This is a genomic window from Fictibacillus marinisediminis, assembly GCF_023149135.1.
GTDB lineage: Bacteria > Bacillota > Bacilli > Bacillales > Fictibacillaceae > Fictibacillus_C > Fictibacillus_C marinisediminis.
Window position 1 is genome coordinate 342,093 of sequence record NZ_JAIWJX010000002.1, and the last position, 55,169, is coordinate 397,261.

The 55,169-nt window shown below is 41.8% G+C and carries 67 protein-coding genes and 3 pseudogenes (2 of these 70 cut by a window edge); 48 read left to right on the top strand and 22 right to left on the bottom strand.

Going from position 1 to position 55,169, the window contains the following annotated elements; translation table 11 throughout:
• From gatA to LCY76_RS02000, 7 genes are all read left to right on the top strand, one after another.
• Positions 1–931: the 3' portion of an Asp-tRNA(Asn)/Glu-tRNA(Gln) amidotransferase subunit GatA gene (gatA, locus tag LCY76_RS01970; protein ID WP_248251222.1), read on the top strand. It extends 527 nt beyond the left edge of the window; only the last 931 of its 1,458 coding nucleotides appear in the window; its start codon lies off the left edge, out of view; its stop codon occupies positions 929–931.
• Between the two features lie 11 nt (positions 932–942).
• Positions 943–2,376 (top strand): Asp-tRNA(Asn)/Glu-tRNA(Gln) amidotransferase subunit GatB, encoded by a 1,434-nt coding sequence (gatB, locus tag LCY76_RS01975; protein WP_248251223.1) that lies wholly within the window; start codon positions 943–945, stop codon positions 2,374–2,376.
• Positions 2,377–2,636: 260 nt separating this feature from the next.
• Positions 2,637–3,185, top strand: coding sequence for a hypothetical protein (locus LCY76_RS01980; protein ID WP_053355982.1), 549 nt, complete (start codon positions 2,637–2,639; stop codon positions 3,183–3,185).
• Between the two features lie 14 nt (positions 3,186–3,199).
• Entirely contained in the window at positions 3,200–3,673 is a 474-nt protein-coding gene (locus tag LCY76_RS01985; protein ID WP_248251224.1) for a hypothetical protein, read from the top strand.
• A 211-nt stretch (positions 3,674–3,884) separates the two neighbouring features.
• Positions 3,885–4,892 carry a DUF6454 family protein gene (locus LCY76_RS01990; RefSeq protein ID WP_248251225.1) on the top strand — a complete coding sequence of 336 codons (1,008 nt, stop codon included), beginning with the start codon at positions 3,885–3,887 and terminating at the stop codon, positions 4,890–4,892.
• A 137-nt stretch (positions 4,893–5,029) separates the two neighbouring features.
• The gene (locus LCY76_RS01995) at positions 5,030–5,197 is read left to right on the top strand and encodes an NUDIX hydrolase (RefSeq protein WP_248251226.1); all 168 of its coding nucleotides are present in this window, start codon (positions 5,030–5,032) and stop codon (positions 5,195–5,197) included.
• Positions 5,164–5,658, top strand: coding sequence for an NUDIX hydrolase (locus tag LCY76_RS02000; protein WP_248251227.1), 495 nt, complete (start codon positions 5,164–5,166; stop codon positions 5,656–5,658). The genes LCY76_RS01995 and LCY76_RS02000 overlap by 34 nt, the downstream gene beginning before the upstream one ends.
• 23 nt (positions 5,659–5,681) lie before the next feature.
• Here the strand turns inward: LCY76_RS02000 and LCY76_RS02005 are convergent, their stop codons facing one another.
• Positions 5,682–6,074, bottom strand: coding sequence for a hypothetical protein (locus tag LCY76_RS02005; protein WP_248251228.1), 393 nt, complete (start codon positions 6,072–6,074; stop codon positions 5,682–5,684).
• 118 nt (positions 6,075–6,192) lie between these two features.
• Here LCY76_RS02005 and LCY76_RS02010 point away from each other — a divergent pair, with 118 nt between their 5' ends.
• Positions 6,193–6,423: a hypothetical protein gene (locus tag LCY76_RS02010; protein ID WP_248251229.1), complete on the top strand. Its 231-nt coding sequence runs from the start codon at positions 6,193–6,195 to the stop codon at positions 6,421–6,423.
• Here LCY76_RS02010 and LCY76_RS02015 read toward each other — a convergent pair.
• The gene (locus LCY76_RS02015) at positions 6,420–6,917 is read right to left on the bottom strand and encodes an Hsp20/alpha crystallin family protein (RefSeq protein WP_248251230.1); all 498 of its coding nucleotides are present in this window, start codon (positions 6,915–6,917) and stop codon (positions 6,420–6,422) included. The genes LCY76_RS02010 and LCY76_RS02015 overlap by 4 nt on opposite strands.
• A gap of 79 nt (positions 6,918–6,996) precedes the next feature.
• Here LCY76_RS02015 and LCY76_RS02020 point away from each other — a divergent pair, with 79 nt between their 5' ends.
• The 9 genes from LCY76_RS02020 (at position 6,997) to LCY76_RS02060 (ending at position 13,685) form a co-directional block, all read left to right on the top strand.
• On the top strand, positions 6,997–7,260 hold the full coding sequence (locus LCY76_RS02020) for a hypothetical protein (RefSeq protein WP_053355977.1): 264 nt from the start codon (positions 6,997–6,999) through the stop codon (positions 7,258–7,260).
• Between the two features lie 21 nt (positions 7,261–7,281).
• Positions 7,282–7,515, top strand: coding sequence for a hypothetical protein (locus tag LCY76_RS02025; protein ID WP_248251231.1), 234 nt, complete (start codon positions 7,282–7,284; stop codon positions 7,513–7,515).
• 272 nt (positions 7,516–7,787) lie between these two features.
• A complete protein-coding gene (locus LCY76_RS02030) occupies positions 7,788–8,291 on the top strand; it encodes a GNAT family N-acetyltransferase (protein ID WP_248251232.1) in 504 nt (167 codons plus the stop codon).
• On the top strand, positions 8,288–8,776 hold the full coding sequence (locus LCY76_RS02035) for a DinB family protein (protein ID WP_248251233.1): 489 nt from the start codon (positions 8,288–8,290) through the stop codon (positions 8,774–8,776). The genes LCY76_RS02030 and LCY76_RS02035 overlap by 4 nt, the downstream gene beginning before the upstream one ends.
• A 67-nt stretch (positions 8,777–8,843) precedes the next feature.
• Positions 8,844–9,458 carry a PH domain-containing protein gene (locus tag LCY76_RS02040; RefSeq protein WP_248251234.1) on the top strand — a complete coding sequence of 205 codons (615 nt, stop codon included), beginning with the start codon at positions 8,844–8,846 and terminating at the stop codon, positions 9,456–9,458.
• Positions 9,459–9,782: 324 nt separating this feature from the next.
• Positions 9,783–10,595 carry an ABC transporter ATP-binding protein gene (locus LCY76_RS02045; RefSeq protein ID WP_248251235.1) on the top strand — a complete coding sequence of 271 codons (813 nt, stop codon included), beginning with the start codon at positions 9,783–9,785 and terminating at the stop codon, positions 10,593–10,595.
• A gap of 68 nt (positions 10,596–10,663) precedes the next feature.
• A complete protein-coding gene (locus LCY76_RS02050; protein WP_248251236.1) occupies positions 10,664–11,608 on the top strand; it encodes an iron-hydroxamate ABC transporter substrate-binding protein in 945 nt (314 codons plus the stop codon).
• A 29-nt stretch (positions 11,609–11,637) separates the two neighbouring features.
• Positions 11,638–12,681 (top strand): FecCD family ABC transporter permease, encoded by a 1,044-nt coding sequence (locus tag LCY76_RS02055; protein ID WP_248251237.1) that lies wholly within the window; start codon positions 11,638–11,640, stop codon positions 12,679–12,681.
• Positions 12,678–13,685: a FecCD family ABC transporter permease gene (locus tag LCY76_RS02060; RefSeq protein ID WP_248251238.1), complete on the top strand. Its 1,008-nt coding sequence runs from the start codon at positions 12,678–12,680 to the stop codon at positions 13,683–13,685. Before LCY76_RS02055 ends, LCY76_RS02060 begins: the two co-directional genes overlap by 4 nt.
• Before the next feature lie 47 nt (positions 13,686–13,732).
• On the opposite strand, the gene LCY76_RS02065 is transcribed toward LCY76_RS02060, so the two are convergent.
• Positions 13,733–14,779 carry an NAD(P)/FAD-dependent oxidoreductase gene (locus LCY76_RS02065; RefSeq protein ID WP_248251239.1) on the bottom strand — a complete coding sequence of 349 codons (1,047 nt, stop codon included), beginning with the start codon at positions 14,777–14,779 and terminating at the stop codon, positions 13,733–13,735.
• A gap of 184 nt (positions 14,780–14,963) precedes the next feature.
• Here LCY76_RS02065 and LCY76_RS02070 point away from each other — a divergent pair, with 184 nt between their 5' ends.
• Positions 14,964–15,809, top strand: a complete 846-nt coding sequence (locus LCY76_RS02070; protein ID WP_248251240.1) for an STAS domain-containing protein — start codon at positions 14,964–14,966, stop codon at positions 15,807–15,809.
• 49 nt (positions 15,810–15,858) lie between these two features.
• On the opposite strand, the gene LCY76_RS02075 is transcribed toward LCY76_RS02070, so the two are convergent.
• A complete protein-coding gene (locus LCY76_RS02075; RefSeq protein ID WP_248251241.1) occupies positions 15,859–16,827 on the bottom strand; it encodes an NAD(P)-dependent alcohol dehydrogenase in 969 nt (322 codons plus the stop codon).
• 324 nt (positions 16,828–17,151) lie between these two features.
• On the opposite strand from LCY76_RS02075, the gene LCY76_RS02080 reads away from it, so the two are divergent.
• Both LCY76_RS02080 and LCY76_RS02085 read left to right on the top strand, forming a co-directional pair.
• Positions 17,152–17,607 carry a GNAT family N-acetyltransferase gene (locus LCY76_RS02080; protein WP_248251242.1) on the top strand — a complete coding sequence of 152 codons (456 nt, stop codon included), beginning with the start codon at positions 17,152–17,154 and terminating at the stop codon, positions 17,605–17,607.
• Between the two features lie 107 nt (positions 17,608–17,714).
• Entirely contained in the window at positions 17,715–18,800 is a 1,086-nt protein-coding gene (locus tag LCY76_RS02085; protein WP_248251243.1) for a glycerophosphodiester phosphodiesterase, read from the top strand.
• A 91-nt stretch (positions 18,801–18,891) separates the two neighbouring features.
• Here the strand turns inward: LCY76_RS02085 and LCY76_RS02090 are convergent, their stop codons facing one another.
• A complete protein-coding gene (locus LCY76_RS02090) occupies positions 18,892–19,329 on the bottom strand; it encodes a YybH family protein (protein WP_248251244.1) in 438 nt (145 codons plus the stop codon).
• Positions 19,330–19,613: 284 nt separating this feature from the next.
• Between LCY76_RS02090 and LCY76_RS02095 the strand changes: the two genes are divergently transcribed.
• From LCY76_RS02095 to LCY76_RS02110, 4 genes are all read left to right on the top strand, one after another.
• Positions 19,614–19,937 carry a hypothetical protein gene (locus LCY76_RS02095; protein WP_248251245.1) on the top strand — a complete coding sequence of 108 codons (324 nt, stop codon included), beginning with the start codon at positions 19,614–19,616 and terminating at the stop codon, positions 19,935–19,937.
• A gap of 21 nt (positions 19,938–19,958) precedes the next feature.
• The gene (locus LCY76_RS02100; RefSeq protein WP_248251246.1) at positions 19,959–20,342 is read left to right on the top strand and encodes a nucleoside 2-deoxyribosyltransferase; all 384 of its coding nucleotides are present in this window, start codon (positions 19,959–19,961) and stop codon (positions 20,340–20,342) included.
• 18 nt (positions 20,343–20,360) lie between these two features.
• Positions 20,361–20,885: a P-loop nucleotide/nucleoside kinase family protein gene (locus LCY76_RS02105; protein WP_053355960.1), complete on the top strand. Its 525-nt coding sequence runs from the start codon at positions 20,361–20,363 to the stop codon at positions 20,883–20,885.
• A gap of 602 nt (positions 20,886–21,487) precedes the next feature.
• The gene (locus LCY76_RS02110) at positions 21,488–22,444 is read left to right on the top strand and encodes a patatin-like phospholipase family protein (RefSeq protein ID WP_248251247.1); all 957 of its coding nucleotides are present in this window, start codon (positions 21,488–21,490) and stop codon (positions 22,442–22,444) included.
• Positions 22,445–22,577: 133 nt separating this feature from the next.
• Here the strand turns inward: LCY76_RS02110 and LCY76_RS02115 are convergent, their stop codons facing one another.
• The 3 genes from LCY76_RS02115 to LCY76_RS02125 all read right to left on the bottom strand — a co-directional run bounded on the left by LCY76_RS02115 (position 22,578) and on the right by LCY76_RS02125 (position 24,074).
• Entirely contained in the window at positions 22,578–22,913 is a 336-nt protein-coding gene (locus LCY76_RS02115; RefSeq protein WP_248251248.1) for a DUF1516 family protein, read from the bottom strand.
• A gap of 140 nt (positions 22,914–23,053) precedes the next feature.
• Entirely contained in the window at positions 23,054–23,587 is a 534-nt protein-coding gene (locus LCY76_RS02120; RefSeq protein WP_248251249.1) for an HXXEE domain-containing protein, read from the bottom strand.
• Positions 23,580–24,074: a GNAT family N-acetyltransferase gene (locus LCY76_RS02125; protein ID WP_248251250.1), complete on the bottom strand. Its 495-nt coding sequence runs from the start codon at positions 24,072–24,074 to the stop codon at positions 23,580–23,582. Before LCY76_RS02125 ends, LCY76_RS02120 begins: the two co-directional genes overlap by 8 nt.
• Before the next feature lie 128 nt (positions 24,075–24,202).
• Here LCY76_RS02125 and LCY76_RS02130 point away from each other — a divergent pair, with 128 nt between their 5' ends.
• The 5 genes from LCY76_RS02130 (at position 24,203) to rlmD (ending at position 28,283) form a co-directional block, all read left to right on the top strand.
• Positions 24,203–24,772: a TetR/AcrR family transcriptional regulator gene (locus tag LCY76_RS02130; RefSeq protein ID WP_248251251.1), complete on the top strand. Its 570-nt coding sequence runs from the start codon at positions 24,203–24,205 to the stop codon at positions 24,770–24,772.
• Between the two features lie 13 nt (positions 24,773–24,785).
• Positions 24,786–25,127 carry a DMT family transporter gene (locus tag LCY76_RS02135; protein WP_248251252.1) on the top strand — a complete coding sequence of 114 codons (342 nt, stop codon included), beginning with the start codon at positions 24,786–24,788 and terminating at the stop codon, positions 25,125–25,127.
• A complete protein-coding gene (locus LCY76_RS02140) occupies positions 25,127–25,441 on the top strand; it encodes a DMT family transporter (RefSeq protein ID WP_248251253.1) in 315 nt (104 codons plus the stop codon). The genes LCY76_RS02135 and LCY76_RS02140 overlap by 1 nt, the downstream gene beginning before the upstream one ends.
• Before the next feature lie 146 nt (positions 25,442–25,587).
• Positions 25,588–26,508 carry a diacylglycerol kinase gene (locus tag LCY76_RS02145; protein ID WP_248251254.1) on the top strand — a complete coding sequence of 307 codons (921 nt, stop codon included), beginning with the start codon at positions 25,588–25,590 and terminating at the stop codon, positions 26,506–26,508.
• 380 nt (positions 26,509–26,888) lie between these two features.
• Complete coding sequence (rlmD, locus tag LCY76_RS02150) at positions 26,889–28,283, top strand: 23S rRNA (uracil(1939)-C(5))-methyltransferase RlmD (RefSeq protein ID WP_248251255.1); 1,395 nt, start codon at positions 26,889–26,891, stop codon at positions 28,281–28,283.
• An 81-nt stretch (positions 28,284–28,364) separates the two neighbouring features.
• Here the strand turns inward: rlmD and LCY76_RS23760 are convergent, their stop codons facing one another.
• From LCY76_RS23760 to LCY76_RS02165, 4 genes and pseudogenes are all read right to left on the bottom strand, one after another.
• Positions 28,365–28,538, bottom strand: a complete 174-nt coding sequence (locus tag LCY76_RS23760) for a recombinase family protein (RefSeq protein ID WP_272885545.1) — start codon at positions 28,536–28,538, stop codon at positions 28,365–28,367.
• A 45-nt stretch (positions 28,539–28,583) separates the two neighbouring features.
• Positions 28,584–29,216, bottom strand: coding sequence for a type 1 glutamine amidotransferase family protein (locus tag LCY76_RS02155; RefSeq protein WP_248251256.1), 633 nt, complete (start codon positions 29,214–29,216; stop codon positions 28,584–28,586).
• A gap of 75 nt (positions 29,217–29,291) precedes the next feature.
• Positions 29,292–30,254, bottom strand: a complete 963-nt coding sequence (locus tag LCY76_RS02160; protein ID WP_248251257.1) for a helix-turn-helix transcriptional regulator — start codon at positions 30,252–30,254, stop codon at positions 29,292–29,294.
• A gap of 63 nt (positions 30,255–30,317) precedes the next feature.
• Positions 30,318–30,512, bottom strand: a pseudogene (locus LCY76_RS02165) (helix-turn-helix domain-containing protein); the annotation flags it as partial.
• Between the two features lie 144 nt (positions 30,513–30,656).
• Here LCY76_RS02165 and LCY76_RS02170 point away from each other — a divergent pair.
• Both LCY76_RS02170 and LCY76_RS02175 read left to right on the top strand, forming a co-directional pair.
• The gene (locus LCY76_RS02170) at positions 30,657–31,604 is read left to right on the top strand and encodes a helix-turn-helix transcriptional regulator (protein WP_248251258.1); all 948 of its coding nucleotides are present in this window, start codon (positions 30,657–30,659) and stop codon (positions 31,602–31,604) included.
• 78 nt (positions 31,605–31,682) lie between these two features.
• Positions 31,683–32,087, top strand: coding sequence for a VOC family protein (locus LCY76_RS02175; protein WP_248254562.1), 405 nt, complete (start codon positions 31,683–31,685; stop codon positions 32,085–32,087).
• Between the two features lie 245 nt (positions 32,088–32,332).
• On the opposite strand, the gene LCY76_RS02180 is transcribed toward LCY76_RS02175, so the two are convergent.
• Entirely contained in the window at positions 32,333–32,827 is a 495-nt protein-coding gene (locus tag LCY76_RS02180; protein ID WP_248251259.1) for a DinB family protein, read from the bottom strand.
• Positions 32,828–33,159: 332 nt separating this feature from the next.
• Here LCY76_RS02180 and LCY76_RS02185 point away from each other — a divergent pair, with 332 nt between their 5' ends.
• Positions 33,160–33,822, top strand: a complete 663-nt coding sequence (locus tag LCY76_RS02185; RefSeq protein WP_248251260.1) for a Type 1 glutamine amidotransferase-like domain-containing protein — start codon at positions 33,160–33,162, stop codon at positions 33,820–33,822.
• A gap of 176 nt (positions 33,823–33,998) precedes the next feature.
• Here LCY76_RS02185 and LCY76_RS02190 read toward each other — a convergent pair whose 3' ends face one another.
• The 3 genes from LCY76_RS02190 to LCY76_RS02200 form a co-directional block, all read right to left on the bottom strand.
• Positions 33,999–35,174 carry an MFS transporter gene (locus tag LCY76_RS02190; RefSeq protein WP_248251261.1) on the bottom strand — a complete coding sequence of 392 codons (1,176 nt, stop codon included), beginning with the start codon at positions 35,172–35,174 and terminating at the stop codon, positions 33,999–34,001.
• A 70-nt stretch (positions 35,175–35,244) separates the two neighbouring features.
• Entirely contained in the window at positions 35,245–35,655 is a 411-nt protein-coding gene (locus LCY76_RS02195; protein ID WP_248251262.1) for a cupin domain-containing protein, read from the bottom strand.
• A 119-nt stretch (positions 35,656–35,774) separates the two neighbouring features.
• Positions 35,775–36,521: an SDR family oxidoreductase gene (locus LCY76_RS02200; RefSeq protein ID WP_248251263.1), complete on the bottom strand. Its 747-nt coding sequence runs from the start codon at positions 36,519–36,521 to the stop codon at positions 35,775–35,777.
• A 177-nt stretch (positions 36,522–36,698) separates the two neighbouring features.
• Here LCY76_RS02200 and LCY76_RS02205 point away from each other — a divergent pair.
• Positions 36,699–37,243: pseudogene (locus LCY76_RS02205) on the top strand (TetR/AcrR family transcriptional regulator).
• A 148-nt stretch (positions 37,244–37,391) separates the two neighbouring features.
• Positions 37,392–38,375: a tRNA dihydrouridine synthase gene (locus LCY76_RS02210; RefSeq protein WP_248251264.1), complete on the top strand. Its 984-nt coding sequence runs from the start codon at positions 37,392–37,394 to the stop codon at positions 38,373–38,375.
• Positions 38,376–38,555: 180 nt separating this feature from the next.
• On the opposite strand, the gene LCY76_RS02215 is transcribed toward LCY76_RS02210, so the two are convergent.
• On the bottom strand, positions 38,556–38,762 hold the full coding sequence (locus tag LCY76_RS02215) for a hypothetical protein (protein ID WP_248251265.1): 207 nt from the start codon (positions 38,760–38,762) through the stop codon (positions 38,556–38,558).
• Between the two features lie 160 nt (positions 38,763–38,922).
• Between LCY76_RS02215 and LCY76_RS02220 the strand changes: the two genes are divergently transcribed.
• The 5 genes from LCY76_RS02220 (at position 38,923) to LCY76_RS02240 (ending at position 42,052) form a co-directional block, all read left to right on the top strand.
• Positions 38,923–39,759, top strand: coding sequence for a metallophosphoesterase family protein (locus tag LCY76_RS02220; protein ID WP_248251266.1), 837 nt, complete (start codon positions 38,923–38,925; stop codon positions 39,757–39,759).
• Positions 39,760–39,833: 74 nt separating this feature from the next.
• Positions 39,834–40,133, top strand: coding sequence for a hypothetical protein (locus tag LCY76_RS02225; RefSeq protein WP_248251267.1), 300 nt, complete (start codon positions 39,834–39,836; stop codon positions 40,131–40,133).
• A 149-nt stretch (positions 40,134–40,282) separates the two neighbouring features.
• Positions 40,283–41,254: an SHOCT domain-containing protein gene (locus tag LCY76_RS02230; protein WP_248251268.1), complete on the top strand. Its 972-nt coding sequence runs from the start codon at positions 40,283–40,285 to the stop codon at positions 41,252–41,254.
• A 59-nt stretch (positions 41,255–41,313) separates the two neighbouring features.
• Positions 41,314–41,709 (top strand): hypothetical protein, encoded by a 396-nt coding sequence (locus LCY76_RS02235; protein WP_248251269.1) that lies wholly within the window; start codon positions 41,314–41,316, stop codon positions 41,707–41,709.
• A gap of 79 nt (positions 41,710–41,788) precedes the next feature.
• Positions 41,789–42,052: a hypothetical protein gene (locus LCY76_RS02240; protein WP_248251270.1), complete on the top strand. Its 264-nt coding sequence runs from the start codon at positions 41,789–41,791 to the stop codon at positions 42,050–42,052.
• A gap of 96 nt (positions 42,053–42,148) precedes the next feature.
• Here the strand turns inward: LCY76_RS02240 and LCY76_RS02245 are convergent, their stop codons facing one another.
• Together LCY76_RS02245 and LCY76_RS02250 are read right to left on the bottom strand one after the other, a co-directional pair.
• Entirely contained in the window at positions 42,149–42,586 is a 438-nt protein-coding gene (locus LCY76_RS02245) for a VOC family protein (protein ID WP_248251271.1), read from the bottom strand.
• Between the two features lie 117 nt (positions 42,587–42,703).
• The gene (locus LCY76_RS02250) at positions 42,704–43,654 is read right to left on the bottom strand and encodes a helix-turn-helix transcriptional regulator (RefSeq protein ID WP_248251272.1); all 951 of its coding nucleotides are present in this window, start codon (positions 43,652–43,654) and stop codon (positions 42,704–42,706) included.
• Between the two features lie 106 nt (positions 43,655–43,760).
• On the opposite strand from LCY76_RS02250, the gene LCY76_RS02255 reads away from it, so the two are divergent.
• From LCY76_RS02255 to LCY76_RS02265, 3 genes are all read left to right on the top strand, one after another.
• Positions 43,761–44,240, top strand: coding sequence for a GyrI-like domain-containing protein (locus LCY76_RS02255; protein ID WP_248251273.1), 480 nt, complete (start codon positions 43,761–43,763; stop codon positions 44,238–44,240).
• Positions 44,241–44,258: 18 nt separating this feature from the next.
• Complete coding sequence (locus LCY76_RS02260; protein ID WP_248251274.1) at positions 44,259–44,720, top strand: phage tail protein; 462 nt, start codon at positions 44,259–44,261, stop codon at positions 44,718–44,720.
• Positions 44,721–44,821: 101 nt separating this feature from the next.
• Positions 44,822–45,244 (top strand): DoxX family protein, encoded by a 423-nt coding sequence (locus LCY76_RS02265; RefSeq protein ID WP_248251275.1) that lies wholly within the window; start codon positions 44,822–44,824, stop codon positions 45,242–45,244.
• Positions 45,245–45,376: 132 nt separating this feature from the next.
• Here the strand turns inward: LCY76_RS02265 and LCY76_RS02270 are convergent.
• Positions 45,377–46,249 (bottom strand): annotated as a pseudogene (locus LCY76_RS02270) (LysR family transcriptional regulator).
• A 172-nt stretch (positions 46,250–46,421) separates the two neighbouring features.
• On the opposite strand from LCY76_RS02270, the gene LCY76_RS02275 reads away from it, so the two are divergent.
• On the top strand, positions 46,422–47,630 hold the full coding sequence (locus LCY76_RS02275) for an MFS transporter (protein WP_248251277.1): 1,209 nt from the start codon (positions 46,422–46,424) through the stop codon (positions 47,628–47,630).
• 106 nt (positions 47,631–47,736) lie between these two features.
• Here LCY76_RS02275 and LCY76_RS02280 read toward each other — a convergent pair whose 3' ends face one another.
• Complete coding sequence (locus LCY76_RS02280; RefSeq protein ID WP_248251278.1) at positions 47,737–48,105, bottom strand: MerR family transcriptional regulator; 369 nt, start codon at positions 48,103–48,105, stop codon at positions 47,737–47,739.
• Between the two features lie 406 nt (positions 48,106–48,511).
• Between LCY76_RS02280 and LCY76_RS02285 the strand changes: the two genes are divergently transcribed.
• The 5 genes from LCY76_RS02285 (at position 48,512) to LCY76_RS02305 (ending at position 54,317) form a co-directional block, all read left to right on the top strand.
• Complete coding sequence (locus tag LCY76_RS02285; RefSeq protein ID WP_248251279.1) at positions 48,512–50,692, top strand: DEAD/DEAH box helicase family protein; 2,181 nt, start codon at positions 48,512–48,514, stop codon at positions 50,690–50,692.
• Positions 50,673–50,846, top strand: a complete 174-nt coding sequence (locus LCY76_RS02290) for a hypothetical protein (RefSeq protein ID WP_248251280.1) — start codon at positions 50,673–50,675, stop codon at positions 50,844–50,846. The genes LCY76_RS02285 and LCY76_RS02290 overlap by 20 nt, the downstream gene beginning before the upstream one ends.
• 10 nt (positions 50,847–50,856) lie before the next feature.
• Positions 50,857–52,824: an AAA family ATPase gene (locus LCY76_RS02295; RefSeq protein WP_248251281.1), complete on the top strand. Its 1,968-nt coding sequence runs from the start codon at positions 50,857–50,859 to the stop codon at positions 52,822–52,824.
• A 10-nt stretch (positions 52,825–52,834) separates the two neighbouring features.
• Entirely contained in the window at positions 52,835–53,350 is a 516-nt protein-coding gene (locus LCY76_RS02300; RefSeq protein ID WP_248251282.1) for a hypothetical protein, read from the top strand.
• Between the two features lie 79 nt (positions 53,351–53,429).
• Entirely contained in the window at positions 53,430–54,317 is an 888-nt protein-coding gene (locus LCY76_RS02305; RefSeq protein WP_248251283.1) for a phosphoadenosine phosphosulfate reductase domain-containing protein, read from the top strand.
• 43 nt (positions 54,318–54,360) lie between these two features.
• Here LCY76_RS02305 and LCY76_RS02310 read toward each other — a convergent pair whose 3' ends face one another.
• Positions 54,361–55,169, bottom strand: the 3' end of a protein-coding gene (locus tag LCY76_RS02310) for a hypothetical protein (RefSeq protein ID WP_248251284.1). Its footprint extends 2,509 nt past the window's final position; only the last 809 of its 3,318 coding nucleotides appear in the window; the start codon falls outside the window, past its right edge; its stop codon occupies positions 54,361–54,363.

Consider the following 55,169-nt stretch of genomic DNA (forward strand, 5'->3'; position numbering starts at 1 on the left):
CGGATCGATCCGCCAGCCAGCAGCATATTGCGGCGTTGTAGGATTGAAGCCGACATACGGACTTGTTTCCCGCTTCGGCCTAATTGCGTTTGCATCTTCCCTTGACCAGATCGGACCGATCACGCGTACGGTGGAAGATAACGCGTATCTTTTACAGGCAATTGCCGGACATGATCACATGGACTCCACGTCAGCAAACGTCGATGTACCGGACTACCTGTCAGCCATTACTGGAGACGTTAAAGGCCTTCGTATTGCCGTTCCAAAAGAATACCTGGCAGAAGGCGTTGATCCAGCAGTAAAAGAAAAAGTGCTTGAAGCGCTGAAAGTGTTAGAAGGACAAGGCGCTGTGTGGGAGGAAGTATCGCTTCCGCATTCCAAATACGCGCTTGCGACCTACTATCTTCTGTCTTCATCAGAAGCATCAGCCAACCTTTCCCGTTTTGACGGCGTACGATACGGGGTGCGTTCGGATAACACCGAGAACCTCTTGGAGCTTTATAAAAACTCCAGAAGCGAAGGCTTTGGGGACGAAGTGAAGCGCCGGATCATGCTCGGAACGTTCGCCCTCAGCTCCGGATACTATGATGCTTACTATAAAAAGGCGCAAAAAGTCCGTACACTGATCAAAAATGATTTTGAACAAGTGTTTAATAACTTTGATGTCATCATCGGGCCAACGACTCCGACGACTGCGTTTAAAATCGGAGAAAAAACGAACGATCCGTTGACGATGTATGCCAACGATATTTTAACCATTCCTGTAAACCTTGCGGGTGTGCCAGCCATTTCCGTGCCGTGCGGATTCTCAAACGGATTGCCGGTCGGATTGCAGATCATCGGAAAACACTTTGACGAAAGCACGATTTACCGCGTAGCTTCAGTCTTTGAACAGGCGACGGAACACCATAAAGCGAAACCGCAATTGTAGGAGGTGCAGGGATGAGGAAATTTGAAACAGTCATTGGATTAGAAGTCCACGTTGAACTTAAAACCAACTCTAAAATATTCTGCGGCTGCTCCACCGATTTCGGAGCGCCGTCCAACAGCCATACATGCCCGATCTGCCTTGGACATCCAGGCGTTCTGCCGGTCCTGAATAAACAGGCGGTCGATTTTTCAATGCGTGCAGCGATGGCATTGAACTGCCAAATTAACCGAGAGCAGCATTTTGACCGAAAGAACTATTTTTATCCTGACAATCCGAAAGCATATCAGATTTCCCAGCTTGATAAGCCGATCGGCGAGCACGGCTGGATTGAGATCGAAGTGAACGGCGAAAAGAAAAAAATTGGTATCACACGTCTTCACTTGGAAGAGGATGCAGGGAAACTAACGCATGCTGCTGACGGATCGTCTCTTGTGGACTTGAACCGCCAGGGCACGCCGCTGATGGAAATCGTGTCCGAGCCGGATATCCGTACACCGGAAGAAGCATATGCGTATTTGGAAAAGCTGAAAGCGATCATCCAATACACGGGCGTTTCCGACTGTAAGATGGAAGAGGGATCATTGCGCTGTGACGCCAACATCTCAATCCGTCCTGTCGGGCAAAAGGAATTCGGTACCAAAACCGAGCTTAAGAACCTGAACTCCTTCGCCTTCGTGCAAAAAGGGCTCGAGTATGAAGAGAAGCGCCAGGAGGAAGAGATTCTGGGTGGCGGCGAAATCCTTCAGGAGACCCGCCGTTTCGATGAAAAATCAAATAAAACAATCCTCATGCGTGTAAAGGAAGGATCGGATGACTATCGTTACTTCCCAGATCCGGATCTTGTGAGTCTGAGTGTTTCTGAAGAATGGATCGAGCGTGTCCGCGCGGAGATTCCTGAGCTTCCGGATGCTCGTAAAAAGCGCTATGTATCAGAGTTCGGTCTTCCTGCTTATGACGCTGGCGTTCTGACAGCATCGATCAAAATGGCTGATTTTTTTGAAGAAGGAATGAGGGAGAAAGCGGATCCGAAATTGCTTTCAAACTGGCTCATGGGCGAAGTGAGTGCCTTCTTGAACACAGAGTCCAAAGAAATCGGTGAAACACCATTAACACCGGGCAACCTCGCTAAAATGATCAAGCTCATTGAAGACGGCACGATCTCATCTAAGATCGCGAAGAAAGTCCTTAAAGAGATGATCGAGAATGGCGGCGATCCCCAAACGATTGTTAAGGAAAAAGGCCTCGTGCAGATTTCCGATGAAGGCGCCATCCGTGAGTTTGTTGTGGCTGTCCTTGACCGCAATCCGCAGTCCATCGAGGACTTTAAGAACGGAAAAGACAAGGCCATCGGCTTCTTAGTCGGCCAGGTCATGAAAGAGACCAAAGGAAAAGCAAATCCGCCATTGGTTAACAAATTGATCGCAGAAGAATTGAAGAATCGTTAATTGAAAGGCTGCCGGACGTTGTTCCGGCAGTTTTTTTGTGTACTGGGATGTGGAATTGAGCGTAAATGAAGATAATTGAGCCGAAATCAAAATAATTGAGCCAAACTCTTGATTAATTGATCCTTACTCATTATTCAGACTTCTTCGCCTCGATATTTACTTATGCTGTATACAAAAAACGTCGAAACTTGCGTCCGAAGCTTGTCCGGCTGACTGTGAAATAATGGTATGATTTGAGTAACAGATCGGGGGTGGAGTTCATGAGAAGAGCCGGTGTTCTTGCGGCTGGATTGCTTTTGACTGTTTTGACGTCTTGCCAGGGGTCCATGCTGGTTGATGGTGAGCTGAAGCTGGACAGGCATTCGAAAGGGCATTACCCACGGTCGTACAAGCCGGTTTCTATTGAAAAAACGGAAGATGTTATTCCTTTTAAAGCACACCTGCCAGAGTTCATTCCGTATAAGTATGAGAAACCGAAAATCGTCATTACGGATTGGGGAAAGAAAAAGAAGCTGCAGCTTGAAACGGAGTACGGAAGAAAAGATCAAAAAACCGAGAAGGGATTCATCGCCCTTAAAATTTTTAACCATAAAAATCTCGTGAGTGAACTCATTAAAAATAAAAAATACGAAGATACCCTGGAGCTTGAAGACGGGACAGAAGCCTATTTCGCTTACTTTGGAAATTACGCCGAACTATTTTGGCTGGCAGATGAGGAAGAATACGATCTGCGGCACATGTTTGCCAATGAATACAGTGAAAAACAGCTTAAAAAAGAGCTGTTGAGGATCGCAAATTCGATGAATTAAAAGGAGTACAGCCTATGAAGGTGTTTAAAATCATTCCATTATTCATCGCCTGTCTGATGGCTTTTCAATTTATTTTGGCAAGTCCTGCTTTTGCCAGCTGGGCAAACTCTTTCGTCGTCTGGGATCACTATTCTTATGTCATCAGTGACGAATACGTGGATCAGGTAGACAAAGAGATCGGGCAGGTAACAAAGTACTCTGATCAGGAAGGAACCTATTCCGGCAATTTTTCCAATGAGTATAAAAAGGGCACAAAATATTTCACCATCCACGGCATCAGCACCGATAAGGCGATAGCCGTTCAAGAACCGGATGGAAAATACAGAAAAGCTGTTAGAGACCATAAATACAACACCAACAAAGCAGCAAATGTTATGGAACAAGCCGCTGCCAACCCATGGATCAGCTTTCTCATTCTGACAAGTGGGGCAGCTGTCCTGCTAATTTCGTTTCGATCATTAAAAGGTAAATTTAATAGAGAAGAGTGAAATCACAATTATGATGAGACTGACTCAAATTGAGTCAGTCTCATGTTTTTATAAAGGTATTTTTAACTATGTAAATCCTCTATGAAGTTTAGGTAAAACTTAAAGGAAACACCTATAATTCCTTTCTTATTTACGTTAATGTTGGTCAAGAAAGCTTGTTACATTAATTTTCTTAATCAATGGCATCATCAAGCTTATGAGGAGGCTTATTATGAACAAAAAAATAATTACGGCAGCATCCGTATTGCTTATTTCGGCAGGTTTAATGGCTTTTCATCCGTTCAATTCTAAAGATACTGAGGCTTTTGCGGTCTCTAGTAGTGCCAAAGCAACCACCACTTCTTCTGCAAATGATAATGGAAAGCAAAATATATCTGACCAGTTTGAGAAAATCAGCAGAGACACAAAATGGCAACAAAAAGAAAAGATTGATCTGCAATTTAATAACTATCATTCACAAGGTATGGTTAAGGTTGGGGACCTTTTTTATATGTCTGCCGTTCAGATTATCGAAAAGCCTGTTAAATATGGCAAGATCGTGGACGGTTATGACCGTTCTCCAGGTAAAGGGATAGGCCACCTTTTTGTGTTTACGAAAGAAGGAAAGCTTGTAAAAGACATCAAACTGGGTGAAGGGAACATGTATCATCCTGGCGGTATCGATTTTGATGGGAAAAATATCTGGGTATCTGTTGCTGAATACCGCCCCAACAGCCATTCCATCGTCTACAAAGTGGATCCTAAAACAAAGGATGCCAAAGAAGCCTTCCGTGTTCAGGATCATATCGGAGGAATGGTACGAGACGGTCAAAGTGGAAAAATTATAGGAAATAGCTGGGGTTCCCGCAAGTTCTATGAGTGGAATGAACAAGGAAAGCAGCTGGCTAAGAAGGAAAATACCAGTCATTTTATTGATTACCAGGACGGTCATTATGCAGGAAACGGAAAAATGATCTTAAGTGGAATAGCTGAGCTGCCTGATCCAGCAAATAGTAATTCCAAGCCTTATGAATTAGGCGGAGTCGCTTTGGTGGACATGAAAACTCTAGATACCATCCACGAAGCACCAATCACTGAATTTTCTCCACAAGGACATGTGATTACTCGGAATCCTGTATTCATGGAAAATGCCGGTCAAGAGCTTCGCCTATATGCTGTTCCTGATGATGACAACGGCTCCTTGCTGGTTTATGAAACAAACCATCTTAATGAGAACTAAATTTTTTGTTAAAAAAAAGACAGACTCTATCCTTTCTGAGTGATGGTGTCTCTCTTTTTTTTTCTCCTTATTTGCAGGAAAACAATCTTGAAACATTGAAAGATGGAACGACTAGCATTTTTGAAGGAGTAATAAAAATGGACAGTGAAATAGTAAGGATATTTGATGAGAATATGAAATGTATCGGAAAGAAAACAAGAGGAGAAGTACATATATCTGGAGATTGGCATGAAACCTTTCATTGCTGGTTTACGATAGTAGAAAAGAATGAGTGTTATGTACTCTTCCAAAAAGAGCTGAAGTAAAGAAAGATTACCCTGGCCTTCTGGATATCACTTCGGCTGGACATTTATTGGCAGAAGAGGATGTAAGGGAAGGAACAAGGGAAGTAGAGGAAGAATTAGGGGTATCTATTGAATTTGAGGACCTGATTTCGCTTGGAATCATCAAAGGTGAGATAAAACTAGAACAAATATGGGATCGGGAAATATGTCATGTGTTTTTGTATGAATGCAGGCTATTACCCGAATTTAAACTTCAGGAAGATGAAGTAGATAGCCTTTATAAAATTAGATTAGATGATGTAATGAATCTGTTTGAAGGCACAGTAACTGAAATAACTGCAACGGAAATAAGCAAACAAAATAGCAAAATAGTAAATAAAGCAAGCTTTGTTGGATTGGATTCATATTATGTAAACATTTTTGACCGGATAAAAAAAAGATTAAATAAAGCAAAAGGCAGCGTACAGCAGGCAAAGGACTGAATAGATCATCTATCCAGTCCTTTTTACGGGTTTCTGCCCTTTATGGAATAGCTCGGACTGTCCTGTTTCTTTTGGTAGACCTTTCCTTTTTTTTGCCCCATCTTCATCATGGCGTTCTCCGTCATTTTGGCCTGGTCGGCTTCCTCCTGCAAGGTCATGCCGCGGCCATAGTTGGCGCCGATGTTCAGCTTGCCTTTGAGATCCTTGATGCCCAGGTTGGCGAAGTTGTTGCTCAGTTCGTATTTATCAATTCTTAGCGTTTCGATGTTGATATGTTCAATGACAACAGGGGGTCCATTGTTGTCTTTTTTCATTTCGGCGAGCTCATTCTGCAGCTGTTTTAAATGCAGGTGGATTTCTTCCATATTCTTATCATGATTTGTAAGGGCGTTGAGTATGGTTTTAAAAAAAGGCATAAGCTACCCCACGCTTCCATTCAGCATTAATCGTACCGGCTTGTACTTTATTTTATGAATAAAAAAGGAGAACATGTCTGTTTTCTCCCACTCCATGCACAGAAAGGAAGGAAGTTTGATGAAATTTTCATCATCTGAACTGAATCTTGGATTTCTTGACGTTAACAAGATGGGCAACCAATGCAAGCTTTCGTTCGGCCAGACGGTGCGAAGCAGGGTGTACAATACGACGAAAAAAACGCAGTCCTTTGGCGAAAGCAACGGTGATTTTGGCCAGCATAACTGCGAAAGATGCAGGGTGAATGACAATGATATCTTGGATGGTCCAACGGAAAACAAGAGGTGCTAATCGATCCGGATGTTTCGTTCAGGTGTGAGATTTCGCATGATCCGAACCTCTAGCACACCGTTAAAAAAACGGGCGGCAGTGCGAGTTTCATTAATTAGTTCAGGAAGCTGGATGGTCCGCTCAAAATGGCCGTTCGCCCGTTCTGCCCGTATAACGGTGGCATCCTTATACGGAGAGTGAAGCACACCCTTGATCGTCAGTTTATTGGCTGCCATCGAAAGGCTGACATCTTCTTTACGGATACCTGGAAGATCAATGACCACCATCCATTCCCGGTTGTTTGTGTAGATATCAACCTTGGGGAAATCCTCTTGAGGGGATGGTGCGTTCTGGTTAGGTTGAAAATGATTGTAACGCGTACGTGATTCTGGCTGTCCATTCACCTGGCCTGCCATCTGCTGTCCCGGTGAACCATCGAAAATACTGTTCCAAAAATCATTTCCCTGTACCTTTTGCGCAAGCTCCAGCCACTGTTTCAATTTATCGACGTCCATGCATTGCCACCTCCGGGATTCAAGCAAACATAATTACAGGGAACAAACATATATTTAGGGGAAAAGGAGGGAGAAATTAGTGGGTTCACCTTCTATAGTTATAAATATTTTTCTTTTTAAAATTAATTCCTTTGAAAATGCGTCGGCGGTGAATATCGGGGAGAATTACTTGTCTGACTGGCATAACTCCGACAAAAAAAATCAGGGATTCGGCCAAAGTTTTGGGGATGATGCGCGGTTTTTTGGAAATGAAAATTCGGTTGATGACAGAGATGCGGTCGATTCGCCGGTCACACAGTCTTCCTATGGCCGGGAGATTCCTTCGCTAATTGAGAAGATATAAAACGGCAGCAGGAGGTTCATGATGCTCTTTTCACCTATGGTCGTCAACATGCTTGGATTTAAAGTCAACACGATGGACCGGTCAGCTACGCTGGGCTTTGGGCCGATCCAGCAGCTCGACCTGTTCAGCTCCAATAAAATCAACCAGGGATTCGGGGAGGACAACGGTGATTTTACCGTTGTCAACCTGCCGATCATCTGGGTAGCTGATCAGGATGTCATCGATGCACCATCCGTTAAGAACAGTGTGCTTTGATTATTGAGGGCGTGCGGGCCTGGAGAGCTTGCATGCTTTTTTTATTTGATTTTTTGGTGCCAGGCACCAGCATTACACAGATGTCAAAAGCCGGTGCCTGGCACCAAAAAAAGAACACAATTCTCCTCCTCACTTAGCATAATTTGTCTTTTTCTGCCCGCAGTTAAAGGAATCACCATAGAAGAGGAGAATGTAAGAAGGGGGAATAACGTGGTGTCAGGCACCGCAATAACAACGGTGCCTGACACCACCAAGAAAAGGGGGGATGTTCAATGAACATTACACTCGAAAGAATTCCGTTAGAGAAGAAGCCTGTGCTCAGGCAGATGCTTGAGCTGTACCGCTACGACTTCAGCGAGTTTGATGGTTCGGATCTCAACAAAGAAGGCCGATATGGCTATACCTATCTGGATGCATACTGGGAAGAAGAGGGCCGTTATCCGTTCTTTATTAAAGCGGGTGAGCATTATGCAGGCTTTATCCTGGTCCGCAAAAACCAGGGCATCTACCACATGTCCGAATTCTTCATCCTGAAGAAATACCGCAAACAAGGACTCGGGAAAGCGGCGGCATTTGCCGTATTTTATCAGTTCCCAGGGGACTGGGACATCGCCCAGATTCCCCAGAATAAACCGGCGCAGGCCTTTTGGACAAGCATCATCCATGATTACACCAACGGCCATTTTACCGATCAGTTTTCAGATAAAGACAATGTGCGTTTTCAAACATTTACGTCAGTCCCACAACAAACACGAATAAAGGAGGCAATACAATGAACGCGAAAGAACTTTTGCTGAACCAGCTTGATGCTTTTCAGAACAATCACTGGTTTGTTTCACTGGAAAACTCGCTCGTCGGCTTGACCGATGAACAGGCTGCCTGGAAAGAAACGCAGGAAAGCAACTCCATCCGTGAGATCGTCAACCATCTGATCTATTGGAATCAGCGCTACCTGGACCGTTTTACCGGAGCAAGTCCATCTACGGCCAAAGCAGAAAACGATCAAACGTTTGAGGACATGAACGGAGAATGGGACTGGAAGAAGACGGTCGACCGGTTAAAAGAGGTCATGGCCCAGTGGCGTAATGCAATTGAAGAAAGTGAAGAAGAACGCTTTGATGAAGGCGCTTATGAAGACAGGCATGAAGAGTGGGGAAGCGTCATCGCCAACCTCACGATCCATACCGCCTATCATACGGGCCAGATCCTTTACGCACGGAAAAAGCAAGGCAGCTGGAATGTGGAGAACGGCGTCCACTAAAAACGAAACTTTTTACGAAGTGTTATCGTATATAGAGTAAACGAAAACATAAGGAGAGTAAGAGGATATGTTAAAACGCTTAGCTTCAGATGCACTCGGATTAAGTGATGTAGGGAGCGTCATCAAGCCTGCAGACTATGACAAGGTGGATGCCGACGATTACGTGTTCCATGAAGATAACGAGAAAATCTACTTTCTTATTAAATCGAAAACCGATGAGTACTGCTTTACGAACCGTGCGCTGATCCATTTGGATGGAACGAGCGCGATCAGCAAAAAGCGCATGCTGCACCGATACAGCTACAGCGAGAACACCATTTCCAACGTTTCATTGGAAACCGCAGGAACCGTGGATCTCGATGTGGAAATCAAGTTTGTCATCGGCTCTGTACCTTTTTCCATCGATGTTCACAAAAAGCATATCGAGGAGCTGAAGGATCTCTACAAGTCTCTTAGCAAAATCGCTGAGATTGCTCACGAGAACGAATTCGCCCTGCAGTATGCCCAGCAGAGCATCAACCTTGCTTCGACCACACTCAGCCGCATCACAAGCAAGGAAGACCAGCTCGTGGATAACTTCAATCAGTTGAACGATGCTGCCTTCACATGGCTTATGGAAAGCAGAAAAGAGTATCATGTAAAAGACTATGGCAATGTATTTGAGAAATATATTAATAATTAATAGGCCACTAAAGACAGGCTGCACCTTGCAGCCTGTTTTTTAATATCAAAAAATAAGTGTGGAGGTTTGTGCATGCTGGTACTTGAAAGTATGGACCCAACCCAAAACAAAACGAAATTCCAGGAGCAGCCGCTTATTAACTAGCGGCCTTTTTTAATGAACGGGTTGCTTCATTATGAGCGGCCAGTTTATTTTGTTTCGAAAAAACCTATTGACACTCCCTCAATAATTCAATAAAATGAAAACGATATTGATAATCATTTTCAATTAAGTCGAATAACAGCTTTATATAAATTGATTAAATGTTTAAAAGGAGGGTGAATGATGTCCAGGCTGTATGCTCAGAATTTGAAGATTGCTTATGGTGAGCGAGACATCGTCAAAAATCTGAACATCTCGATTCCGGATGGGAAAATTACGACGATTATCGGTCCAAATGGCTGCGGAAAATCAACGGTTTTGAAAACGTTGTCGCGTATATTGAATCCGAAATCCGGCGTTGTTTATCTTGATGGTAAAGGCATCAGTAAAGAATCAACGAAGAAAATCGCTCAAAAGATGGCAATTTTGCCGCAGTCTCCAGATTCACCAGAAGGACTTACGGTTGGTGAGCTTGTTTCTTACGGAAGATTTCCTTACCAAAAGGGTCTTGGAAAACTTACGAAAAGAGATTTTGAGGTGATCGACTGGGCTCTTGAGGTTACAGGAATTTATACGTTTAAGAATCACCCGGTAGATGCACTCTCAGGCGGCCAGCGCCAGCGTGTATGGATTGCAATGGCATTAGCCCAAGAAACAGATATTATTTTGCTGGATGAGCCGACTACATATTTGGATCTGTCACATCAGTTAGAGGTACTCGAGCTGTTAGAGCAGCTGAATCGGGATGAAAAGAGAACCATTGTGATGGTCATTCATGATTTGAATCATGCTGCACGGTTTGCTCACCATATGGTTGCGATGAAAGACGGTGCTATCCTAAAAGAGGGAACTGCTGAAGATGTAATGACACGTCAGGTCCTTCGAAATGTTTTCAATATCGATGCGGAGATTGGTGTGGATCCGAGAACAAGGAAGCCCGTATGTCTAACGTATGATCTCATCAAAAGTGTTCAATTAGTAGAGAATTTGGCGTAATGGATCGCCTTTCTTTTTTACAGTTAATTGAGAATGATTTTTATTGTCAAATATAGGGGGATACAAAATTGAATCAACATACAAAGAAACTTTTAGTTAGCTTTATGACAATGCTTTTAGTATTTGCACTTGCAGCATGTGGTAATAAATCAGAAGAAGACGCGAGCTCTGGAGAAAAAGATTCGAAAAAAGAAACAAGGATTTATAAAGGCGAAAAAGGTGACGTTGAAGTTCCTGCAAAGCCAAAACGCGTTGCAATGATGGCTGCTACCTATGCAGGTAACTTGCTGGAGTTAGGGATTACACCAATAGCAGTAAATGAATATCCGAAACAAAATAAATTTTACGGCAACAAACTGGACAAAGCAGAAGTTGTTACGGCTGATTCTTATGAAAAGCTTCTAGAACTAAATCCTGACCTGATCATTACGTATTCAGATGATAAGAACATTAAGAAATATAAAGAAATTGCTCCAACTGTAACCATGACGTACGACAAGTACGACTACTTGGAACAGCATGTTGAAATCGGAAAAATGGTTGGGAAAGAAAAAGAAGCAAAAGCATGGGTAGAAGAGTGGAAGAAAAAAGCTGCAGATGCACGTGAAAAAGTTAAATCTGCTATCGGAGAAGACAAAACGTTTATGGTTATGGAAGCTTACGGTAAAGATATGTATGTCTACGGCAAAAACTGGGGCCGTGGAACAGAAGTCATCTACCAGGCTCTTCAACTAAAAGCGCCTGCAAAATTAGAAAAGGATGTTTTCGGACCTGGCTGGAAAGCGATCTCTACTGAAGTGATCCCAACTTACGCTGGAGACTATATTTTTGTCGGAACAGGTGCAGGCAACCCGGACAACTCATTCATGAAGTCAAATGTATGGAAAGAGCTTCCAGCGGTTAAAAACGGTCATGCGATTAAGTTCGATTCTGAATCATTCTACTTCAATGACCCGATTTCTCTTGAAAAAGAACTGGACTTTATTGTTAACGAGTTAACGAAAAAGAAATAAGAAAGCTTTTATAAAAAAGGAAATCCGCCATGTTCAAAACAAAAATCAAGCAGATAAAAGATAATAAAGTGTATTCGAGGCCGGCAGCGGGTACAGCCATTTTACTGATGGGATTCGCTCTTCTGATGTTGAGTATTGGTCTTGCGATTTCAGTTGGTGCCGCTAAGATTGATTTTCTTACCGTATGGAAATCTATTTTAAATTATGATCCTGGCAGGGAAGCTGACCGCATTATTGTCAGTCTCCGATTACCAAGAGAGCTGGGTGCAGCTGTTGTCGGTGCGGCATTTGCTGTCAGCGGGGCAATCATGCAGGGAATGACACGAAATCCCCTTGCAGATCCTGGGTTGCTTGGTTTGAACGCTGGTGCAAGCTTAGCTCTTGCTTGTGTGTTTGCTTTCAGTACAGGTGCAAACTATGTAACAGTGATGATTATTTCCTTTATCGGTGCGGGAATTGGTGCAGGACTTGTGTTCGGATTAGGCTCCATGAGCAGAGGGGGGCTATCCCCAATCCGAATTACGCTGGCAGGTGCCGCTGTTTCTGCACTGCTTTCTTCGTTGGGAGAAGGCATAGCTCTATACTTTAAGCTTTCTCAAGATCTTGCTTTTTGGACAGCAGGCGGGGTTTCAGGAACAAATTGGACTCAGCTGAAAATCATCGTACCGGTCGTCGTAATTGGTATTGTGGTTGCTGTTATGTTTTCAAGGCAGTTAACCATTCTGAGCTTTGGTGAAGAAGTGGCAAGGGGCCTTGGACAGCGTACGCTGGTAACGAAGGCTGTACTGATGACTGTTGTGCTGATCCTTGCTGGTGCGGCAGTATCGCTTGTAGGAGCAATAGCATTTGTCGGTTTGATGGTTCCACACATTGTACGCTTCCTGGTTGGAACGGATTATCGCTGGATCATACCATGCTCAGCAATATTTGGAAGTGTGCTGATGGTTTTGGCAGATACATTGGGCCGAACGGTAAATGCTCCATATGAAACGCCAGTTGGGGCGATCGTTGCTATGGTCGGCGTACCGTTCTTCCTTTACCTTGCGAGAAGGGGAGGAAGAAAACTTTCATGATGAACGCGAGACAGATCAAGAAGATAAGAATGACGACGATTGCAGCGATTGTTTTATTAATAGCCATGTTTATCATTAGTGTCGCTGCAGGATTTGCGTCATTAACTCCTGCTGAACTCTTTCGGACAATCATCGGACAAGGTACACCGAGGGAGAACCTTATTTTGTTTGAGTTCAGGCTGCCGCGAATAGTTGTTGCTATCCTTGCTGGGATGGGACTCGCGGTGTCTGGTGCTATTCTGCAAAGTATTACAAAGAACCCGCTTTCAGATCCTGGTATTTTGGGTATTAATGCCGGTGCAGGTCTGATGGTCGTTGTCTATATCATGTTCTTTACGGTGGAAACATCGAGTTCCCTGTACATACTGCCTCTTTTTGCATTGGCGGGTGGAATGGCAACAGCAGCTGTCATCTATAGTATGTCTTACATAAAAGGTGAGGGCGTTGAACCAACAAGGCTAGTATTAGTGGGGGTTGGTTTGGCTGCGGCCCTTTATGGTGCGACGTTGACACTGTCGACGCGACTGGATATGGAAGACTACTCGTTCATGGCCAATTGGATGGCCGGAAGAATATGGGGTGATGATTGGACGTTTGTACTGTCATTGCTGCCGTGGATTCTGATTCTCATTCCTCTCACGATGTATAAATCCAATGTGCTGAACATGCTGAACTTTCATGAGAATGTTTCAATTGGCGTTGGGGTGAAGACTGGCAGAGAACGAATTGTCCTAATCCTGATTGCTGTTGCGCTTGCTTCGGCATCCGTGGCTGTCAGCGGAGGAATTGCCTTTGTTGGACTTTTGGCTCCTCATATTGCAAGATCACTCGTTGGGCCTCGCCATCAAGCCTTTCTTCCGGTTGCGGCCTTGATCGGATCAATCTTGCTTCTTACGGCAGATACAATTGGCCGGGTAATACTGGATCCAAGTGGTATTCCAGCTGGAATTATCGTAACCATTATCGGTGCCCCATATTTCATGTATTTATTGGCGAAAAAATAGTAATAAGAGTTTTTGAAATAAAAAAGGAGCCTTGCTGGGCTCCTTTTTTAATGGATCATCTGTTTGACTAGATCACGGTTGCGTTTTTTGAATACTTCATTATGAGAAGAAACCATCGCCACTTTTTGAGCTTCAGGTTCGATGAATTGTTTTGCTTTGTTGACAGCGTTAGCTGCGTCTTGAAAGGCTCCGGAAATCAGGTTCAATTTACCGTCATGCTTGAGTATATCTCCAGCAGCATACAACCCCGGGACTGAGGATTCGCTGTTTGAATTGCCTGCGATATAGAAATTTTCTTCAAGTTCAATATTCAGGCTGCTATTTCCGAGAAGTGATGTATCCTGTTCATAGCCATGATTGATGACCACTTCATCTATGGGCAGATAGGTAACTTCACCAGTTTCATGGTTCGTTAACTCGATCTGTTCAATTACATCATGGTTCGGGCATGCGAATAGTTTAGAGATTGATGTGTTAAAGATGCAGTCTGCACAACTGTTCATAAGCTGTGTCACTTGAGCTTCATGACCGGCAAGAGTTCCTTTTCTATACGTTAAGTATACTTTTTTAGCGATATTCACTAATTCATTCGCCCAATCGATCGCTGTATTTCCTCCGCCGGATATAATCACCGTTTTATCCTTAAAATGCTGAAGTGACTTCACCGTGTAGTTTAAGTTAGACACTTCAAATCTCTCGGCACCCTCGATCTCCAGCTTCTGCGGGTTTAAGATACCGCTCCCAACAGCAACGATTACCGTTTTGGAATAATGCACTGCACCATTAGCGCCTTTCAGGATAAAGATACCATCTTCATTCCGCGTAATCGATTCTACTTTTTCATTCAAAACGACTTCAGGGTCGAACGTCAGTCCTTGCTCAACAAGTTTTTCGATAAGCTTTGCTCCTGGAAGTGGTGTGTGGCCGCCTACATCCCAGATCATCTTCTCAGGATACACATGAATTTTTCCGCCTAACTGGGGCTGGAATTCAATGATCTTTGTCTTCATTTCCCGAAGTCCGCTATAAAAGGCAGAGTAAAGCCCTGCTGGCCCCCCGCCAATAATCGTTACATCATAAATTTCTTTTTCCACATGCGTTCTCTCCTCAGAAAGAAATTAATATTGATTATCATTCTCAATTAAAATATATATCGAATCGCCCATTTTTACAATAGGTATTTTTCCTGAAGAAAGTAAAAAAGTTTAAAATGCATGTTCTCTAGTTATAGGGTATTATAATTTCAGACCTATATACGAATCCTTGGAGGAAAGTATGATGAAGAACGAAATAAAGCTGCTAGGGGAATTACTTATTAAACAAAGACATAAGATTGCCGAATCGGTTCACGCTGATCGAATGGATGGCGTGGCCATGACTCAAGCAGAGAAAAATGAATTCCAGAAAATTGAGCCGCGAATCATGGAAGTGCGAGCTGAATTTATCACCCTGTTTGGTGAAGCATTAACTGAGCACGATAATCGAAATAAAGCCATTGAAAAGACGAAGCAATGGGGAAAAGAAACGGGTGACTATTTCTTTAAACTGGGAGCCCCCCTTGATGAGGCATTAAAAGATACAAGCTATTATCGTGATTACATTTGGAAATCCATCAAAGAAGAGGCGACCATTCAGGGAATGTCCGCTGAAACGATTTTTAATGTTATTGAGATCATCGATCCTCTGCTGGATCAGGCAGTATATTATTTCAGTCTGACCTATGTTCAATCTCATCAAAATATGCTTGAACAGGCAAAATCGGCCTTTTTGGAGTTATCGGTTCCTATCGTTCCCTTGATTAAAGGGACAGGGGTGCTGCCGTTAATCGGGAACATTGATACAGAAAGAGCTCATTTACTAATGGAAGAAACATTGAGTCAGGCCGTAAAATTAAAATTGGAGCACTTAATCATGGATGTTTCAGGTGTAATGATAGTCGATACGATGGTGGCTGACCAGTTATTTAAAGTGATCGATGCTTTAACCTTGTTAGGAGTGACGACGATCCTTACAGGCATTCGCCCTGAGGTGGCACAAACGATGGTTGCCCTGGGATTAAACCTCGATAAAATAAAAGTTAAAGGTAATTTGCATCAGGCCTTTATGGATATACAATCGTTATAGATAAAAAGGAGGAGAGCTCAATAGCTTTCCTCCTTTTCTTGCTTATGAATCACATAGTGATGACCACTTTTCCTTGGGCGTGTCCTTCTGCAAAATACCTGAATGCTTCGGGAACTTCACTCAGCTTATAACTTCTATCAATAACTGGTTTTACTTTGCCGGACTCAAGAATTTCTTTCATAAAAATCAGATCCTTTTGGTTTTGCCTTTGTAAAATGTTACCCATTTTCTTACTCCCGGTCATTGAAATCCAAGGTCCTAATGCCATGGCTTGGAACATCTGAGCACCGGAACCTCCGACCATAACATAATTTCCATTGGTACTTAATAAACGCTTATAAGCTGAAATCGGCTGATATCCGTTAGCGGCAAGAATCAGGTCATAACTTTGCGCTTTCCGGGTAAAATCCTCCTTTGTATAATCAATGGCATGGTCTGCGCCAATCGACCGGACAATGGTTAGATTTCTTGTACTGCACACAGCCGTTACCTCAGCCCCGAACGATTTGGCGATCTGTACGGCGAAAGTCCCCACACCACCAGAGGCACCATTAATCAAAACCTTTTGCCCCGGCTGAATCTTGCCTTTATCCCGCAGAGCCTGCAGGGCCGTTACTGCTGCCATAGGCACAGCAGCCGCTTCCTCGAAAGATAGATTGGCTGGTTTTAGTGCCAATGCATTTTCGGGAACAGAAACATATTCGGCAAAACCACCCCAGCCACAACGGGATAGATCACCGAACACCTCATCGCCAGGTTGAAACTGCATAACATCTTTGCCAACCGCTTCAACCCGGCCTGCTATGTCACCACCGGGTATGGAGTATTTAGGTTTTAGAAGACCGAAAACAAAGCGGGCCAAGAACGGCTCCCCTTTCAAAAGAACCAGGTTCCCATAATTCACAGACGCAGCATGAATTTTCACAAGTACTTGGTTGTCCTCAGGAATAGGCTTTTCTATCTCTGTAAATTCAAGAACATCCGGCGGACCATATTTGTGATAAACAATAGCTTTCATAACATTCCTCCATACTAAACTTTGATTTGTTCATTTTTTCTCATGAATAAATAAAAAATATCGCTAAAAAGCCTACAAAAGACCCATTAATCTAAAGATATTCGAACTAAGAAGAAGGTAGTCATGCGTGCCAAATTCTTTTGAGGTAAAATAAAAACGATTGTATGAAAAAAATTCAACGCTGTATTAATCCTGAAAAATCGGTATTGAAGTACAATGCCGGTAATGTTATTCATTTAAATGAAAAAGATTTCGAATTATTAGGCTGAAATGGAAAGTGCCTTTATTAATTAATGGACCAAAAATCAAGGAGTGTTCTTTTTCATGGAGATCAAAGCAGATGATCTAACAGGACCTGAAATAGCCAGATTAATAGGGGAGCATCTTCAGGGGATGGAGCTTCATTCTCCGCCAGAAAGCAGGCATGCCCTTAACCTTGAAGGACTAAGGAAACCGGATATTACGTTCTGGAGTGCTTGGGAGGATGGAGAATTATTGGGCTGCGGGGCACTGAAAGAACTGGACCGCCAGCATGGAGAGGTCAAATCCATGCGAACGTCGGTTGCCCATTTAAGAAAGGGAGTTGCAAAGCGGATGCTTCAACACATCATGGAGGAAGCGAAGCGGCGCGGCTATCGCCGGCTCAGTTTGGAAACGGGCTCCATGGAAGCCTTTGAACCGGCCAGGAGTCTTTATGCCAGTTTCGGGTTTCAATATTGTGAGCCATTTGCAGATTACATTGAGGATCCGAATAGTGCATTTATGACAAAAGAATTATGATTTCATTTAAAACCATATAATTTCTTTACGTTTGCTTCAATAAGGCTTTATATGCTCTCTTTATACTTTAAAAGTAAAACACTTTAAAGTTTTGAGGAGATGAGCAAATGACGAGGAAAAAGGTTATTTTAGCAACGATTGCAGCAGTCATGGTGAGTTCACTATCAAGTTTAGGAATGGGGCAGACCGTTTCAGCAGCTGAGCAAAACGGAAGTAATTTTGGTCCTGAAGGATTTGATCTCCAGGCTCACCGCGGCGGGATGGGACTTACTGTTGAATCGACGATCGCATCGTTTTCCCATGCACTTGAGCTAGGCGTCAGCACTCTTGAACTGGATGTCCAAATTACACAGGATCATAAAGCGGTTGTTACGCATGACCGTAAAATATCAAGCGGGAACTGTAAGGATACCAAGCCTGCGTATACAGGGGATCCGGAGTATCCTTATGTCGGCAAATATATAAAAGATCTGACGCTCAAACAGATTCGTACTCTTGATTGCGGCTCAACCACCAAGCCGCAGTTTCCAGGACAGGTGACAAGTCCGGGAGCGAAGATGCCATTGCTGACGGAAATTTTTGACCTGGTCAAACGCTATAAAGCAGATAACGTTTGGATGAACATCGAAACAAAGGTGGAGGCCGGTGCTCCCGAGGAAACGGCTCCCCGCGAAGAATTTGTCCAAACGGTAGCCCGCCAAGTTCGTGAGGCAGGCATGCTGAATCGGGTATCGATCCAAAGCTTTGACTGGGGTTCACTCATGCGCATGCGTGAAGTAGAGCCGAGCTTGCCTTTAGTGGCACTTACCAATGGACCGCAGTTTCTTCAGCCTGGACAGCCGGGTGCCTCTCCATGGCTAGGCGGAATCGACATTGACGACTTTAACGGAGATTTGGTTGCAGCTGCCCACTCTTTCGGTGCAAACGCAATATCTCCAGTACATGGCTTCCCGCAGGATGGCAAAGTAACCGATGACAACTATGAGCCTTACGTAACAAAACAAATGGTTGAAAAGGCACATAAAGCAGGGATGAAAGTTATTCCTTGGACGGTTGATGACAAGCCAACAATGAACAAACTATTCAACGACGGTGTAGACGGAATGATTACCGACTATCCGGACCGGCTGCGTGAAGTGATGGCAGAGCATGGCTTGGAGCTGCCTACGAAATATCCTGCACCAACCAAATAGTTTGCTAGAAAGAAAGAGCGGCATTACTAAAAAAGTATGCCGCTTTTTTGTTGTGCTCAAAAAGCCCAAAAGGAGCTAGTATCGTTCGTTCTTACTTTAAGTTAAAAATACCCTTCCCGGTTTCCATATTTATTGGCAATGATGAATGTTCATGTGTGATGGCCCAGGAATCGTTTTCTTTTCTTAAACAGAATGTGAATCGATTTGTCAGCTGACGAAGTTTCTCTCCAGATTCGTTGTGAGCAGCGAACGTAACAGTACAATGAACGAAAGCGAGATTCGTATTTTCTTCAACTACTAAATCATCAAAATCTATTTTGAGTACAACACCTTCCTCACGTAAACCATTAAACCAGCCATCCACCATTTCCTTCCATTGGGAAATGCCGATACTCTCCCAGTTTTCCCAACAATCATACACATGGATGTCAGAATCGTATGCAGATAAAAATCTCTCAACATCTTTCTCATATACTGCAGACCGGTAATTTTCCAGAACGTCCTGAACTTTATTAAAGCCTGCCCTCATGAATTCATCTCCTTTACTTATAAATTTAAGTTTATTTATAACCATTACTATATTCGATATCCCCAACATTCTTCCTCTTCAACGATCGTGACCCGTAAGTTCAGGAAACGCTATCTCCCCTACTATTTGGCTGAGAAGTAACTATTCTTCATTTTATTACTATCATTCGGTGTAGACAGCCACATCGATAGAAATGAAGAACTTGTAAAGCATTCATGTGAATTTCGGCTGTGGTTTTTGTTATAATTTACCTTAAACTGCTCTTTCATGATGGAGGTATTCAATTGATAAAAGCAATTGCCATTTTGAATGGGAAGAAAACGACCTTGCATGCGGTATGTAAACTTCCTCTGAAGAATTACAGTCATAAGGATGTTCGATTTACTGTAGAACTTAGGGGAAAGAACGGAGATAAAGGTGTAAAGAAAATGGTCACGCTTTTAAACGCCAATGCCCCGTATGACGTCTTTTTAAGAGGAAAAGAAAGTAAATCTATTAAAATCGAAAAGGATATTGATGTATCGCATATCAAGAATCATATGGAAGGCGGGGAATTTTCTTCAGTCAATATCATCATTAAATCGGGGAAAAAGACGAGAAAATTATAAGTGGAAAGGGTGTGATGAAGAATGAAGTTTTATATCGCCTCAAGCTTTAACAATATACCCAGTGTGACTTATGTTAGTGAAAAGCTGAAAAGCAAGGGCTTTATACAAACCTATGATTGGACGAAAGAAAGAGCCTCAACGATTGAAGATTTAAAGGATATCGGGCAAAAGGAAAGGGAGGCTGTGATCGAAGCTGATTTTTTTGTCGTGCTGCTCCCCGCAGGAAAAGGAAGCCATATCGAACTTGGAATTGCTCTGGGCACAGGCAAAAAAGTATATCTTTATTCACCAAATGAAGCAATCTATGACTTTGAAGCAACGAGTACGTTTTATCACTTGCCTGAAGTGGAGCATGTAATGGGGACGCTCGATGATTTAGTTTATATTCTTACAGGTTCTTCTTAAAAATTGGGGGGTCATTCGATGTTTTTTGTGCAAATGTCAGGTTTTCCGGGTTCCGGCAAGTCCACACTTGCTCGAGAAATAGCAAAAAGATCGGGAGCAGTCATTATTGATCATGACATCGTAAAGTCTGCTTTATTGTATAGTATGGAAGAAATCCAAATAGATTCAAGGGCAGCAGGCAGGGTTTCCTATGAAATTGAATGGGCGTTGATTGACTTTCACTTATCCCAAGGACATGCTGTTATATTGGATAGTCCTTGCTTGTATGATGAAATGGTTGATAAGGGAACAGCACTTGCTGAAAAATATCATGTGAAATACAAGTACGTGGAGTGCTGCCTTGATGATCTAAGTAAAATAAACGCCAGGCTGAAAAACCGTAAACAAATGATCAGCCAAATAAAAGATATTAAGTCTGAAGCTGCCTTTGAAGAAACGATGGGAAACAGCAAAAAACCAGCCAATCATCAGTGTCTTGTTGTTGACACTGGACAGCCTTTAGAAAGTTACATTGCCGAGGTTATGAACTACATTAACGAGTGAAAAAGGGGATGGAAATAGAGGCGGCTCGGTTGTTCGGGAGAAAATCCGATCAGTTCTACATGTAATTTTGAAGCAATATATGTACCATCCACCCAAGTTTAAGAACTCGACAAAAATAGTAGATTTACTCGTAAAAATATGGAGCACCTAGTGATTTAATGATCAAGTGGCCTTTTTGGCGACCCTCAAATGGCTTGTGCAGAACCGTTACTTGCGGTTCGACACATGTTACTTGCGAAAATGATGAGTTTACTTGCGAGATTTGGGACTTTACTTGCAGAAATCCTCCATTTACTTGCGAAAACCCAGCTTTTACTTGCAGAACGCATCATTTTCATAAAAAATCGATCTGCCATACGCGTGGACCCATTGCGAGAGCGAGGCTAAACAGTATAGGACTTAGATTACGAAAACTAATTCGAAGGACCTGGGTGCGGAGGATTGTTTTATTAATATTGACGATAAGGATCAGCTGCATGCTTGTTTAGAAAGTATGTATTGTCTTCAAAGAGAACTCAAAATTCAAAGGTATTCATTGCCCATACAAGATAGACATATACTGAATGGATACTTGTGATCGGATGAGAAAGGAGCTATCACCTTTGACAAAATATCGGATCATGACCTTTGATGGAGGCGGTACCCTAGGTGCTTTAAGTTTACAGCTTTTGAATAGACTGGCTCAGCAAAATCCAAAATTAATTAGTCGGACCCATGTTTTCGCGGGAAATTCAATCGGTTCATTTACTGCCCTTGCGTTGGCAAGTGGAAGATCACCGAAGGAGACTTTCCAGTTCTTTAAGGAAAAAATCTTGCCGGCATTCAGCATTTCCCGACCAGGTGGACCTGTGTTTAATCAACAATTGCCCTATTCTGGTTTTATTGAAGCGGTACGAACATTTTTTCCATCAGATCTTCGTCTCAAAGACTTAAAAAGACGAATGGTTGTCCCTTCATTTCAATTATTTTCACCGGAGCTGAATCGTTGGACTCCTGTGCTATTCCACAACTTTCCTGGCTCTCCCTATTTAAATGAAAAAGCGAGTGATGTAATACTGAGGAGCAGCGGTGCTCCCGCGACGCAACGAGCCTATCAAAACTACGTGGATGGGTATACAGTAGCAACTAACCCAAGTACAGCCAGTATCGCGTTTGCAGTGGGTAAAGCCAAAGTGCCGTTAGATCAAATTGCGGTATTATCCATTGGAACAGGTGAAGCCCCGACTCAGTTAAGAAGAGATACGAGGGGGTGGGGGATGGTGAGTGCAGATAACATACGCCCGGAGAATCTGAAGAACCTTCCTCCAAATTGGGGAGTCCTTATGGACCGATCGCCCAATGAACCCTTACTGCCATTTCTTCAAATTGTCGCTGGCGGAAATGGGTACTATGAATCCATGGTCAGTTCTAATCTTCTGGGAAAACGTTTTTTTCGGTTAGATCCACGGATCCCTAACTTCTCCAAAACGGACCCTACCGTGGTTCCGGCTGTCATTGAAATTGCGAACAAAACCAATTTACAGCCTGCCGTTCAATTTATAGAGAAAAACTGGAACTAATAGTCCTTACATCTCCTTAACTTTCAACTTCCCCCCACAAAAAACAGCTAAAAGCAGTGTGATTTCACCTGCGAAATCCACTGCTTTTAGCTGTTTTTATACAATACCTACTGAGGGAGCCAGGCTTTTTCAATTAAAACGAAATAACGCCATATCCCATCATTACAATAACCGCGAGCAGGATGATCAATACGATCCACATCGCCGGCATCGGGCTGCCTTTGCGTTTGCGGGCAACAAGCATTTCCATAACACCGATCAAGACAATCGCGAGTACGCCTTTTAGGACGTAAGTTAGCGGGAAGTGAAGGATGGAGAGCATCCATACCCCGGTAACGATCATGATAAGGTAGAACAGACGCTGCAGCATGGGCGTGATCTTTTGGCTCTTCGTAAAGTAGGTGATCAGGAACAAGATGACCATAATCGCCCATGAACCCGAGTGAGTATGTAATAGCGCATTAAACATTGGTTTTCCTCCTTTTAAACGTAATCAACGTATAAGTGCATATGAAACAATTCACATATTCATAGTATCGGTTCCCATCTGTTAAAACAAGGGAAAGCCATCAACGTCCCAAAAATGTTCAAATGTGGTGCCAGGCACCTTTACAATAGCAGTAAACTCCCCACGGTAAGCGCTCCAACTGCAAGCGGAATCTGCAGCATCATTCCGGCCGCTAAATATTTGGCTAACTTCACGCCATGAATCCGATTCATCGATCTCCAAACCCAAATCGAATAAGGAAAAATGACGAGAACAGCCGTGGCCACCCCGGGTGTATAGCCTCTAAAGTACAGCGCTTGTAGCACATGCGTCACACCGTTCATAAAAAGCGTCGAAGCCAGCAGCAGAAAAAGCGGCTGACCCGAGGTGCGGTTTTTCGTAATATACGAGCACAACCCCACAATAACAAGCAGGATGAGCAGGACGCTCAACCCAAACGTACCCGTGGTCATCTGGCTGATCGGCAGTCTGCTAAAGGGTGGCTCATGCCGATGGGCGTTTAGGAAGGATTTGACGGTTAACGTCTCCTCGGCATCATGAACGATAAAAGCGGCAGGAAAGAACCAGACCAGCTTCATTGAAATCGTGGATCTGGTACCCGCCTGTTTCTGTAGATTCAGTTCTGCCCTAGTCATCCAGCATTTTATACATCATGATGTCGTCCACATACTTGCCATCGATATAAAATTCATTCACCAGCAGTCCTTGTTTAATAAAGCCGTACTTTTCATAAAAACGGACAGCCTTCGGATTTGTGGCCATCACCCGGAGGGACAGCTTCTTTTTGCCGAGGCGCTTCATCCAGTCTTCGCCGGACTTCATTAATTCCTGAGCGACACCTTGACCCTGAAAATCAGGATGGATGGCCAATGCCAGCTCAGCGACATGCTTGTTGCTGTCGAGCGGGGTAGGGATACGGTAGGAAAAATAGCCGCAGATCCGGTCACCGGAAAGAGCCAGGAGCTGGCTGCCTTCCGGACAGTGCTGGGCATATTCTTCAGTCGAATGCCAGTAGATCTCCGCCGGAGCGGTATTGGTATTCCATACAAGGTTCTCCAGTTCGACCAGCTGCGGAAAGTCAAAGCGGCTGGACAGACGAAAGGTAAGGTTGGTGATAGTCATCATATTCTCTCCTTCAAAGATTTCCACCCTTCTACTTCGTGCTTTTCATCATAAAACCCTTCTTCTTTTGACAAGAGAAGAAGAGTGTGAGATGATTTACCTAACGAATATTAGTTAGGTGATGAGATATGACAGCAGATAAAATTAAAGCAGCAGCACTTGCCCATTTTGCGAACCACGGCTACAGCGGGGCATCTCTATCGGGAATTGCATCCGACGTTGGAATTAAAACACCGTCGATCTACGCCCATTTTAAAAACAAGGATGAATTGTTTTTAGCGGTGACAGAAGAGGCGATCGCCCACGAATGGGAAAAGGCAACCGCCTATTTTAACGACAGCAGCCTTTCGTTTAAAGAGAAGCTGTACGGATTTTTACAGCTGCAAATGGAAAACTACGAGCAGGATGAACGGGCAAAGTTTTGGCTGCGCACATCGTTTTTTCCCCCAGAACATTTGGAGGAACAGCTGATGGATCATGTGTACAGCTATCTGGATAAAATGGAGAGTCTGCTGCTTCAGGAATTTAAAGAAGCGAAAGAACCGGGGCTTCAGGACTTAAACATCAAGTACGCAGCCAAAGCGTACATCGCGCTTCTGGACGGCGTGTTTGTGGAGATGCTCTATGGCGGAGAGGGAAGCGCCGAAGAACGCCTTGAAGCATCATGGTATATGTACGAACGCGCGTTATTCAACTAAGAGGTGAACAGAAATGAATCGATATTGGACATTGGTCATCATGGGAGGAATTCTGGAAGTGCTGTGGGTCAGCGGACTGAAGCACGCGGATTCTGTCCTCGGATGGATCGGAACCGGACTTGTAATCGTCGTCAGCTTTTTCCTGATGGTCCCATGTTTGGGTAAACTGCCGGTCGGGACGGTGTATGCCGTCTTTACCGGAATCGGAACCGCAGGAACCGTGCTGGCGGAGATGCTGTTCTACGGGGAACCGGTCAGCTGGGCGAAAATTTCACTGATCGCGCTCTTGCTCGCCGGAGTTATGGGGCTAAAAGCCGTAACGGGAGAACCGAAAGAGAAAGGGAGTGAAGCGTAATGGGCTGGCTGTATGTGGTGCTTGCCGGAGGCTTTGAAGTGTTGGGGGTCATTGGACTGAACAAGGTGAGCCAGAAGAAAAGCTTTATGACGTTCCTTTTTCTCATACTCGGATTTGCCTGCAGCTTCTCGCTTCTGTCCCTCGCCATGGAAACCCTGTCCATGGGAACCGCCTATGCGGTATGGACGGGAATCGGTACGGTCGGTGGTGTGCTTGTCGGCATGCTCGTGTACGGGGAATCGCGGGACTGGAAACGGATTTTATTTATGGCGATGGTGCTGAGCGCGGCCATTGGTCTGAAGCTTATTTCATAAAAATTTCCTTTTTTGAGTTTTGCTTTTTTTATGGGGAATCACTATAATAAGAGTTGGTAATAAACAGTCCAAATTCGGGCTGTTTTTTCTGGTTAGAGCGTATCATGTTTATAAGAAACCAATAGAAAATAAATCAGGTGAAAAGTATGAAACGAGCACGATTAATATACAATCCAACATCAGGAAGAGAAGCGATCAAGAAGCAGCTTCCTTATATCTTAGAGCGTTTAGAAATTGCAGGCTACGAAACGTCCACCCACGCGACGACACCGGAGGAAGGCAGTGCGACCCGTGCAGCCAGGCTCGCAGGTGAACGTGGCTTTGACCTTGTCATCGCAGCCGGTGGTGACGGGACGATCTATGAGGTGGTCAACGGTCTTGCCGATCTTGAAGACCGTCCGAAGCTCGGCCTTATTCCAGCGGGAACGACAAACGACTTTGCTCGTGCCCTTGGCGTGCCGCGAACGATTGAAGGCGCGTGTGATGTCCTCTGTCAGGGTGCTGAAATGCCGGTCGATATCGGAAAAGTGAATGATAAGTTCTTCATTAACATTGCAGGCGGCGGCCGTATTACGGAGCTGACTTATGAAGTGCCGAGCAAGCTGAAGACGATGATCGGGCAGCTTGCCTATTTCCTCAAAGGCATCGAGATGCTTCCGTCCATCCGTCCGACGTACGTAGAAATCGAATATGACGGCAAGCTGTTTCAAGGGGAGATCATGCTGTTCCTCGTGGCCAACACGAACTCCATCGGCGGTTTTGAAAAACTCGCTCCAACGTCCGAGTTCAACGACGGCATGTTTGACCTTATTATATTAAAGAAAACGAATCTGGCTGAATTTGTCCGCATCGCTTCCATGGCGCTAAAAGGCGACCATATCAATGATGATCATATCATCTACACGAAAGCGAACCGGATCAAAGTACGGCCAACCGATAAAATGCAGCTCAACCTGGACGGTGAATTCGGCGGACTCCTGCCGGGCGAATTTGTGAACCTTCGCCACCACTTCCAGATGCTCGTGCCAAAAGAGCGCGTGAAACTAACAGAGGATGAGGCTCTATAATTAGAGCCCCATCTTTTCTTTTTGTCGTTAGCGGGAGAGTGATGTGGGTATACTCTTGCTAGGGTAAAAGATGTGAAGGTATGTAATGGGTGATCAGCTTGGAGTTGTGATCCTTTAACTAAGCGAGCTTAGGTACGGTTCACACCTCGGCTGGTCATTTGCTTCACAAACCTCTGGGCTCATTCTTCGCCAGGGTCCCATTCCAAACTATTTAGAAGTAAAAGATTTGACGTCTCTTTTAAGCATCAGTTTGCGATGTGTGATTGAAGAGGAATCAAACTAATGTTTAAATTAAACGACTGTTTAATGAAACGATCGTTTAACAAATGAAGAGTTATGCTACAATCAGGAAAGAACTGAACATAAAGGAACGATGTCTAATGACGAAGGCAAATGTGCCGGTTTCAAAAAATGAAATCATAGATGTGGAATTCGTGGATCTGACCCATGATGGAGCTGGAGTGGCGAAGGTCGATGGATTTCCGCTGTTTGTACCGAACGGCCTGCCAGGCGAGAAAGCCAAGATAAAGGTCGTGAACGTAAAAAAGGGGTACGGTTTTGGCCGTTTGATGGAACTAACGGAAGAAAGCGGGCAGCGTGTCGATCCGCCATGCCCGATCTATAAATGGTGCGGAGGCTGCCAGCTTCAGCATCTCTCCTATGAAGGACAGTTGGAATTCAAACGCAAGCAGGTCGAGGACGTGCTGCAGCGGATTGGAAAACTGGAAAACGTTCCGGTGCTTCCAACGCTTGGCATGGGAGACGAGCCTTGGCGCTACCGCAACAAAGCCCAGGTGCCGGTCGGTGAACGTGAGGGCCAACTCATTACCGGTTTTTATCAAAAGCGAAGCCATGAGATCGTAGAGATGGACAGCTGCATCATCACGGGAGATACGGCTGACGAAGCGATTCAGGCGGTCAAGGACATCCTGAACAAGTATGGCATTTCACCGTATGAAGAAAAGCGCCATAAAGGAATCATCCGCCACATTATCGCCCGTTACGGCAAAACGACGAATGAGCTGATGATTGTTCTCGTAACAAACGGAAAAGACCTGCTGAACCGCAAAAAGATCGTGGATGATATCGTATCGACGATTCCACAGATTAAGTCGGTCGTGCAAAACATAAACACACGACGTACAAACGTGATTTTCGGTGACGAAACGAAAGTCCTTTGGGGCTCAGAATACATTTATGATTACATCGGCGATATCAAGTTCGCTATTTCTGCCCGCTCGTTCTACCAGATCAACCCGGAGCAAACGAAGGTTCTGTACGATCAGGCCCTGAAATACGCGGATCTGACTGGAGACGAAACCGTCATCGATGCCTATTGCGGCATCGGAACGATCTCTTTATTCCTGGCGCAAAAAGCGAAGAAGGTATACGGCGTAGAAATCGTACCGGAAGCCATAGAAGACGCACGCCGAAACGCCGAACTGAACGGACTGGATAACGCCGAGTTTGCCGTTGGGGAGTCCGAAGTCGTCATCCCAGGCTTAAAGGAACAAGGCATCACCCCGGACGTCATCGTCGTCGATCCACCGCGCAAAGGCTGCGACGAGGCCTTGCTTCAAACCATCATCGAAATGAAGCCAAAGCGCGTCGTGTATGTAAGCTGTAATCCATCCACGCTGGCGAGGGATCTTAGAATTTTAGAAGATGGTGGATTTAAGACAGTTGAAGTGCAGCCGGTGGACATGTTTCCGCAGACGACGCATGTGGAGTGTGTAGCGCAAATAATTTTAAAAGAAGAAGCAGGTTCCCGTTAATGGTAAAACCTGCTTCTATTCAAATGTTGGGGCGGCTCTTTTACATCAATCCGATTAATCAGGCAATGAAAATTTCTTTGCTTATTTCTTTCCTGCAATATCCGCTGGTGTTTTAAATCCTTCATTATAGAGCCGTCGTGCGATACTCTCGCGACCGCTTCCTTCAAGGTACTCCTTGTATATTCGTCGTGTAGGGGTAGCGTCAGGAAAATGCGGATTTACAACGATAAGGAAATTCCAAATTAAAAAGCCCAACTTCTCTGCAAATCAAAATAGAGAAATTGAGCTTTTTTAGTTACTTCATTTATTTATGGAATTCATTAACTGGAAGAAGTATTCAGGTTTATGAGTCTTATTCAGGTTATACCATGAATGTAATGTATCTGATGCAAATACATCTAATTTTTTCAGTACTTCCATCGCAAATTCAAGAGGAGCTATTCCTGATGCAGTAACTAAATTCGCATCAGATACCGCAGATCCCATCTCATAGAACTTTTCTCCTTTATAGTTAGGACAAACCATTTTAGTGTATTCTAAATTATTACTTGTATGCTTTCTAGTATCTAAGTATCCCATATTCGCAAGGGCCTCAGTTGCACCACAAATTGCAGCAACAATAGTGCCAAGCTTTAAAGCTTGGCCAATTCTTTCCAAGATAGGCTGATGAATTTCTTCACTCCAAGTAGTCCCTCCTGGTAAAATTAAAAGATCTTTACTCTCAAGAGTACATTCATCAAGGGAAATATCTGGTTTTATGCTCAGTCCTCCCATCGTAGTAATCATTTCTTTATTAGCTCCTACTGTAATTACTGTTAAAGGTGATAAATCTTTTTTGAAATATCTTCCTGAGTTTAGTTCAGCAATTAAATATCCATATTCCCAGTCCGACATTGTATTAAATACATATAGAAAAACTTTTTTTGTTTGCATCCAATAACACTCCCAATCACAATTGATACAGCAATTATAATAAAACTTCCCTGACAGCTAACGTCAGGGAAGTTATCATACTTGATGAAATTTTATTAATTCCGACAGAACTTCAACAAGTCTTTTCTTAAGACTTATTGGCTCAATAACTTTAATCGATTTATTGTACGGTAAAAGTAGATAAGGTACATATGTATGTATTATATCTTTTTCAAGAAGAAAAACGGCTTGATTTGAAGTCCGTTCTTGTAAATAATGTCCTAAAAACCAATGTTGGCAAATATCATTCAGCGTACTTTCATTTCCATTAATAACTAAAGAAGTAATCCCTTCCTTATCTTCTATAGTTGGAAGAAGATTTTTTATAAAAAAGTCACGTGCTGAAAAATTTTCTGGCCGGTTAAACTTATTTTCGGTTAGCATGAGACTTTCAATTCGATCTACTCTAAAACTACGGATATCATTCCTAAGATGACAAAATCCAATCACATACCACTTATTATTCCAATAGATAATTCTGTACGGATCGACCAATCTATCATTTAATTGCTTTTCGCTGCTTTTATGGTAAAGAATTTTTACTGAGTACCCGTCAGCTACGGCCTGCTCCAACTCCTTCAAAAAAGGTTCCGTAGAGAGTGAACTTAATCGACTTATTACTTCAAGACTAGTTAAATGTTGGTTTAACTTTGTTTCCTGCTCTTGATTTGAGTATTTACTTAGTTTTGAAATGGCCCTATTTAGTGCTTCACCTCCATAATACCCGGCTTCTTCTGCAAAAACAGCAGCGTGAAATAGAGAAGTTTGCTCCTCAATATCAAAAAAAAGAGGAGCCTCAATAAAATGGTTCATTAAAGTGTATCCACCGTTATGTCCTGGTTCTGAAATAATAGGTACGCCACTTGTTGAAATTGTATCAATATAACGATACACAGTCCTTATATTCATCTCTAACTTTTCTGAAATTTGTTTTGCAGTAATTTTTTCACCTGAACGAAGCATCCATAGAATGGCTAACATATTGTCAATTTTAGGCATATAATTCCACCTCTATATGAAACTTATTTTCTATTATATATTTCCTATTTTTGGTATGAACCATCAACTTTTCCTTTCCGATGGCTTTCTATATAATGAGGCCCTAGACACATTCGTAATTTCACAAATTTGATTTACAGTCATATCTCCCTCTTTATAAAGCTTTACCGCATAATTCAATCTTGCATGATTTTTATGGTACATCTTTAACAGACCTTTAAAATTTCCTTCTTTCTTAGCCGGTTCAATCGAATAACGCCAACAGAAGCCTTTAATTATTTTTAGAGATTCTCACTTAGATGTCAATACAATTCAATGTAAAAAAACTCCAGATTCACTAAATCATCTTCTCCATTAAGATATGGTATGTTTATTTTACAATGAACATGTAAGGGAGAACCGATGAACAAAACAGACCGTTTGTTAGCCATCGTACTGAATTTACAACGTAAAGACGTTGTACGGGCCGGAGATTTAGCAACCCAATTTGAAACTAGCGTGCGAACCATCTACCGCGACATCCAAGCACTGTGTGAAGCCGGCGTACCGATAATAGGAGCCCCTGGGACAGGATATTCCCTTATGAAAGGCTATTTCCTGCCCCCAATTAGTTTTACGGTTCCAGAAGCCGTGAGTTTGCTGATTGGAACGGACTTTATCGAACAACAATTTGATGATGATTATCGTGTCAAGGCTCAAGATGCCCGCGGCAAAATTGAGGCCATTCTTCCTGAGAGCGTACTCGATGAAACATTTCGTGTACGCAAGGCTATCCGTTTGCTCATTTCTGATAAGCATCTTAATCAGTCAAAAGAAAAAGAATATCTAGAAAAGATCCGTCGAGCGATATTAGATGAGAGAAAGATTGGATTTCATTATTCAAAAAGACATGCAGATTCGGAGGGGAAACGACATAGTGTTCGTGTCGCTGCTCCCTATGGATTGGTGCTAGTTGAAGGATCCTGGATGCTCGTAGCCCGGTGTGATCTGCGCCAAGAAATTCGTCATTTTCGCTTGTCCCGGATGACAGAATTGATAGACTTGGGAGAACGATTCGAATTACCAATACATTTTAACTTAAGGGAGTACACCCCTCTGGATAATCGACACTTACTCGTCCGCCTTCGATTTAACAATGAAATCGCTGATAAGGTGAAGGAATCAAACTTTTATTACATAGAGGATATGGAAGAGCATCAAGATGGATTTCATGTGGTCTTACGTGTTCGTCACTTGGACGAAGTGTTGCAATGGGTCCTTGGTTGGGGGAGTGATGCATTTGTTTTGGAACCTAAATCACTCCGAAATGTGATTCGTGAGGAAGCCCAAAAAATCTTAAAGCGCTACTGACATACTGGTGTCAGTAGCGTCATTTTATAATCGGAGTAAGTAAACATAAAGAGGTGAGAGATAGGAAGGATGGTAACTGTGAATTTTGCTTCTGTACGTATCATTACCGACGACGTGGATCGTCTTGTCTATTTCTATGAAAAAGTCATGGGTGTTTCGGCGGAACGCCCTGCGCCTGTATTTGCCGAACTTGTTGTGCCATCGTGTACCCTTGCGATCGGCCATTCGCAGACGGTACCACTGTTTGGAACTGGTTCCGCAGTGGCGGCCGATAATCACTCTGTCATTATTGAGTTTCGCGTCCATAATATTGATGCCGAATACGAGCGCTTGAAACCGTTTGTAGACGAGTGGGTAAAGGAACCGACCACGATGCCATGGGGAAACCGTGCTATGTTGTTCCGTGATCCCGACGGAAACCTAGTTAACCTCTTCGAGCCGGTGACCGAGGAGGCTATCAAACGGTTCAGCCGAAGGGGTTGAAGGAAAAGTTTGAGTAAGCATAAGGTGAATACTACTACACCATTGCTATCTGCCATCACCATCCAAGCCACGTTGAGGTAGTATCACAGATGATTTTAAAAGAAGAAGCAGGCTCCCGTTAAAGGGAAAACCTGCTTCTATTCAAATATTGGGGCGGCAAATCGGGTAATGGGTCATCGGTATGTTGCTTTTTTTTACATCAATCCGATTGAACAGGCTAATACTGTAAAGCTGATGAACCTTATTTAAGAGCTGTGTTTCCGTGCCCAAGCGCCTTGCAATTTACTGAGGAGCACAATTTGACCAATATGATATGCGCCGTGCATGGCTAAACTCTTCATTTCAATCACTAATGGATAATCTTCTCCCGGGACCTGTCTGTACATATCTTCATGTTCTGATCTTGCCAGTGTTTTTTCAAGTTCACGATGAACATAAAAGTATTCTTGCTTGGTTTCCTCCCAATTTTCTAATGTCTCAGTCGGTAATCGGAATGTAGATTTATTATTTTCTGCCTGCGGTTCATTCTCTGTTTCACCAAGAAATCGCATCAGATATCTCTTTTCATAGAAAAGTAAATGACAAACCAATTCCCAAATGGAATTCATTTCTCCATCCGCTGGTTTCCACATGGCTTGTTCAAAAGTGATATCCTCCAGCACTTTTTCAAGCGGTGGAAACCATTCTTCTTTATCTAAGCAGCTTGCCCATTGCTCTAACAAAAGCGTCTTTGCTTCCATTTGCTATTCCCTCCAATTTAATTCCTTTAATAAGATCATCCATCGGTCAAAATACATTTGCGGCATGTATTTTGGCATAACTTACATTTCCAGATGAACCATCTCATTACCTTCTTATTTTTCTCTTGACTCTTGCTGCACCCTTATATAAACATTAAGATACAGCATGCAGCTGCATATCATAGCAATAAAGGGTATTATTAAGACCGGCAGCAATATCGGGACAGTTTGGCTCTTGTACCAGGCCAAGCTGTCCCAATAGAGTCCGCAGCCGCAATTTAAAAGTCAGAAGAAGTAAACGTCAGACACACAAAGATGAGGAGTTGAGGTTTATGAAACTTTTGCTTACATCTGGAGGCATCAAAAACAAAAGCATACATGACGCGCTGGTTGACATGCTGGACAAGCCGATTGCCGAGTCCAGTGCTCTCTGTATACCCACTGCGATTTACGCTATACCCGGTGGTGCAAGGAACGCATGGAAGTTCTTGAATGGACAATCCGGCGCACCGATGTGTGAGCTGGGCTGGAAGTCTATGGGGGTGCTGGAACTCACTGCGCTGCCGAGCCTCGATAAAGAGCTTTGGGTTCCTATGGTCAAGGAGACTGACGTTCTGTTAGTGGATGGCGGTGACCCATTGTATCTTAGTTACTGGATGCGGCAGTCCGGACTGGCAGAACTCTTGCCGTCGCTGGATTCAGTCTATGTAGGATTGAGCGCCGGGAGCATGGTGATGGCACCTAACATCGGGGAATTCTTCGTTAACTGGACTCCACCCAGCGGCGGTGATGAAACGCTGAATCTGGTCGATTTTGCCATGTTTCCGCATCTGGAACACGAGATGCTGCCATATAACACGATGGCTAACGCAGAGAAATGGGCAGCCGGGATGCAAGGGCCGGCGTATGCAATGGATGATCAAACGGCCATCAAAGTGATCGATGGGGAGGTCGAAGTTGTATCCGAAGGCCAGTGGAAACTGTTTGCTCCATGACCTTACTCTGCTGCTAGTTTCTTGGAGGTGCAATCTCGAATGCAACGTACTTCAAAGCCTAAGTGAAAAGCAAATTTAAAAGCGGGAGCCCTTTGTGGCTGTCCGCTTTTTTGTGTTATTCATTTTGTATGATTTTAGCCAATAGGATAAAGCCGTTTAAGCAAAGTCCGTTAAAATCATGATCTGGAAAACTGCTGCCTCGGCAGCATCACATGGTTTCTAATTGAGATAGCGGCCAGGCCGAAGAGCAATGACAGGATTCCGGCCAGGCCGATGTATTGGATACCCATTTCTGTTATGAGTAACCCGCCTGCAGCTGAACCCAAGGTTGTTCCAACGTTGCAGGAGGATATAAATAACCCGTTAGCAAAATCAGGTGCTTCGGGAGCTGAAGACATAATCAAGTATTGATTAATATTGGCCATGATTCCACCAGCCAGTATGCCCCAGATGAAAGTGACGATGGCCAGAGGTATGGCGTAGGGCCCAGCGAAGAATAATAGGATATATACCGCAATCAGCAGCATAGGAAAAACGAAGATTGATTTGGAGGGACTGTGAGTAAGCAGCCTTCCTGCGGCAATGTTTCCAATGATATTGGCTCCGCCGAAGATGAATAACATTAAACTGATGGTATTCGGAGACACATTCGTTATGTTTTTAAGATATTCAGCAAGATAACTATAAACACCGAATACAGCTGAGTTTAATAAAATGCAAGCTGCGATGGAAAGCCATAGGACAGGTTTCTTTAATACAGAAAATTGTGTGCCATAAGAAAGTCTTTCTTCAACAGGCATAGACGGAATAAACAGTAATGTAGCGATGAACATCAGCACATTGACAATGGCAAAGAAGGCCATCGCCATTTCATATGAAACGGCACTGTCAATAAAACTTGCGATGGGCACCCCTGCTACCATTCCGGCAGATACGCCTATAAATACTTTAGAAACAGCTTTTGGAGCTTCTTCTTTACTGACTGAGGAAGCCGCTGCTGTAAATGCCATCGAACAATAAATAGGATGAAAAAGGCCAAGTATAATGCGAACAATTAATAGAATGGAAAAGTTAGTGATAAATACGGATACGATGTTTCCCAGAACGAAAACTCCCAATACGAGCAGCATGACCTTCTTACGGTTGATCCCGGAAAACAATAACGGCATCGTTGGCCCGGATACTGCAATGGCAATAGCAAAAAAACTTACCGTCATTCCTGCTTTTGATATGCTGACATGAAAGTGATCGGCAATGGAAGGCAGCAATCCGATAACTCCCATTTCGGTATTCAAGATGCCGAAAACTCCGATGGTCAATATGAAAATAAACAAATGATTTCGTTTAGCCAAAGAAACAACTCCTCTCCAATTTCATAAGTTGCCCCCAAAGAGAAACAAGGGGGCAACTTTCTAGATATCTTTATTTTAATTTGCTGTATTCCTCATCTGTGACGGGTTCCAGCCATTCCGGTGTACCTGCAGTGATGGCAATGTGTTCAAACCAGCTGTCTTTTGCCGCGCCGTGCCAGTGTTTTACACCCTCATGGGTGACGATGACGTCTCCTGCTTTTAAGAATTGAGCGGGTTTACCTTGTTCTTGGTACCACCCTTCAACGCCAGTTACTAATAAAAGCTGAAATCCATCCCGGTGAATGTGCCAGTTATTTCTGCATCCTGGTTCAAAAGTTACATTCCCAACGCCAACACTTACTTCAGGATCCGCAATCAATGTTTTAAGATAACTTTGTCCCGTAAAATAGTGGGCAAAGGCTTCATTTTTTTCGCCTGATGGAAAAATCACACCATTTTTTACTTCTTCATGTTTTGCCATTTTCAATTCCTCCTGATTTCGTTAAATGGATTTGAGAAAGAAAATAAAAGGCTGCCGAGGTTTTCCCGGCAGCTAAGCCTACATCAAAATGGCTCTTCGTTTTATTTATAGTGCAATGATTACCACGGCTGGCTTGTCGGTCCAATCGTAAACTCATTGATGTTCGTATCTTCCGGCTGATCAATCGCGAATGCCACAACATGGGCCACCCGGTCAGGTGTAATTCCATATTGTTCGTACAGCGCAGTCATTCCTTCTGAAGTATTCTTATCTGAAATGGTATCCAGCAATTCCGTATGGATCGCTGCCGGATAAATCGTTGCTGTACGAATGTTGGTGCCTTCCTGGGCAGATTCCATACGCAAGACTTCCATCAGATCACGAACCGCCCATTTGGTTGCACCATAAACTGCACCGCCCGGATAAGCTTTAAGCCCGGCTACGGATGAAGTAGTGATGATGTGTCCAGACTTTTGAGATGTAAATGTCGGCAATACGGCGGCAATTCCATTCAATACACCTTTGATATTAACGTCCACCATCAGGTTCCACTCGTCCATTTTTAATTGAGAAAGCGGTGAATTGGGCATGATTCCAGCGTTCAGGAAGATCACATCCACACCGCCAAAAGTGTCTTTCGCCAGTTGAACCAGCTGCTGGCTATCTTCTGGATTAACCACATCTGTGACGCGATAAACGGCTTGTCCGCCATTCGATTTAATTTCTTCAGCCAATCGTGCCAAACGGTCCTCACGTCTTGCGCCAAGTACCATCTTTGCGCCTTTCTCAGCCAAGAGCTTTGCCGCAGCCTCCCCAATGCCTGAACTTGCGCCTGTAATGATAACCACTTTATTTTTAATGGACATTCCAATTACCATCCTTTCAAGTAAAATAAACTACGATTGATGTTTTCTCGACATCTGTCTATAATTTAAAATAGAAATACAAGCCAAACAATCGTTAATTTAATCCGATTCGTTGTTTACACAACAAATTCATATAGATTGTCGACTATCTCTCAAGAAAGGTATGGTTAATAAACAATGGCAAAAGTGGATAGAAGGGTTGCCAGAACCCAAGACGCAATAAAAACAGCATTCCTTGAATTGATGTCCGAGAAAAATTTCGACAGCATCACGATCCAGGATATTTCGGACAGGGCAAACGTCAACCGAGCAACAGTGTATCTTCATTACCTTGATAAATACGATTTGCTGGATAAGATCATAGAGGAGCATATCCAGAACATGGCCAGCCTTTGTGAGGAAGATGCGGATATGGAGTGGATTGAAGCGACAGTCCACTGCATGGATTATCTAAAAAGCAATTATTTGTTTTTTCAACGATGCTGACAACGGAAGGAGCCCAATATTTCCGCAGCCGGTTCGTTCAGTACAATATGGAAGAATTCAAAAAAGAGGTGGATATCACCACAGGCAAAAATCTCGGCCAAAACGAAGAGATCGTTGCCGAATTTGTGGCAAATGCCTATGTGGGCGTAGTGGAATGGTGGATAAAGAACGGAATGCCTTATTCTTCGGAGGAAATGGCGGAAAAAGTGGGGGATTTATTGGAGAGAATAATATAGATGGTGTGCAGAGAGTAAATATTTTCAATCAGATTGAAAAAAAGTAGTAACACATGGTATAAGTGTAAAGGAAGCAGGACATCTTGCTTTTTAATTTTGGGATTAATGGTTTGTTAAGGGTCCCTCATGAGAGGATTTGGATTACAACATGAAAGACAATTTTTGGCGTGAGTTACCACGGCCATTTTTTATACTAGCACCAATGGAAGAAGTGACGGATGTTGTTTTCCGTCATGTCGTAAGTGAAGCAGCTAGGCCAGATGTGTTTTTTACAGAGTTCACAAACAGCGATAGTTATTGCCACCCTGAAGGAATTCGAAGTGTAAAAGGACGGTTGACGTTTACTGAGGACGAACAGCCAATAGTAGCTCATATATGGGGAGATAATCCTGAAAACTTCCGTAAAATGAGTATCGGTATGGCGGAAATGGGCTTTCAGGGAATCGATATAAATATGGGCTGTCCTGTACCGAATGTGACACAGAATGGGAAGGGAAGCGGTCTTATCCTTCGTCCGGAAGTCGCGGCAGCGTTAATACAAGCAGCCAAAGCAGGGGGATTACCTGTCAGTGTAAAGACTAGGCTTGGTTTCACGGAAGTAGACGAATGGAAAGAGTGGCTGAAACACATCTTGAAACAAGATATTGTCAATCTATCCATTCATTTGCGAACAAGAAAAGAAATGAGCAAAGTAGATGCTCATTGGGAGCTGATACCGGAGATTAAGAAGCTTCGTGACGAAGTGGCACCCGATACCCTTCTAACGATTAATGGGGATATTCCTGACCGTCAAACGGGCTTGAAGCTCGCAGAACAATATGGTGTCGATGGGGTGATGATCGGACGCGGCATCTTCCATAATCCATTTGCCTTTGAAAAGGAGCCGAAAGATCACAGCAGTAAAGAATTGCTTGGTCTCTTACGACTGCATCTGGACCTCTATGATAAATACTCACACTTGGAGCTGCGCCCGTTTACGGCTCTCCACCGCTTTTTCAAGATCTACGTCAAAGGATTTCGAGGCGCAGGTGAATTAAGAAATCAATTGATGAGCACGAAGTCAACAGATCAAGTGCGTGCGCTGCTCGATACCTTTGAGTCAGAAAATCTTGAGGGTATGGGGGAACTGTAGAAGTAGTCCTATTCAATATAATTGCTAACGGAATCAGGTGATACTGGTTCCGTTAGTTTTTTTGTGAAATCACCAACATCTCATGTGTCGCAGATGACTTTGAACCAAGGGGCTGTCCAGAAAGTCGAAAATTGACCTTCAGGCAGTCCCTTTTTGGCTTGAAAAATCTTCAATGAAAAGTTAATTGAAGTGGAAGATGCGAGACTCCTCGAAAATGAACTTCACATTTTCTTCGTGCGATAAAAAGCTGCCGGAGCCTTCCTTGTCCTGCGGGACTAGCGTGACAGGTGAGACGCCCGCCGGTGCTAGCACCAAAAAGTAGGCCTTCACGCCGGTAAGGTTCACCGCACGCCCCGCGGAAAGCGAGCAGCCTGGAACGGAAATCAACAGCTTACAGACTTCTTGGACAGCCCCTTTTTTATATGTTGCTAAAAATCCCGCCAGATGGAAGAATTGATTGATAACAAATTAAAACTCACACGAATTACCAACTAATGGTAGAATGGGAATGTTTGTTTTTTTAGATAAGCTTGCAGGAGGACAAATCATGAAACATAAGATTGCATTGCTGGCAGATGTCCACGGGAACGCCAGTGCTTTAAAAGCAGTTATCGAAGCCTGCATAAAAGATGGTGTCACGGACTACTGGTTTTTAGGTGATTTAATCATGCCCGGCCCTGGAGGAAATAACTTATTTGAACTATTAGACAGTGTGAATATTACTACATTCGTAAAAGGAAACTGGGAAGACTGCTTCCTTGACGTATTGGATAAGGACATTGATTTAGAAAACGCAACGGATATTTATGTTTCCAGGCTGGTTCAATACCTGTGTGAAAATTTGGATGATCATCATATAAAATTGATTAAGAAGCTGCCTTTACACCTTACAAAACAAATCAATGGCCTTTCCATCAGCATTAGCCATAATTTACATAGTAAAAATTACGGCGGGGATTTATGGCCCACGAATAGTCAGGAAAACTTTGATCAGTTATTTGTAAATGAAGATGATGATATTGCGATTTATGCGCATACCCATCAGCAAATTTTACGCTATAGCAGCAATGGCCAATTAATTATTAATCCAGGATCTGTCGGACAGCCTCATTCTAAATGGAACAAGCTACATTCTGACCTACGTGCTCAGTATGCGGTTCTTGAAATTGATAAAACGGGAGTTGCGGAAGTCAAATTTAAAAAAGTTGCCTATGATGTTGAAAATGAAATAAAGAACGCAATTGACAATAACCTTCCCTATTTAGATTTATATCAGGAAATGCGTGAGACAGGAAAAACGTATACACATGACATTGACCTATTACAAAAAATCAATGACAGACTTAATTACAAACGGGAAATCATTAATTATTTTGGGCTTTAAAGTGTTCCTGATATCGTTTCCCAAGAAAGAAAATAAAGTTTAAATATGTTCCTTAGAGAAGAGGAGGAGAAGACATGAACTACCTAAAGTATTATATTTTGCTTATCATTGGGACAGTCATATTTATATATAATGCCATTGCTGCAGGAATAGTAGGAGGGAAGATGGTATTAGATGATAAATACAAAGACTACTTAGTATTCTCGAATCCTCCATATACTGCACGTAATATCAGTGAAATCGATAAAATCTTATATTCTGCACAAACTTCAGGTTACCCTTACATTGCTATCATCGCTTTGATTTTTAACGTAGTAGTTATAGTTATGATGAGAAAGAACAAATCAAAAAAGAAAAATGTAAGTCGAACTTAACAGAAGAGAATCGAGGATAGATCTTTTGAACAGATTCGATTGTTAGAAGGAAAACGTGAGAAATTTATCGAAATATGTAATTAGTAAAATTTACAAAAAAGATTATCCTGAATCTAAGGATGAAATCTTTGCGAAAGGAAGTCAAAGTTTTGAGCAACACAGAGAAAAGTAATTCATTAGAGTTAATTATAACAAACGCATTAAAAGTACCAGGAGTTAAGGTAAATCGGACGGAGTTTTTATCCAAAATCTTGGCAGACCAAATAGAATACAATGATCTTGTAATAGTATTGGAAAAAGGTCCTATTGAAGCAGGAGTAAATATTAATACGTTAGATAAATTGGCTAAATCCTTAATAGAGAAAAGAACTCTTCAAAGTACGGGGGCATCATTTGCAGCTGGATTACCTGGAGGTTTGGCAATGGCAGCTACCATTCCAGCAGATACTCTTCAATTTTATGGGGTTTCCTTGAGATTAGCTCAAGAATTAGCCTATATATATGGGTACAAAGATTTGTGGGAAGATGACCAAGTAGATGCAGAAAGAGTAAGAGGAGAGCTTACTTTATTTTTAGGAGTTATGTTTGGTGTGGGCGGTACTGCTTCAGCATTAAAGGTATTATCTTCAAAAGTAGCACAACAGGTGTTAAAAAAGCTCCCTCAAAAGGCATTAATGAAGACAATCTATTACCCGATTTTTAAAAAAGTAGCGGCCACCATAGGAGTAAAGGTGACAAAAAAAACCTTCGCCCAGGGAGTATCAAAAGCCATCCCATTATTGGGTGGTGTTATTTCAGGTGGATTAACCTATGCTTCTATGAAACCAATGGGCACCCGATTAAGAACTACATTATATGAGTCGGTAAATAATTACTCCAAGGATGATTTGGACAGAGACTTACAAAATATGAAAAGAGAAATGCCAGATTTTATTGATGCAGAGTTTACGGATGTAGAAGAAGACCTCTCAAATGATAATGTGATGTTTAAGGAACAAAAGGTGGTTTTTAGTGCTGCTGATGAGATATTAAAGTATAAGCAATTGTTAGATATGGGAGTTATAACCCAGGAAGAATTTGATAGAAAGAAAGAAGAATTATTATTCAATTCTACTCTATAGTTTTGAGTGTAAGCTAAGCCTCCATTTGTTTATGGAGGCTTATTTGCGATAGACAGGTGATGATCATTGGGGTTTATGCAAAAACAACTAAAATGGCCTTCGAAGCTGTCTGTGAAATTGCCAAGAATCATCTAGTCAAACATATTGTCAGCTTAGGTGGAGCATGGATAAAAATATTAAAATCTAATGGTTTCCATCCAACGGAGGATATAACTGTAAGAAGTTCAAAGAATACGGTGCTCGGCAGGCTGATGAAATATGAAATTAGCCCATCGGCTCTCCCTGTTGTAATTCACTTAGTTCCAGATGTAGTGAAATTTCCTACAAGACCAAGTGTAGTTAATGAGATGAGAAGAATGTTAGAAGAGGCACCATTGGAAGTATTTGAACGTGCTCATTTGGATAAGGGCGATTTTATTCAAATAAACAAAACACTGTACAAGCAACTTATATAAATTACATTATATTTATTTTAACCATTCCACTAATGAGTAAAGGGGGGCAAAAACAGATGTAAATGGAAAGGGAACTCCTTTGATAGGCGGAATTTTTGAGGAATTCAATGATTCAGCGGGTTTGGAGTTGGCGAGACAGAATGCGGTTACTGAGCTGAACCAGGCGATGACGAAAAACAGTTTGAGGGTCAAACTGACGAGCGCCTACTTTGACGGAAATGTGGTGTCCGTTACGGGATTTGTAAATGATGAGGTTCTAACTGCAAAGGCATCGTCTTCACTTATCTACGAGACCGTGCAGAGGTACAGTTTTAAGCTGAAAAAACCCCGTTCTTCAGTTTAATCTCTCTCATTTCGTTCCGGCGAAGGATCTCAAATCCATTACGGTTGAGTTTCCATAAACATGAAAAAGCACTGCAAACCGCAGTGCTTTTTTATATTAATTGATTTTCTCCGCCAGCTCTATGATAATTCCTTCTGGTCCGCGGATGTAGCATAATTTATAAATGTTCTCATAGTTTTGTATCTCGCCAAAGAGTTCTGCGCCTTTCTTTTTCAATTTGGCGACAATGGCTTCAATATCTTCAACCGCAAATGCAATATGCTGGATCCCCAAGGTGTTTGCAAAGGTGGGCTGAATGCCTTTTTCATCTATGGGAGTATGGAATTTGACCAGCTCCAGCGTGGTCTCGCCATCCGATGTTCCCAGCATGGAAACCGTCTCTCTAACATCAGTAAGCCCGATGATCTGTTCCACCCATTTGCCTTCCACTTCTGCTTCACCCAGCACCTTTAATCCAAGTTCAACAAAAAACGCTTTCGCAGCAGCAAGGTCCTCTACAATGATACCCACATGATCAATTCTATGGATCTTCATGTCTACCTCCCATGTTCCGAAGTTTAATCCAGTATGCTTCTAAAGGAACTTCTCGATGGCTTCATCGTTTTCCTCTTTATTAACCAAACAGACATGGACTCATAAACAAAGTACTGCTTAGGGCCCGTATATACCTAACCTCTCTTCAATACCTTTCAAAACTTCTTCCGGCCTTTCCCTCACTTTGATATCTTCACCCAGAAACAGCAGCCAGTTGGTGATTTCCGTAAGTTCTTCCGGCTTATTCACATCGATAAACGTCTTAAGCAGAGCGGTGGTTTGGTAAGGATTTGTATACGAAATCGAAACTTTTAAAGGGTGGTATTTTTTGAACTGTGCGATGGCTTTTGGGCCAAGCTCCAGGACAAGGTTGATGGCTTCTTCCTGCTTGCTCAGTTTTTCCAGGATCTTTTTCTTGCTGATTCTTTTTTTAGGCGGATAAGGTTTCACAGCGGTGAGGTGATCGACAGGGATGATTTTCTTTTTTTCTTCCTGTAAGTCAAAGCCTTCGATCAGCCAGGCGCTTTTCTCGCGATACAAGTGCAGGAGATAGATCGGATAAGACTCTTCTTTGATTGTGATCAACAAATAGCTATCTACAAGAAGGGTTTGGATGAGTGTTTCCAACATGGGATGGGGAAGGTCTGACAGATCAAGCAGGTCGGGATTGTGGGGATTGGTCCCTTCAAAAAGCAGGATCTGATTTAAAAGAACAAGCTCATCCTGCTGGTTCTCGGAGATGAGGCCAAGTAATTTTTCGGCCAGTGACTGACGGCTCTTCAGATACGGAAGCTGCTGGTTTCGGGTGGCCATGAAGGCAATAAACAGAGCCTTCACCTCATGATTGGTAAAGCGGACTTCTGGCAGGACGGAGTTGTGCATGACAAAATAACCGCCATCCCTTCCAACCTCAGCGACAAGCGGCATCCCCATAGCTTCGATCTCCCTGATATCCCGAATGGCAGTCGAACGGGAGATGTTAAATTCCTGCATGATTTCAGAAATGGTAAAGCGGGCGCGGTTGTTGATATACCGCATGATGATATTGATCCGTTCAACTTTTTTCATGGAGGCTCCTAAACAGTATCATTTTTTGACATGATTTAAGGATATGATATACCTATCAAGTCAAGAATACAAACACTTCAAAAAATGGAGAAAAGAGGTTACGAAAATGGCGAATTATACGCTGGAAGAAAAAGAAGGCTTTACCGTGATCGGTCTTGGAACAGAGCTGAAGAGCGATTACACAGACTATGCTGGTATTCACAAGGAAAAGGCAGACTTTTGGGAGGCGGTCAGCCAGGATGGAAGGCTCGATACGTTAAAAGGAATGGCGTCCAACGACTACGTATTTGCTGTGAACGAAGCGGTGAACAACAAGATGATGCATTATGCTGGCGTCATGACAGAGGAATCGGCACCAGAAGAAGCCAGAGTCATTCAATTTCCTAAAGGAGAATACGTAGTAGTTAAAGGAGAAGGGAAGACGGCTGATGAATTGAATAATAAGCTTGCTGGGATTGCCTTTGGCCAGGTCTTGCCAGAAGCAAAGAATGTGGCCTATGTTGGTGGACCCAATGCAAGTGTTGAGATGGGGCAGCGAAACGGCTTAATTTTTGGTGAAATGTGGATTCCGGTTGTCAGGAAATAATAAAAGGGAGGAAAGGAAATGTCCTGTATCGTTGATTTTAAAAATGTGTCTGCAGCTGGATTGGAGTCTTCACCTGCAGCAGAAGCGCTTGCTGGTTTACGTGCGAATGAAGCCCGTTACTTTATGAACAAATACAAGCATGAATTTACGGTTGTACCAGCGAGCGAAAGCCAGGAGACACTTGATTATGTGAACGAGATATTAAAAGAACGTGATATTGAGTTTGCGGCCAAACCGCTGGAAACGTCGAGGTTCCAAGTGGAAAATATCCAATTTGCCTACGTCTTCTATGAGGACGGTCTTGCGGTCAACGTCATGTATACAGTGGATAACCCCAAAAAGCGGGCAGTGGGTTTTAAGCTTTCCGATGGGATGGAGATCCCAAAGGAGCTGGAAGGAAAGTTTAAGTTTGCCAGGCAGAAATCCAAACTCGCTGGAACCATTCGGGGCTCGTTCTTTGTCATTAAAGGAGAATATTAAAGGAAATAAAACCGTATAGTAGATGGATGATCATTGATCGGGGGATGTGGGCCCAATATTTCCGTTTTGGTAATCAAATGCCATTATGAGGAGTGAAACAAATGAGTAAGAGTATCGGTACGGAAACAACCGCGAAAGTAGGATCACGGCCTCAAGGAAAAATGATTTCCTACTGGTCAGTCACATTACTACTCGCAGCAGCTGTTATGTTAAGTGGTATCGGTCAACTGATGCAATTTGGGGGCAACGTCGAGCTCGTGACGAAAATTGGTTACCCATTATACATTTTGACCATTCTCGGGATATGGAAAGTACTTGGATCCATCGCTCTCATCATACCAGGTTTTCCACGGCTTAAAGAATGGGTTCACGCGGGTATCTTCTTTTTAATGACTGGTGCAGCTTTATCTCATGCGTTTGCTAACGATTATGGTGATTACGGCTTTAATATTATCCTTCCGCTTTCATATGCTGCACTAAATATTGCCTCGTGGGCGATGCGTCCGAAAAGCAGAATGCTTTAAGGAGGCGGTGGATTGGCTCGTTTTTTGTTATCGAAGGGGTATTAATGTAAGTGGTGTGCAGTGGTACGATTAATCCCTATAAGAAGTAATGAAAGCAACAGACACTTTATGATCTGTTGCTTTTTTTTATGCTTATGAGTGCTCCAGCACAAACTGCTTAAACTTCTGCACAGAAGGCGGTACATATCTTCCTTCCACCCAGGCGATTCCGATCGTCCGCTGGCATCGAGGATTTTGTATAGGGATTTGGGTGATTTTGCTTTGATCTGTTCCTTTTAAGTTTGGGAGAATGGAAATGCCGAGGCCAGCTGCAACGAGTGCTGCCACCGTATCGGCTTCTTCTCCTTCAAACGTAATCTTAGGGGTAAGCCCCGCCTCCTGAAATAATTGCTCGACGGTGATGCGAAGAGAAAACCCTTCTTTTAAATGGATAAAAGATTCGTCCGCGATTTCTTCCAGGGTAATGCTCACCTTATCTGCGTATTTATGGTCTTTCGGGACAATGACATAAAGCTCCTCGTTCCATAACGGTGTCCAGACAATGGGGGATTTGCTCTCCATCGGCGCTATGAGGCAGAGGTCAAATTCCCCCGCCATCAGCTGGCAAATCAGCTGATGGGAAGGCCCTTGCCCAAGCCGGAAATTAACCTTGGGATAGGACTGGCGAAAAGAAGAGAGCAGATCGGGAATACGGCCTGTACTCAGAGTGTGTAAAAATCCGATCGACACTTCCCCCTGCTCGGGATCAAGGAGGTCCTGAATTTCCTGTTTTCCTTCTTCAAATTTTTTCATGATGTTGTCCACGCGCTGTAAAAAGAGCTGTCCATATTTATTCAGTCGAATGGATCGCCCCTGACGTTCAAACAACGGTACCCCAATTTCCTCCTCAAACCGGGTAATCGAACGGCTGAGGGCGGGCTGGGTAATGGACAGAGCCTCTGCCGCACGTGTGACATGCTGCATGCGTGCCAGTGTCCTAAAGTATTCAAACTACTGCCATTCCAAATTAACACCCCATATTTCTTCAATTTTATGTATTACATAGATGTATCAAAAACATGAATATAATGAATTGTACATCATAATTAGAGGGTGTTACGATATAAAGGAGTAAAACAAATAAAGGATGATGCAGGATGCAACAAAATGGATGCCACACCAATGAGATGATAGCCGTATGAGCTACATTCAACAGGGAACACCGCTTTTTCGAAAAACCAGCATGGCGTTTTTTGCCGCTGGTTTTAATACATTTGCGATTCTTTACTGCGTGCAGCCGTTAATGCCCGAGTTCACAAAGGAGTTCAGCATTACACCCACAACCGCAAGCATGTCTCTTTCTGTAACCACGATCGTACTTGCTGTCAGCATGCTGATTTTTGGCTCGTTGTCCGAAGTTTGGGGGCGAAAACCGATCATGGTCATTTCGATGCTTGCGGCTTCCGTGTTTTGTATTCTCACGGCATTCAGTCCTAATTTTCACGTTCTGCTGATTTTACGAACCCTGGAAGGAATATCACTTGCCGGGCTGCCTTCCATTGCCATGGCGTTTCTTGGGGAGGAAATCGAACCCAAAAGTCTCGGAACAGCGATGGGGCTCTATATATGCGGAAATTCAATCGGAGCGGTGTTTGGAAGAGTATTCTCAGGGCTGTTGAGTGATCTCGTGAGCTGGCATGCAGCGATAGGAGGAATCGGAATCATCAGCTTGGCAGCTACCCTCATTTTCTGGAAGAGTCTTCCGTCTTCACAGCATTTCAATGCCCGTCCCTTGCAGGTTGGAAAGCTCGGAAAATCACTGGTTGACCATCTAAAGGATCCCGGTCTCGTCTACCTGTTTTTCTTGGGATTTTTATTGTTGGGAAGCAACGTCGCGTTATTTAACTACATTGCCTACGTATTGCTCGATCAACCGTATTCCCTCAGCCAAACGATAGTCGGCTGGATCTTTTTGATCATGATTATCGGAATGTTCAGCTCGGTCCAGACCGGAAAATGGGTAGACCGCCACGGGAAGAAAAGAGTGTTGTTCATCAACTTGTTGCTTGCCCTTATAGGTGCTGTCTTGACCCTGGATCCCCATCTTTCAGGCAAGATCCTCGGGCTTGGCTTGTTCACCTATGGATTCTTTGGCAGCCATTCCATCGCCAGCAGCTGGGTCGGACAACGCGCGACCCATGACAAAGCACAAGCTTCGTCACTCTACTTATTTCTTTACTATACCGGCTCAAGTGTAGGGGGAACACTTGCAGGGTTCTTCTGGAGTGATTTCGGATGGGGAGGCGTTATCAGCATGACGGTGGGCTTCCTCGTAATGGGTGTTGTACTTTGGGCTCTTGTTTCAAAAATTGTACAGAATGGAAAGGGAGTTACTGAAGCAGCTTGAATTTAAAAGTTTTTAGAAAAGCAGTGGGATTCTCACGTGAGATCTCACTGCTTTTTCATTGAAGGACAAACTACAAAAAAATGGAGTTTGTCCCTTTTATGTTTCTCTATTGATTTTCCTTCTGCTCACGTTCAAGCCTTGCGATCTTCTGCTGGATTTTCGTTAGATTCTCTTTCGTACGCTGGATTTGCTGCAGCACATGGATCTCTTGCTGCTTCATCATTTCCAGCCGTTGAGGGATTGTATCGTTCCCATCCATGCACCAGTCCACGAACTGTTTGATCTCTTTGATGGGCATTCCGGTCTCTTTCAAGCACAGAATCAGCTCTAGGAATTTTAGGGAATCCTCTTCAAAGACACGATCTCCTTTTTCCGTCCGTTTCAGAAAGGGAAGCAGCCCCTGCTTGTCATAGTACCGAAGCTGGGAGATGGACAGCTCGTTCATGGCTGCAACCTGTCCAATCGTATAATTCATCGTCTTTCACCTACCAAGGAATTACTCCGTTTTTATCAAGTATTTTACCATGATCATTCACTTCGCTTAAGGCATGGTTCAAAATAATCTCAGCACCATGTGAAGTGTACAGTTTCCCGTTAAGGGAAAGAACTGCATCTTTTCAAATGTTGGGGTGGCAAAACGGTAGTGAATAAGCGGTGTGCCGCCTTGTTTTACATTGATCCGATTGATGAATCGATGTAATATTCCGGGCGTTAATTCAGTAAATGTGGCATATGGTAATAAATCCTCAAGTTACCTAATATGAAATCTTGGAAAAATAACATTTATTGTTATTGGAATTACAATAAATGTTACAAATATAAATATTAATATGAGATAATATGTCTAAATATTTTTTAATTTTTTAGGGGTTGTTAGATTTATGTCTTTTAAGGAATTGAATTTAAAAAATGAATACAGATCATTTGAAGATAATATGATAGGAGACTTTTATATTCCTCTCCTTAATCAATCAATTCGTTATGACCGTGCTGTTGGATTTTTTTCCTCTACTGCCTTGATTGAAATAACTAGAGGTTTAAGTGGACTTATAAAAAATAACGGGAAAATACGTCTTATTGCATCCCCTAAATTATCTAATGAAGATATTGAAGCTATCGCATATGGTTATAAAACTAAAAAAGAAATAATTTCTACAAACATTTTAAATTCATTTGAAAAAGATTTTAATGTTTTTGAAAAAAAGCGACTCAACTTACTAGCGCATTTAATTAGCAAAGGACTTTTGGATATTAAAATCGCGCTCATAGAAAACAATAAGGGAATTGGTATTTTCCACGACAAACTTGGTATAGTTGAAGACAAAGAAAGTAATTTCATCGCTTTCTCCGGTTCGTTAAACGAGACAGCAAATGCTTTTTCACATAACTATGAGGCAATTGATATTTTTAGGTCATGGACATACGATAAAGAACGAGTAGATTCCAAGGTTAGTACATTTGAAAATATTTGGAGCAATACAGCGAAAAATATTGTCACAGTCGATTTTCCTGAAGTTGGTTATGAAAAGCTACAATTATATAAAATGGAAGAGGTAGAGCTTGATTTAGATGAAGCTGAAGCCTATTTCCTTAATCGAGAAATTGAAAAACTAACAAAATTAGAAGGACCTATTTTACCTGAGAGCATCAAAATTCGTGATTATCAAATTAAAGCCATAGAAAGTTGGGAAATAAACGAATTTCGAGGAATTTTTAATATGGCCACAGGAACAGGGAAAACGATAACAGGTTTGGCAGCTGCGGCTCATCTGGCTAAAACACTAAACCACAAATTGGCTTTGGTAATCGTTTGTCCTTATCAACATTTAGTCAATCAATGGGTTGAAGACATTGAGTTATTCAATATGAAACCAATCATCGGACACTCAGCCTCTAGACAAAGAAAATGGAAAGAACGATTTAAAACGGCAATTGAATCTTATAACTTAGAAGTTTCTGATCATTTTTGCTTTGTTACTACAAATGCAACATTTAGTAGTGACTACGTCCAACAACATCTAAGAACGATTCAGCGTGATTTACTGTTAATCGTAGATGAAGCGCACAACTTTGGAGCTGGACATTTGAATTCAAAACTTCCCGAAAATCCCAACTATCGACTGGCGTTATCTGCCACCATTCATAGACACAACGATGAAGAAGGTACGGATGCGCTTTTCAATTACTTTGGCAGCGTCTGTATTGAATATACACTTGAAATGGCGATTCGTAACGATATGTTAACGCCATATTACTATTATCCAATTCCTGTATTTCTAAATGAAGAAGAATTACAGGAATATAGAGAATTAACTGCTAGAATTGGTTCAATGGTTAGGAAAGATCGTTTTGGTAAAGTCTCTTTTTCAGATTCAGCAAAAATGCTTTTACTAAAACGTGCCAAAATTATTGCAGGTTCTTCAGAAAAAATTGAAGCACTCGAAAAAGCTATTATGGATTACAAAGATAAGTCACATCTTCTCGTTTACTGTGGGGCAACTACAATTTCAGATCCTACTTATGAAGAAGGTAAGACAGATGTAGAGGAAAAAAGACAAATAGATGTAGTTGTTAATTTAATGGGAAATAAATTAGATATGAAAATATCAAAGTTCACATCCGAAGAACCGGCTAGTGAAAGGGAAGTTTTAAAACAATCTTTTGACAAAGGAGATCAACTTCAAGCTTTAGTTGCAATTCGTTGTTTAGATGAAGGTGTAAACATCCCTAGTATCAAAACGGCTTTTATTTTAGCAAGTAGCACTAACCCTAAAGAATATATTCAAAGAAGAGGACGTGTACTTCGTAAGTTTAAAGGCAAACAATACGCTGAAATCTATGATTTTATTACACTACCTGTTCCGTTTACTCAATTAAATAATTTAACGGAAGATGAAATTTTATCTTTAAAATCTTTACCTCTGAGGGAAATAGAAAGAATGAAGGACTTCTCAAGTGTTGCCGAAAACTCGTCTGTAGCAGACGATCTAATTAGTACGATCCAAGACTACTATTTGCTAAATAGAGAGGGGGGGTATTCAAATGAATTTGACACTTTCTAAAAATATTAAGTTTCATGAAAAAAATTTAGAAATGATGAAAATGCGTATTATTGATATAGAACGACAAAATATCAAAACAAAAGAACTTACTGAGAATCAAATACTAGAGGTAATTCGAACAATTATCATCGAGGAAGCCAATAAGAATTACTAGAGGTGCTAAAATGATTATAAAAAAAATATCACTTTATAACTTTAGACAATTTCAAGATGAACAAATTATTGAATTTTCAAATGATGAAGATAAAAATATAACATTAATTTTAGGGGATAATACAAGCGGTAAAACTACAATATTACAGGCATTTTTATGGGGTTTTTACGGGAAAGCAAACTTCAAAAGTAAAGATTCACTATTAAATGCTAAAGTAGCACAAGAAATGTTAACAACGAAACAAGAAAAAGATGTGCGTATTTCAATTGAATTAGAACATCAAGATGTTAATTATTTTCTTACACGCTCTCTTACACACTATGTAAAAAGCGGTGAAATAAAAGCAAGTGCCATTTCAAAAGTAGATATGAAATATAAACAAAGCGATGGTCAAATAGAAAATATTCCCACTCATCAAATTCAAAATAAGATTGGGGAAATCCTGCCAGAAGATCTAGCCATTTATTTCTTATATGACACAGAACGATTTGGAAATATCACTTCAAAAGCGGACGTGACTAGCTCTGTTAAAGGAATATTAGGTCTAACTGTTTTAGACAATATGATTAAACATATTGGTACACCCACAAAATCCAAGAGTGTCTTAGGTCAATTTAATTCTAGTTTAAATTTAGAAGGAAATAAAAACGCAACTGAAGCCTATGAACGCTTTAAAAAAGCTGAAGAACGAAAAGAAGAAGTTGAAACAAGACTAGAACAAAAGAAAAAAGAACGTGAAGCCTATTCTAAATCTGTTGATGAAAGACAAGCTATTTTAAGAAGCTTAGAAAAAACTGCGCAATTACAAGCAGAAAAAGATAAGAAAGTAAAGATGATGAATTTCGAGAAATCTGCTTTAAAAACGGCACAAGAACATTTTTATAGTTCTTTCAAAAATAACACACCTATGTTTTTAGGTCATTCACTATTTCAAAAAGCAATGGCCGAACTTGCCAATGCAAACCTTGATAAAAAATCAATTCGTGATATGAATGCAAACGCTATTAAAGACATTATTGAGCGCGGTATATGCGTCTGCGGCACTGAAGTTTGTGAAGGTAATGAAGCCCATAAACATCTTCTAGAAGAAATTCGCTATTTACCACCTGAATCAATTGGTACATTACTTAAGTTTTTTAAAGAGAAAGCAGATCTTTTTTCAAAAACAGGTGAAGGCTACTTTACTCAATTAGACAATAGTTATAAAAACATATTTAACAATCTTCAAAAAATGAGTGAGTTAGAGGATGAAATTCAATTTTTAAATGATGAATTAAAGAAAGAAGATAGCGTTGAAAAACATCAAGAAATCTTAATAGAATTAGAAGCTAAAGTCGAAAAACTTTCTGATGACATTGATCTTTTAAATCAGGAATTAGGTGAACTTAAAAAATCAATCAAAGACGACAAAGCTACATATGAACAAAATATTAAATTATCTGATAGAAATAATGAGCTCTTAAAGTATATAGAATATGCAAACCAAGTACTAGAATGGGTTACTAATCATCGTGATACACGCGAACATGATATTAAAGAACAATTAGAGGAAAAAGTTAATAACTACTTTTCTAAGATGTATCATGGGAAACGTAAAGTAACAATCGATGATAAATTCCGCGTGAATTTAGTTACGACAGATTTATTAGAGGAAATCCATACTGATGAATCTCAAGGTCTAGAGACAGTGAAAAATTTTGCTTTCATTTCAGGATTAGTAGACTTAGCAAAGCAAAAATTACAGGATGCTTATGAAAAAGAGGCGGAAGCGTACCCTTTAATTCTAGATGCCCCGTTCTCAAATGCCGATGAAAAGCACGTAAAAAATATTTCTGAAGTACTCCCTAACGTAGCAAAACAACTAATTTTAATTGTTATGGCAAAGGACTGGAATTACGCAAAAAATGCCTTAAGTAGTAAAGTTGGTAAAGAATATTACTTAAATAAAAAGTCTGAAATTTACACTAAGATAACTTGAGGTGAAATAAATGTTATTCGATAAAAATATTATAATCACCGGAAAACATTCAGCCTATATGGATTTACTAAGAGATAAAGGTTTTTTTTCTAGACACTTAGACATCTATATTAATTCTGCAATTGTAGGGTTTCAGTACAATCGTAAAAGTTTATCTGATAAATCAGAGACGTACAAAGATAAGAGAACACAAATTCATACAGAACAGCTAGTTAAAGAGAGTTCAATTTTAGAATTTATTTATCGATTAATTATGCTCTTAGATAATCAAAAAGATTCAACTTTAGAAGACCGAATTAATCGAGCTTTTCGAGATGATTCACTAAATGACGTGAGTGAGAAACATAGTGAAAATACGAAAGTATTCATTTCCTATGTACTAGGTGGCGTTGAAGTCCTTTATGAGAAAATTATTGAAAAAGGAGCAACTGAGCAAGATCTAATGAAGAACGCTTATGAATTTATGAAAGAACAAAATTTATCTTTTATAAATAGAAGTGCCGATGATATTTTAAACGAACTATAATCGCTTCACATAAGATAAAAGCCGCTCTTCATCAAAAATCAACTTGTTAATGCTATACTTGAACTAGGAGGGCTTTAAATTGTCTGTTAATAAAGCAAAAACTAAAAAAAGTAATGATAAGTCAAATGTACGAGGTACTTTAAATGCTGGTCAACTTAATTCCATTAGCAATCGTAAGCCTGTACATGTAGCAATGTTCAGTGGTGGTGCTGCATCTGCTTATGTAGCTTACTATATTGTCCAAAAATACGGGAAAGAAAACTGTGTCCTATTCTTTACCGACACATTATGGGAAGATATAGATAATTATAGATTTATGGAAGAAGTAGCCGAATATATCGGTTTAGATATTACGTATCGCACAGATGGACGAACACCAGAAGAAGTATTTTTTGATGTGCGCTTTTTAGGAAATTCACGTATGGCTAAATGTTCTGAAGAATTAAAAGTTCGTCAAACGTTAATTTACTTAGAAGAACTTCGCGATGAACATAACTTAGAACCTATTCTTTACTTTGGAATTGGTCCGCATGAACAACATCGTGCGGTTAATCTTCAAAATTTCTATGAACATAATCCAATTGAGCCTATTGCTACACGTTTTCCTATGATTGAAACGTTCAAGGAAGATTTAGATGCAAAAATAATCATTCGTGATGAATGGAAGATTGCACTTCCTCGAATGTATGGACTAGGATTTTCTCATGCAAACTGTGCTGGACGTTGTGTACGTGGAGGCTTAGGGCACTACGCCTTACTTTATAGAGTTTGGCCAGAACAATATTTAGAACAAGAAGCGATGGAAGAACGTTTCCGTGAAAAGTTTAATAAAGACGTTTCAATTTTAAAACGTAATAGTAAACCATTCACTTTACGTGAATATCGGAATCTTATGGACCAGGATGGCATAGAGATATATTTAAGCGAAAAAGATGATACAATTCCTTGTGTTTGTTCATATTCTTAAAAATACAAATGCAGCCATTCGATTTTCGAGTGGCTGCATTTATTTATTTCATTTCTTTTAAAATACGGTATAAAATGTATTTTACTTCTTCTAGATTCATCGTTCGACCACCAGCTGTTACTATTCGCAGTAATTGGTTGTATATCGTATTACCTTTGACCGATAAATCAATTTCCTTAACAGTCGAAATAACCTGATCTCCTTCAATTATCTTTATCGTTTCTGAATCGGCTGTTGTTAATAGTTGCATTAATGTCGCAAAATATGAATCATATGTGACATCGGACCAATCTTCCAATCGAACACCTACCACATTTACAATAAATGAATCAAAATTTTGTTCCTGCTCTAAAATTTGAACTAGATCTAATAATTGTGGTGATCTTTTAATAGTGTCTACATGCTTCACTCGGATTTGTTCGACTTTTTTAACATTAAACACAGCAAATGTTTTTTTAAATAATTTCTTTTTGAACTCTTCCACGAAACCTTCTAAATACTCTTTAATTCCATAATATTGTTCTTTCGATAATGCTAAATTCGTGAATTCTTTACTCGCCAGTAACGGATCCATTTCGCTTGAGCGAATAATTTGTTTAAACTTTAAAACTTCAGCTGATTGTTTATTTGTAATTTGTGTGAATCGAGGTAATTTTAATAACCATTGATTTAATTCTTTAAATAAAGTATTCGGAGGTAGCGTATTCTCATAATCTAAATAAATTTTGCTCAAATTTTGAAGTGTCTCTATAATTTCTTCATTTAATGAGTAAATTTCATACTCATAAAATTCAGCTGACTGTTCAAGAATTTCGTAAAGTATCTGTGCATTCATTTCGGAAAGACTAAAAT

What these genes read in the sequence shown, in the direction of transcription:
- gatB (WP_248251223.1), top strand. Translation starts at nt 943, where the DNA reads ATGAGGAAATTTGAAACAGTCATTGGATTAGAAGTCCACGTTGAACTT.
- LCY76_RS01980 (WP_053355982.1), top strand. Translation starts at nt 2,637, where the DNA reads ATGAGAAGAGCCGGTGTTCTTGCGGCTGGATTGCTTTTGACTGTTTTG.
- LCY76_RS01985 (WP_248251224.1), top strand. Translation starts at nt 3,200, where the DNA reads ATGAAGGTGTTTAAAATCATTCCATTATTCATCGCCTGTCTGATGGCT.
- LCY76_RS01990 (WP_248251225.1), top strand. Translation starts at nt 3,885, where the DNA reads ATGAACAAAAAAATAATTACGGCAGCATCCGTATTGCTTATTTCGGCA.
- LCY76_RS01995 (WP_248251226.1), top strand. Translation starts at nt 5,030, where the DNA reads ATGGACAGTGAAATAGTAAGGATATTTGATGAGAATATGAAATGTATC.
- LCY76_RS02005 (WP_248251228.1), bottom strand. Translation starts at nt 6,074, where the DNA reads ATGCCTTTTTTTAAAACCATACTCAACGCCCTTACAAATCATGATAAG.
- LCY76_RS02010 (WP_248251229.1), top strand. Translation starts at nt 6,193, where the DNA reads ATGAAATTTTCATCATCTGAACTGAATCTTGGATTTCTTGACGTTAAC.
- LCY76_RS02015 (WP_248251230.1), bottom strand. Translation starts at nt 6,917, where the DNA reads ATGGACGTCGATAAATTGAAACAGTGGCTGGAGCTTGCGCAAAAGGTA.
- LCY76_RS02025 (WP_248251231.1), top strand. Translation starts at nt 7,282, where the DNA reads ATGCTCTTTTCACCTATGGTCGTCAACATGCTTGGATTTAAAGTCAAC.
- LCY76_RS02030 (WP_248251232.1), top strand. Translation starts at nt 7,788, where the DNA reads ATGAACATTACACTCGAAAGAATTCCGTTAGAGAAGAAGCCTGTGCTC.
- LCY76_RS02035 (WP_248251233.1), top strand. Translation starts at nt 8,288, where the DNA reads ATGAACGCGAAAGAACTTTTGCTGAACCAGCTTGATGCTTTTCAGAAC.
- LCY76_RS02040 (WP_248251234.1), top strand. Translation starts at nt 8,844, where the DNA reads ATGTTAAAACGCTTAGCTTCAGATGCACTCGGATTAAGTGATGTAGGG.
- LCY76_RS02045 (WP_248251235.1), top strand. Translation starts at nt 9,783, where the DNA reads ATGTCCAGGCTGTATGCTCAGAATTTGAAGATTGCTTATGGTGAGCGA.
- LCY76_RS02055 (WP_248251237.1), top strand. Translation starts at nt 11,638, where the DNA reads ATGTTCAAAACAAAAATCAAGCAGATAAAAGATAATAAAGTGTATTCG.
- LCY76_RS02060 (WP_248251238.1), top strand. Translation starts at nt 12,678, where the DNA reads ATGATGAACGCGAGACAGATCAAGAAGATAAGAATGACGACGATTGCA.
- LCY76_RS02070 (WP_248251240.1), top strand. Translation starts at nt 14,964, where the DNA reads ATGAAGAACGAAATAAAGCTGCTAGGGGAATTACTTATTAAACAAAGA.
- LCY76_RS02075 (WP_248251241.1), bottom strand. Translation starts at nt 16,827, where the DNA reads ATGAAAGCTATTGTTTATCACAAATATGGTCCGCCGGATGTTCTTGAA.
- LCY76_RS02080 (WP_248251242.1), top strand. Translation starts at nt 17,152, where the DNA reads ATGGAGATCAAAGCAGATGATCTAACAGGACCTGAAATAGCCAGATTA.
- LCY76_RS02085 (WP_248251243.1), top strand. Translation starts at nt 17,715, where the DNA reads ATGACGAGGAAAAAGGTTATTTTAGCAACGATTGCAGCAGTCATGGTG.
- LCY76_RS02090 (WP_248251244.1), bottom strand. Translation starts at nt 19,329, where the DNA reads ATGAGGGCAGGCTTTAATAAAGTTCAGGACGTTCTGGAAAATTACCGG.
- LCY76_RS02100 (WP_248251246.1), top strand. Translation starts at nt 19,959, where the DNA reads ATGAAGTTTTATATCGCCTCAAGCTTTAACAATATACCCAGTGTGACT.
- LCY76_RS02105 (WP_053355960.1), top strand. Translation starts at nt 20,361, where the DNA reads ATGTTTTTTGTGCAAATGTCAGGTTTTCCGGGTTCCGGCAAGTCCACA.
- LCY76_RS02115 (WP_248251248.1), bottom strand. Translation starts at nt 22,913, where the DNA reads ATGTTTAATGCGCTATTACATACTCACTCGGGTTCATGGGCGATTATG.
- LCY76_RS02120 (WP_248251249.1), bottom strand. Translation starts at nt 23,587, where the DNA reads ATGACTAGGGCAGAACTGAATCTACAGAAACAGGCGGGTACCAGATCC.
- LCY76_RS02125 (WP_248251250.1), bottom strand. Translation starts at nt 24,074, where the DNA reads ATGACTATCACCAACCTTACCTTTCGTCTGTCCAGCCGCTTTGACTTT.
- LCY76_RS02130 (WP_248251251.1), top strand. Translation starts at nt 24,203, where the DNA reads ATGACAGCAGATAAAATTAAAGCAGCAGCACTTGCCCATTTTGCGAAC.
- LCY76_RS02135 (WP_248251252.1), top strand. Translation starts at nt 24,786, where the DNA reads ATGAATCGATATTGGACATTGGTCATCATGGGAGGAATTCTGGAAGTG.
- LCY76_RS02140 (WP_248251253.1), top strand. Translation starts at nt 25,127, where the DNA reads ATGGGCTGGCTGTATGTGGTGCTTGCCGGAGGCTTTGAAGTGTTGGGG.
- LCY76_RS02145 (WP_248251254.1), top strand. Translation starts at nt 25,588, where the DNA reads ATGAAACGAGCACGATTAATATACAATCCAACATCAGGAAGAGAAGCG.
- rlmD (WP_248251255.1), top strand. Translation starts at nt 26,889, where the DNA reads ATGACGAAGGCAAATGTGCCGGTTTCAAAAAATGAAATCATAGATGTG.
- LCY76_RS02155 (WP_248251256.1), bottom strand. Translation starts at nt 29,216, where the DNA reads ATGCAAACAAAAAAAGTTTTTCTATATGTATTTAATACAATGTCGGAC.
- LCY76_RS02160 (WP_248251257.1), bottom strand. Translation starts at nt 30,254, where the DNA reads ATGCCTAAAATTGACAATATGTTAGCCATTCTATGGATGCTTCGTTCA.
- LCY76_RS02170 (WP_248251258.1), top strand. Translation starts at nt 30,657, where the DNA reads ATGAACAAAACAGACCGTTTGTTAGCCATCGTACTGAATTTACAACGT.
- LCY76_RS02180 (WP_248251259.1), bottom strand. Translation starts at nt 32,827, where the DNA reads ATGGAAGCAAAGACGCTTTTGTTAGAGCAATGGGCAAGCTGCTTAGAT.
- LCY76_RS02185 (WP_248251260.1), top strand. Translation starts at nt 33,160, where the DNA reads ATGAAACTTTTGCTTACATCTGGAGGCATCAAAAACAAAAGCATACAT.
- LCY76_RS02195 (WP_248251262.1), bottom strand. Translation starts at nt 35,655, where the DNA reads ATGGCAAAACATGAAGAAGTAAAAAATGGTGTGATTTTTCCATCAGGC.
- LCY76_RS02200 (WP_248251263.1), bottom strand. Translation starts at nt 36,521, where the DNA reads ATGTCCATTAAAAATAAAGTGGTTATCATTACAGGCGCAAGTTCAGGC.
- LCY76_RS02210 (WP_248251264.1), top strand. Translation starts at nt 37,392, where the DNA reads ATGAAAGACAATTTTTGGCGTGAGTTACCACGGCCATTTTTTATACTA.
- LCY76_RS02220 (WP_248251266.1), top strand. Translation starts at nt 38,923, where the DNA reads ATGAAACATAAGATTGCATTGCTGGCAGATGTCCACGGGAACGCCAGT.
- LCY76_RS02225 (WP_248251267.1), top strand. Translation starts at nt 39,834, where the DNA reads ATGAACTACCTAAAGTATTATATTTTGCTTATCATTGGGACAGTCATA.
- LCY76_RS02235 (WP_248251269.1), top strand. Translation starts at nt 41,314, where the DNA reads ATGATCATTGGGGTTTATGCAAAAACAACTAAAATGGCCTTCGAAGCT.
- LCY76_RS02245 (WP_248251271.1), bottom strand. Translation starts at nt 42,586, where the DNA reads ATGAAGATCCATAGAATTGATCATGTGGGTATCATTGTAGAGGACCTT.
- LCY76_RS02250 (WP_248251272.1), bottom strand. Translation starts at nt 43,654, where the DNA reads ATGAAAAAAGTTGAACGGATCAATATCATCATGCGGTATATCAACAAC.
- LCY76_RS02255 (WP_248251273.1), top strand. Translation starts at nt 43,761, where the DNA reads ATGGCGAATTATACGCTGGAAGAAAAAGAAGGCTTTACCGTGATCGGT.
- LCY76_RS02260 (WP_248251274.1), top strand. Translation starts at nt 44,259, where the DNA reads ATGTCCTGTATCGTTGATTTTAAAAATGTGTCTGCAGCTGGATTGGAG.
- LCY76_RS02265 (WP_248251275.1), top strand. Translation starts at nt 44,822, where the DNA reads ATGAGTAAGAGTATCGGTACGGAAACAACCGCGAAAGTAGGATCACGG.
- LCY76_RS02275 (WP_248251277.1), top strand. Translation starts at nt 46,422, where the DNA reads ATGAGCTACATTCAACAGGGAACACCGCTTTTTCGAAAAACCAGCATG.
- LCY76_RS02280 (WP_248251278.1), bottom strand. Translation starts at nt 48,105, where the DNA reads ATGAATTATACGATTGGACAGGTTGCAGCCATGAACGAGCTGTCCATC.
- LCY76_RS02285 (WP_248251279.1), top strand. Translation starts at nt 48,512, where the DNA reads ATGTCTTTTAAGGAATTGAATTTAAAAAATGAATACAGATCATTTGAA.
- LCY76_RS02290 (WP_248251280.1), top strand. Translation starts at nt 50,673, where the DNA reads ATGAATTTGACACTTTCTAAAAATATTAAGTTTCATGAAAAAAATTTA.
- LCY76_RS02295 (WP_248251281.1), top strand. Translation starts at nt 50,857, where the DNA reads ATGATTATAAAAAAAATATCACTTTATAACTTTAGACAATTTCAAGAT.
- LCY76_RS02300 (WP_248251282.1), top strand. Translation starts at nt 52,835, where the DNA reads ATGTTATTCGATAAAAATATTATAATCACCGGAAAACATTCAGCCTAT.